Raw genomic sequence first — 57,671 nt, 5'->3', positions numbered from 1 at the left:
GTGGCCGTATCTGCGTGGCGAATGGCGTTACTTACGAGTTCTGAGGTAACGATTTCCACGTCTTCCCGAAGTTCCGGATCGAGCGCGCGCGCAAGGGCTCGGGCGCGAGAGACCACGGAAGGCGAGGCGGGGAACGTCAGAGACATGCTGCCAACCACGGGCTCTGTTGCCGCGGGTTGGCCGTTAGGCGTTGCAGTCATGATGTCAACTCCGATGCTGCTAAGAGCCATTCGGTTTGTTGACACCGACGCTAGAGCCGAGATGTCCGATTAACCCGGCTATGACTGAATCTCTGCGCCCCTGTTTAGGTTACTCGCGCGTTCATCAAGGTTACTAACACTCTGCGATCGAACCATCACTTACTGGGTCTTGACAGGCGCCCAGGGCGAGCGCTCCATAGGGGCACGCAAAGTGAGGCGGTCGACATGAAAAATCAGGGCGCCTATTTGATCTCAATGCCAGGCGACGAGACGCAGACGGAAGCGGAGCGCCGCGAGTTTTGGCGCGATGACTACAACGCGCACCGCTTTAAGGGAGAGCACCTTTATCCGGTCGACATCCCCTATCGCGTCCGCATGGTCCGTCAGGAAACTGGCCTGTACGTCCTTGATACCTTCCGCCAATGGGGTCCTGTAGAAAGCACCCGCACGGAATGCCATGTGCGACAATCGCCCGATAATCATTACCATCTGATTGCACTGACAGGAGGGTCCGTCCTTACGGTAATTGGGAACACCGAGGTAACGATAGGGCCCGGCATGGCAGTTTTGGGTACCGCTAATCAGCCTCTCCGAATGCAGGTACGTGACGCACAGGGATTTGCCGTCAGACTTCCTCGCCCAGAAGTGATCTCGCGGTTGGGCGAAGAAGCTCCGGCGTGGACAGCATTTGATCTCAGAAGGGGAATCGGGCGGATATCAGGCACTATGCTGAGAGCACTGCATGAGGAACGTGACAGCTTCTCGGCGGCCGGATTTGATGCGACATGTGAGCGCCTTACGGAGCTATTCTGCATGCTCGCGGTAGGCGACGACCGGCCCGCGGTGGAAAACATCCCGGAGATTGAACCGATGGTGCGTCGATACGTACGGCAGCACATAGCAAGTCGGGACATGAGCCTGCCCAGCGTTGCCGCCGGCCTGGGCTGGTCCCCGCGTCAGTTGCAGTCGGCCCTACGGCAAGTGGGTACCACATACCGCGAACTGGTGCGGGATGAACGACTAACAGCGGCTCGACGGTGTCTGGCGAATCCCGCTTTTCAGCATCGCCCCATTGTTGATATTGCACTGGGCTGCGGTTTCGCATCGGGCAACGTTCTCAGTGTGCTATTTAAAGAGCGGTACGGAGAATCACCACGGGAATACCGGTACCGGGCGCTAGGCCAACTCCGGCCGTGACGTTCCTCCGCACCGCTCTTTTCGGGAGCCGCTACCTGTGCCCAACGCTCGCCCGTTACTGGGGTCTTGGCGTCGCCATGTCCTAGCGGTTTACCGGTGACAATCTAGCCGTGCGCGCAGGGGTGCCCATTACGGCGGTTCTTCCAACCGGCCCAAGATATGGGATGTCCGGAACGGGTGCCTCCGTCCGGGGTGCGTACACGTTCCGTTCTCGGCAACGCAAGTGTCAAGAGCAGTTTTCAAGATTCTTTGACGCCAGGGGGAAACGGTGCCCAACGGACTTGCAAACACAGGCAGTTGGGGAGCCGCTGAATGAATGTTTCGTGATGCACGTCTCCGGGGACGCGCTCTCTCTCCGCGGCAGCGCTGATGTGTCACTGAACAAGCGAGGGCCCCCGCCCGGCAATGCCGGACAGGGGCCCCAGGTGAGCTACAGGTTGTGGCTACGCCTCGCCTGTCAAGTGGTCGAACTCCCCGCCGCGCGCCCCATCGAGCATGGCGGCAATCTCAGAACGCGTGAACAGAAGCGCAGGCCCCGTGGGCGCCTTGCTGTGCCGGACGGCAACGCCATCCGCGTACGGCGCGAACTCGACGCAATCTCCATTTGCCCCGGAGGCGGACGCTTTCTGCCACTCGACGCCCAGCGTCGAAGCATCCGAAAGGATATATTCCACTGCCTACCCCTTGCGGTAGTTGTCTCTGTACTTTCCGATTAGCTCGATGCTTTCCGGTCCCCGTAGGGAATCGGTCATCATGAGCCGCTTAAACAATCGACTGTATTCCTGCACTTCCGCAGATTCCTCAAGGAACCTGTTTGCCGTCAGGCCCTCTAGGTAAACGATGTCAGGCTCCCACCGCTCCGGGAAGGACAGAATTACAAACGGGCCGAATAGGGCCGCATGGCTTGCAGCCGCTTCCGGCAAGACTTGAATGTTGACTGCATGCGGGAATTCTTCACACAGGTTCAGCATGTGCTCTAGCTGCTCCGCCATGAAGTCGGGCGTGCCGATGACATGCCGGAAAACGGACTCAGAAATCACGCCCCAGAACACAAGCGGATCGGGGCGCCTGAAGACTTCCTGTCGTCGCTCACGGATGCCAAGGCGTTCCGCGCGTTCGTCGCTTTTCATGTCCGGCACGTGCTGATCAAGCACCGCAGCCGCATAGTCCTGCGTCTGCAACAAGCCAGGAACGAGCACAGGTTGAGCGTTATATGCCTCCGCAGCGTCGCCCTCATAGCCGATGAAATCGGCATACACAGAGGGCACCACGTTGCGAATCTTGCTCTCCCATCCGCGCCCATTTCCTAGCCTCTTGAGATGGGCGATGTACGCGCGCAGGCTTCGATCACGGACGTCGTACCGCGCGAGGAGCGAGGCGAGATCCGTTTCCGAGATGCCGATACGGCCAGACTCGATCCGGGACAGCTTGGATTCAGACCAGCCAAGCGAACCTGCCACGACGTCCTGAGACCCGTGGTCGCCCTCAACCCGCAGTCCACGCAGCACCTTGCCCAACCGCACCTGTCGTGCGGTTGGCTCGACATACCGCCTACTGACCAACTCCGGACCTCCCCTCTGACCTGCGTAAACGCTGCAACGCTACCGCCGGCCAAGCTAACTGACACACACTCATCCGGGCGAATGATGGCGTCCCGCTTGCACAACTCCCCGCCTCGCGTGCAGGATTGCAGCGTGCAGGGTCGGTAACCGGCCATGCGCGGTCCGTAGCGCTGCCAACCCCGCGGAGGGGGGTGAAGCATGCCCGAACTGTACTGCCGTCGCCAGTATCCCACTGACCCTGCATCCGTCGCCCTGGTGCGTCGAGACTGCCGCAACTTCCTTACGTCATGGGCGATTTCTGACGTTGGCGCTCTGGCGAGTGACGTAATCCTCGCAGTCAACGAACTGGCCACAAACGCCGTAGCTCACGGCGTATCCGGACTTCCCTATTGGTTCTCCATCGAGCTATTCGGAGACACCCTGCGGGCGGAAGTCAGGGACTACGGAGGCGCGCTGCCCGCACAAGGGCAGGCTGCCGACGAATGGGCCGAATCCGGCAGGGGACTGCCATTGGTTGACGCTCTGTCGAATGCCTGGGGCGTGAGAGAGGAGGCACAGGGAAAAACCGTGTGGGCCGAGTTCAAGGCGAACGCAGGAGAACGCGCATGAGTCGCCGTGATCCCCTGCCCCAACAACACAACGCATCTACTCCCGTTGTGCGCCACTCCCAGGTGCACAACGGGCGCGAGACTCCCCGCCATTCCTAGGGCGGGTCGAGTCTCCGCAGGCGCCCAGGGTGCGCCGATCCTGGGCGCCTGTGTCCCAACGAAAGCGCCCCACGCTGGCAGGCAACGCCAACGCGGGGCAGTGTCCGCAACCATGCAAGGAGAGTGCGAACGTGAGAGAGCTTATCGGGTGGACGTGCGCCCTGTTAGGTCTACTGGCCCTGGGCGGTTGCATCACAACGCCTCTGCGGGCGACAGGCAGGCACAGGGCGCCCAGGCTGCCGAATGCCGACCCGTGGGCGCCCCTGGTCCAAGCGCGCGACGTCCGGCAGTTGCCCCCTGTTGAGCGGCCCTACTGGCGTCCGCCGCTTCCCCCCACGCGAGGGGCGGCACACAGAGCGCCCTTTGAGGACGACTGCGCCCTAGTGCGCCCGTACGTGGTCGCCCACCTGGGCGAGGAATGGCGGAAGCCATGAGCGCCCAGGACGCGAGAGGGCGGGCGCAGGCTGCCGCCTGGGACGCGTACCTAAAGCACTGCATGCCGGACACGGGTCCGCGGTGCCTGTCCTGCCTCGCAGCGTCCCCGCCCGACCAACCGGGGCAGGGGTGCGAGGAAGGGAACCGCCTCTATGGCGAATACCGCCGTGCCCGAATCGGTCTGGCAGTAACTCCGCAAGTCACCATCTAGCGCAACCCTTTGGGAGCAAGAGCAATGGCGACGGACCGCTTCCCGTTCATTTCGCGTATGGACTGCAACGGCAGACCCTTGGACATCAATGTCTGTTGGGCCCCCAAACCGCGGGAGGGCGGATTGACCAGCACGCGCCATTGCACCTTGCCCCCGCATTTGGGCAACGTCCACTATCACGAGTACACAGATGAATCGTGGCTCGACCCCAGCAACACAACCCGATGACTGCCGCTTCCGGAGTTGCCACCTGAATTCTGGGCGGAATCGCGCTCGCCCCAGCGCTGGGCAGTGAAACACCCTGGGGTAACACATACCGCCTGCCCCTCGCCTAACCTCCCCGGGCGAGGGGCAGGCTCGTTCATGCAGAAAGGCATCCCAACCATGGCGCGCTCGCGCTGCCAACGCTTCAAATCCATTGCCGCACGCTGGGACAAAGAGATTGCCGCACAGGCGGAAAGGGCATCCAACGTCGAGCATGAGGACAGGCGAGGATTGGCGGAAGCCCATACGCGCGCCGCCCGCCGCGCCAAAGTGCGAGCACTGGAAACCCACTTGAGGCAATGCCGCATGTGCTACTAGGCCTAAACGCAGAAAAGCGCCCCCCTGCCAGTCAAGGCAGGGGGGCGCTTGTGCGTCGGGACTACTTGACGACGCTGGGCGATTCCTTGTCGCCGATGGGCTGAACGAACATGCCGTAAACGGCCCGCAGACCCGCCGCTACAGCCGCGCCCAGCGCGGCCCTGGACAGGTCGTAGCCGGACGCTGCCCAGGCCGCGAGAGCGCCGCCCAGGGCAGCCGCGCCCGCCTGTTCCGCGAGGCGTACTAGGTACTTGCTCATGCCTACTTACCTCCCCCTGCGCGCAGGGTGACCGTTGTTGCGTTGATGGCGTCCTGTAGGGCGCCCAGGGCGCCGGACACGTCGAGTTGGGCGAGTGTGTCTGTGAGCGCGTCGAGCCTGCGCACGGCAGCCGCGAGCGCAGCCGCTTGCGCCTCCACCTGGGCGCGCACGTGCCGTATCTCCGCCTCTACGGCGCCCGCCCTCTCCGCGGCGGCACGGGCGTACACGTAGCCGCTCCCCAGGGCCGTAGCAACGGCAATGCTGCCGTCCTGTAGCCCCTTGTCTTCCTTCCATCGGTCCTTTGCCCATTGCGTGATGGGGACCGTATCCGAGAGTTCCAATTCACTGCCTCCGCCCGCCGGCCCAGAGTCCCCAGCCCATTTGCGGAGCGCGTCACGGGTTGGGAAGTTGCCTACGTTCCGATCAATGCCCCCGGTAATCGAGTGCTGATGGAAGACCCATGGATGCCGCACCCTGGGCGCACCTGTCGGGGCGCTGGGGTCGGCAATCCAGAGTCCGTCAGCCGCATAACTCGTCTTGTCGCGGTTCAACCAATAGTCCCTGTTGCAGTACAGGACGACACGGTTAGCGGGAGCGAGGCGCTTGACTTCCCGTAGGAACGCGTCCTTCTCCGCGTTGGATGGATAGGAACCATCCGGCGCAGTTTCCCAGTCGCATGCGAGGATTTCCCCAGGGCGCGCCCCAGCTCTGTTCACAAAGTAGCCTGCCTGTCCTTTCGGATTGCCTGCCCGAAGGAAGTGATAGAACCCAACGACCAGCCGCGCGGAGCGAGCGCGAGTGACCTGGGCGGACATCTTCGGATTGCTGTAGGTGGTGCCTTCCGTTGCCTTGACAAACACGAAATCAAGACCCGTGGTGTCATAGGTAGTGCTCTGATAGGACGCAACGTCAACACCGTTGATGAGTGGCACTCTGCCCCCTACTTGAGTAGTGCGGTAACAATGGCCGTGCCTAGAGAGGCGAGGCTGATGAAAGCCGTAGTGGGGAGCGCGTGCCGCCATTTCTCTAGGGACTTGATGCGCGAGTCATGGTCCGTGGTGCCATGCCCCTCAAGCGCGCGAAGGCGCCTTTCGTGGTCCTCTTGCAGCCGCAACGCGACGTCTAGCTTTGTCTCGATACGAACGAGCAACAGTTGAAAGTCAGGGTGTTCAGGCATCCCACGGTCCCCCTAGGCGACGCGCCTTACCGAAAACCACGAATCGGATTCGACAACGGTTGCCGTCCCGTTGGATACACGCTGCGCCCAGTCGAAAGAGAACGCGCCCGCAGTGCCGCCGACGATGAGCCGACCTTTGATCAACATAACCATTGCGGTAGACGTCGAGATACAACCGACGTCCCGCGCAGAGTTGATGGGCGTACGGATCGAACGCTTAGCGCCCGCCTCTACCGTCTCCCCGATGTCCAACATGTATCCGCCGTATGACCCCGACGAGCCGCTAGGCCCGGTGAACTGTATTGTAATGTCCGCGGCGGTCGAGCCTGAATAGCGTATGTACGCGTCCAAGACGTATTCCGCGTTTGCCTCCACATCAACGGACAACTCAGGGTCCGCCGTGACTGTCGTTGTCGACGCGCGGCTAGTGCTACTTCCCTTCAGTGCGTCAAGCGGGATCATGTATTGCAGGATGTCCGCGGTAAGCGCCCTGCCCGCATAGATGGTTGGGTATTGCGACATGCCGTGACCCCCTACAGGGCGATAACTGGGGTAGTGATGAGACGGACAGGCGTACCGGACGCGTGCGCCTTCACCACTCCGTTGATGCTGCGGGTTACTCCGAACGTCTGAGACTGGGCCGTGCCACTACAACTAGTGACTCGCATAACCTCACCACCGACGTAGATATCAAATGGGAAGTCACCGGAATACGTGGCACTGTCCGCCCAGCGAACCGAGCCAGTCGCGGTAAGGACGTTGAGGATGCCGGATGATGACGACGTCGAGCCGTTCGTTACACAGCTTTCGTTATCCACGCGCCCCAACACGTCGTCATCAGGAATGCCGACAGTCCATGGACCCGCAGGGCTGCAATTGAAAGCCAACTCCCATCCGTTGGGATGGGTGATCACTTCCGTATAGCCCTGCACCAAAAGATCAATGGTCTCGTCCGGCAGCCATACCGGGGGGTTCGAAATGGTCATACGGTCCCCGATATCGGCCCCGGAGGCGGTATCGACTAGATCGGGGGTTGCGGCTAGGTCAACGCGTACGACCGGATAGCGTGCCTCATCCCAGGTGCCCAGGTGAACGCGCCAACCCGCATGGCTTATCGGCTGGTTATCTGTGTAAAGGTCGAGCGACACGCTTTCGCTGTACGTCCCCACACCATCGGGCGGGGCATCCGTAGAGAGCGGACCAGTGTCCTTTGTGACCCGCGCCCAGCCTCCGCCCGTACGCGTGACAGTCACGTCATTGCGCGTGCTCTGGTCATCGTCTACAGGCTCCAAAGGGGGCGCGACGTCGCCTGTCGAATAGTCAAGGTCGAGCGCAACCGTCTGGTTATACAGTCCGGCATGGTCGCGCAGGCGGAGGGCGACGTCTTCCCTGTCCTCATAGAGAATGCCGCTTTCTGCCTGTGCGGCTGCCTCAACGATATTCGTAAAGGTCTGCCGCCCCTGCGGTCCGAGGGGTGTTGACTCTTCTGGTCTTCCCGCCGGCCGCATGGTCACATCGGTCTCATTGCACAGGCGTAGGACTCTTTCTGTTGCCCTCTCGCCTGCGTTACCGAGCACGGCATCATAGGTGTCTGTCACGGCAGGGGGGTTGGGCCCCCAATAGGTGATGTAGCCGAATGATGCGAGATCATCGGTAAGGGCCAAGTTGGTCCAGAAAAGACGCATGTTCCTTACAGCCTGCGACACCTCACCGGTATACGTGCCGGACGTGCGCGCCGCGCCATCCACGTACAATTCATAGTCGGTATCCGTCGCGCCCGGAGTGATGGTTACGCGGACATGATGGGGTGCGTCGTCATAGATACCCGCATTGGATACGGTCTCGACGACGTCAACGCTTGAGCTTGACTCGGAGATGTACGCCGCGGAAAGCCATATCTCATCCGCTCCCGCGTCAAACTCGATAGTCCAATTTATCTTGGGGGACGCATCCGTACCCGAACCCTGGTCCCCGATGACCAACCCCTCATAATCGCCAATCCCACTACGGCAGATATCAACGGACCATTCGGAGGCCGCATCCGTGTTGTTGGGAACGTAGGTCCCCAACGTGCCGTCCGTGCTCGGAGGCGTCAACACGACAGGGTCGAGCCAATCCGCTAGCTTGCCCTCCGCCCAGCCAACGGAGCCTGTGCCCGACTGAATTTTCGGCACCATGGGCGCCCCGCCGAACAGGGCCGTACCGTGTGTGGCCAACTTGCCATCCGTGAGGGGCCAACATTCAATAGCGCCATTGACTGTGATGTGCCGCTCTAGTGCCGACTTGAGAGGTACGGCGCCCTGCCCCAGGCGCCGCAGGATTCCGGCAGCCTCAACGGACACTTCCACATCTTCGCCGGAAACGTCCCAGCGAACGGGCCATGAGGAAATCTCGCCCACAAATCGAGGCTTGCGGTTGCTTATGGACGCGCCGCCGGCCACAGTCCACTCAAGCCCAGCCCCGTCAGTGAACGACGTATCTCCGGGCGTTTGAACGGTGAAATCCGGATTGGCAACGACCGTGCCCCCGATGCCGTCGAGTATCTGAAACTTGGTGATACGCCCGGAGCAAGCATCCGCGAGAAAGTCGTCAATATCACCCAACTCGACGGGCGCCGTGCCACTGTGAATGGACGTCGTCCCAGAGTTCACGATGGGCTCACCCAACTGAGTCCACGTGCCGTCAATTGAATCCGACGTATAGAACGTCACCGTATTGCCGGACGCGCCGTTGTCGACATCGAGCGTCACCCGGACCGCAACGGGGCGACCGCCCGGCGGATACGGCAGAGGTTCCGTGCATGTCGCGTCAACGGCGCTCGCAAGAGTGCCCGCGGTAGTCCAACGGAAATTGAAGGTGCCCGTAGTGTTAAGCCATATCCCCCATGAGCGCTGATTACCCGTAATCTCATATTTTCCGGCAATCAATACCAAGGACGTCCAGTTAGTAAGGTTCATTTCGAAACGTACATCTATGTCCCCCGTGATATCCAGCGCAGCCACATCAGGGGTTGTCACCTTGTCCCCCGCGTTGCCTGGCAGGGACAAGTAGGACTCACCTACGTCGAGCGACACACGCACAGGGGTGTTACGACCGATCAACCCGAAATAGGGCGAGGCTGGATTACGGCTCGACCAACGCCCATCCCTGTTGTCCAAGGTAAGCGAGCATCGGGCCGGATCGGTTTGCTTTCCCTCATCCTTCCGGCCGCGCTCGATGGTGATTGGGGCACGTGCATAGACGAAATCAGTCACGTCCGTCCAAGTGCCGCCGATCTCCATTTCAACGACGACGTCAAGGGGGGTTTGGGGAAACACCATGGTCGCCCCCTCCGCCTACCGGCCTAGAACCAACTGAACGTCCCCGCCGCGCACACGGATCGCACGGCGCAACAGTTCCATCAGGAACTCATCAACCTTGCTATTGCCTGCCCGGATCTCAAGGACCGTACGGCCGCCAGAGGGGCCGTTCAGGGGCCCCACGGGGGAAATGGTCGAGCCGCCGGCCGCAGGGCCGTGAGAGGGCCTGGGAACAGCTGCCAGACGCGCCATGACGCGCCGCAGGACTGGGTTACCCGACTCAATGCCCTTGACGACACCAGCCGGAATCCAACGGCCGATCTTCCTCGCCATGAGTTTGGAAGGGCTAGAGATCCCCAGCGCTCTCGCAATGGGCCCAGGAATCAGGTTCCTTGCCCAGCCGGTAAGCGTGGATTTCAACCATGAGCCCATGGCCTTAATGCCATTCCACAAGCCACGTACGACGTCGAGGCCCTTGTTATAGAGCAGCGATCCGAGATTGCCGATGGCGCGAGAGATCCGCCCAGGCAGACCGCGAACCCAGTTCACGATGTCGGTAGCCTTGATGACTACCCATCGTTTCATGGTGTCCCAATGTTTGATCATCAGGCCAATGGGCGTGAAGTTGAGGAAGGCGTTGTAGATCATCCTGGGGACACCCTTGACCCAGGCCACTATGCCGTTCCAAATCTCCGCAGTCTTCCTCTTGATGGTGGACCAATGCTTGATGATCAGTCCAACAAGAGTGAAGTTCAGGAAGATGTCGACAAGGAATTTGGCTACCTGCTTTACCTTGTTCCATACCCAGTCCCAGGCAATGCGGGTCCATCCCTTGACCTTGTCCCAGTTGGCAATGATGAGCGCGACCAAACCGACTACGGCGGCAATGGCCCAGCCGATAGGCCCCATGGCAATGAACCATTGGGCAGCCATCGTCACGGCCCAGGCGACGGCACGCGCCGCCATCAATGCGAACTGGGCAACGGCGGTGACTCCCGCCCGCACGACTGCGGCAATCCACGTTCCGATTGCCGCGAGCGCGGAGCCAACCCAGGCAGCCGCAGTAGTCGCCGCGGAGGCTACGGCTGCGGCTGCCATACGGGCCATTGCCATAAGCCCAACGGCCATAAGGCGGAGGTATCCCGCAATGGTCTTGAATAGCGCAGCGTTGTGAATCTTGGTTGCCACAGTCGCGATAGCCGTATAGGTGGCGTAGATTTTCTGGGCTACGGCAACGGCCATGACGAGACCCGCGATAACGCCCAGGATGGCGGCAAGAGGCTTCATCAAGCCCTGATTTTCCATCCCGAACGAGATGAACTTTCCGGCAACCTCACTCAGCTTTTGCACTACTTGCCGCTTGAATTTCTCAAGTTGCTTGGCTGGGTTGTCCGCCATCGTTTTCATTGCCTTCTCCGCGGCACCGGCAACCTTGTCCATGCCCGCGGAGGCAGCCGCGGAGGCAGGGTCGAGCGCGAACAGGGATTCCCCCATGGTGTTTGCTGTGTCGCCGAACAGGGCTTGCGCGGCCGTGAGTTGCACGGTTTCGTTCTTGGCTCCGCGCAGTGCGTCCATAGTGATTTGGAGCGCCTTTTTCGCGGAGGCTCCGCCCTTGCCCATGAGCTTTGCGACATGATCGGAGTCAACGCCGATGCTCTTGTAAGCCTCTTTCACTGCATCGCTGTTGCTGAGCGCCATCTCTCCGAAGATGCCGATAGCGTCGGCAACTTGGTCCGCATCCCTCGCGCCTGCCTTGAGGCCCTGAGAGAGAAGCCCTGTAGCTGTCTTGCCGTCGAGCCCAACGCGACGCCAAAGGGTGCTGTACTCGTTGAGGGTTTCGAGGAAGTCTCCCGACTTGTCCGCAGCAGTGGACAGGCCCTTTGCCACTATGTCCATGGCCTCATCTACATCATTGGCCATGCCTGTTCGCACAAGCTGTCCAACTGCCGCAGTCGTGACGCCTAGATCCTGGTCAAAGGTTTCCGCAAGGGCCAACACCTTGGACGTCACGGCCTCTAGTCCACCCTTGGCCTGTGACACGTCTCCGATGTTCTGGTAAACACCCTTGATGGCCAGGTTGACGGTTTCCGTTGAATCGCCCCAGGCGTCCCCATAGACCTGTGCGGACACTTTGGAAAGCTCCGCAGCTTCCGCCGGCCCAACGCCCAATTGCGCCGTGAGCTTTGCGTTAGCCGCTTGCATGTCGAGATTGGCGGCAACACCTACGCCCAGTGCTGCCGCGACGCCTACGCCGATGCCCGCAGACGCAGTAGAAAGACGTTCCTGCATGCGGGATATCTCTGGGCTTGCCTCATCACGCGCTATAAGGCGGAAGACAAGGGAAGTATCCGACGCCATGACTCACCGCCGTTTCATCTTGGCTTCCGCCTCATCCATCTGCCTGCGGTAGTCGTCGAGCCAATCCAACATTTGGTCTGTCTCTTCGACTGTGAGTAGCGCCCATTCCCATGGGCGTATGTGCAACAGGTGCGAGGCGTTCGCGAGATTGGCTAGCCTGCGATCGGCAGACTTGCTTTTCCCTCCCCCTCGTCCTCCTCATCGATGGCGGTTTCTATCTCCGCATCGAGATTGGCGAGGGTTGCCGTGCGCTCGTCACCGGACGTGTTTTCGGAGATTGCCTCTCGCATGGTCACAAGCTCTTGCTTGCTGTATTCGAGCTTGAGTTCATCCCATGCAAAGTCGACGTCATCCCATTTGATGGTCGGGTGTTGCCGCTTGAGGAACATATAGAGCAGGGCGCGGCGGGCGAGGCTGTTGCCGGACAGCACGGAACTTGTGAAATCCGTAAAGTCCTTGCCTGTCTTGCGTTCCAACATTTCCCGTTCCGCGCTCATGAGCTTGCGCGGGTTGTACTTAAAGCGGGTAGGTTCCTCCGAACCTTCCGGCTGGTAGATCAGATACATAGTCACCCAACCCTGCTAGCTATGCGCCTTGCCATTGCGCCCAGGACATCCCGAATAGCCGCGCGCGCCTCCGGGGCGCTGCCCCTCATCGCGTCATCGAACCAATCGGGCTTGCCCCTCTGGACGCGCCAAACGTCATTGCCCCAGGACTGCGTACGCCATCCCTTAGTTGAGTTCGTACGCTTAGGGGCATTCGAAAAGTCACGGACGCGCGGAGTGCGCCTCGCCCGTACGCTCGCGCCTGCGCCTCGCATGGTCAGGTTGACCCGCGACTGAACAGACCTAGCGATAGCCGGCCTGAGAGGCGGGGACGTCGCGCCGCCTCCGGACGGAATCGACAGGGCGGCATTCTTAGCGCGCTGTGTGTGCGGTTTCAGGGTGTCGCGGAGTTCCTTTGCGAGTTCCTTCCGCAATACCCTGCCGTCCTCTTGCTCGCGGATGACGCGTATGAGATTCCGCAACTCGTCCTGTCGCACTTCCACTTGAACGGGACTACGGGTCATCAGGCCGTTGCCCTGGTCACAGTGCCGGACGTTGGGAAGCTCACGGATTGCGTTGCCTCATCCCCAACGCCTCCGGACAGTGGCTTGAGTTCCTTGATGAGAACGGACCCAGTCCACTTGGGGTTTGACGTGCCGACTGCGGCAGACGTCGGGCGTACCTCAAAGGTAACAACGGTGCCGAACAGGGGCCACAGAATGTCGTCAAGCGCGGAGGCGGCAAAATCCTGCTTGAACTCGATTGCGAGTTCCCCGCTCTTGAGTCCGCCTATGACTTCCTTCCACCCGGCGGAGCCGAACGTTGTCACGTCCTTTTCCTCTACCTCTACGGAAAGTTCGCCCTTGTTCACGTAGTCACTCAGGTCCGTTGCGTTGAGCGCCACATATTCAGTCGTGAGAACCATGAAAGCCATGAGGAGTCACCCCTTACTTAATGCCGAACGCGACTGCGAAAAGGAAGGATGGGTCAGTGCCCGCGATAGTCCATGACGCGCGGAAGAATGTGTCAGTAACGGCCGAACCGTCCGTGCGCAGGATTTCGCCGCTAATCGCGTTGGCCTGCGTAAAGGTGAGTTGGGTAGTGGCAGTGGAAAAGGTGTCGTCCACGTCGCTCTCTATGACGACGTCGAGCGTTGGGGAAGTGCCGGACACGGACAGGACGTGTAGCGAGGCGTAGAGGCGCTGCCCTGCGGCTACGGCGCCCAGCTCTGCCCCGGTGCCTCCGTCGCCGCTCGACGTGCGCGCGGTGGCTGGGTTGTGGGCGAACTCCCCGCGGACCAGGGGCCAACTCCCGGCCGCCTTGCCCTTCCATGGCGCGATGTCCCCGACCTGTCCCAGCCACCCGTATTCGGACCGCAGGGCCCGTGTGAAGTAGGCGAGGCTGCCTGCGGTCGAGCCCACGGGGCCGATGGACCAGGGGCCATTGCCGCCGATTTGGGACCAGGAAGCGTCGTCGACATAGCTCTCATCCGACGCTTCCCAGAAACCCTCAGCCATGATCTCGGCGGAGCCGAGTCCGGCCATTACCTCTTTCCAGCCGCTAGAGCCGTAGGTTGTCGAATCCTTCTCTTCGGTCTCGGCGGAGAGTTCTACTTTGTTAGAGGCGCCTGTCAGGTCTGCCCCAACGGCAAACAGGTTGACGCCCGTAAGGGTTATGAGTGCCATTTACGGACTCCCGTCCCCGATCACATCAATCGTGATTTCGGCCCCTAGGTACTGGGCGCCGTTGTGTTCGTAGAGGCGTAGCCCTTGCATGCGCGTGACGCGCAAGTCATGGGCGTATCCATTGAGAGCGGCAGTACCGGGGGCGCCTCGCGCGTCCTCTATGACGTCCTTTAGGGATGACGTGCCGGACCCTGACATCATCGAATCCATGAGCTTTTGCCCCGACAGGTCATCGGCTCGACTGACCAGCACTCGCACAGTGAACGTGACAACGTCCATCGAGCGATTCATGGTCCGGTCAAACTCAATGGTGTAGTCCGAGACAAAGAGGCACGGTTCCGAGACGGAGTCCGGCATGTATCCCGTGCACGTGAGCGAGGCGTTAGGCAGGACCACCGCGGAGGCGGCAAGCGCAAGTTGCGCGCGAACGTTGTAGATGTCCATGTGACCCCCTCAGAATCCGGGCAACATGAACCGCTTACAGAGTTCGTAGACATCGGGATCTACTCGCCCCACGCGGACCGCTCCCCAATCGGCGGAACCTAGGACGCCTTCCGGTGAGTCCTTGCGTTTGTAGAGGCGTAGAGCCTGCAAGATGGTGGCTTGCACGATTTCATCGGGGACCGCCGGCCATCCCCATTTGGCAGTTACCTGAACGCGCGCAGTGCCCCTCGTTCCCCAGGTACCGGAGTAGCGCACTAGGCCAGTGATGGGGAGTCCTTGCGCGGACGCGTTCTCTGGCCATGTTTCGTAATCCGTGATGGCGGTATAGGTGCCGCCGACGCTGCCAGTCTCGACTACTAGCCCTGTCGTTGAACCAATGTCGTCCACTATCAAGAGTTCGCCTGTCGTATGCTCGACGGTTCGGAACTCTGGGTTATAGGTGCGCTCGCTCACGGCTGCATCAAGATAGAACCGCCTACCGCAGTTCTGGTCTATCTGCCGCGAGGCAGCCGCAAGAGCAGCCGTGAGCAAGTCATCCCGTGTGGTGTCGGACATGTTGAGCGCAACTTTTAGGCTGGATATAGTCGCGTACTCATTTGCCACGACAACCCCCTATCGGGTTTCAGCCTTCCCCTTGTTGCGCGCAGCCGTAGCCGTTTCGACAGGGGCAGGTTCCGGCACGCGTTCCGCCATGCCGGAATTACAAAGGTCCTGGGCCTCAACGTCTGGCAATGCGACGATGGCCCCACGGGGGGGCCACTTCTTACCGTTCCGCATGCCGCTGATATCGCCCTTGAGGCGAACTCTCATGAGTCACCCCTTACGCGTGACTGACAGGCTTCTGACGGCACTTGCCCAGGGCGACAACCGCGGCGAACACTCCGCCCGTCGTGGCACTGGACGTCACCGCGACTACGCGGACATAGCGCAGGTTGGTCCTTACGCCGAACTCGTATTGCGTGTCGCTATCGTCAGAGTCGAGCGTGGGCGCAGTGCCCTGAATGTTGCTCGCGGCAACGGCGGCATAGGACGAGTCATCGGCCGATTCCTCCACGCTGATCACGTGAGAACCGTCCGTGATGGTGCCCGTAACGACACACACGGAGGCAGTCATCGTGCCGCCATTGGCGCCCAGGTCGACACCTGCGCCATTGTCCGTGCCATCGGTTCGGGCTACGGGGGAGAGGGAACGGCGGATGAGGACGTCATCGTAAGTCGAGTCAGACACGGGACTACTCCATTCCTGTAAAGGGCGAGGGGGGCGCGTCTGCGCCCCCCTCTGCGGCTGTTAGCTTGCGCCGCCTACGAAATACTTGATGGCGCCGGTAAGGTCCACAAGCGCCGCATCCGCGCGCATGAGGGCGCGGAAGGTAACGAGATCCGTGTCAAACGCGAAATCGTCCGACCGCTCGAATCGGATACCGCCGGCCATCCTCACGAAATACTGTGAGAAGTCGCCGAACAGGACCGACTTAGCGGAAAGCCCAACGTCCGCAACGTTGGGATCAATGACGACAGGCTTACCGAGCAGGGTGTCAGGTTCACCCGCGACGATGGACGGTTGCCAGACGTAAACGCCTTCCGTTGTCTTGAGCTTGCGAACCGTTTCCGCCGTGCCGTCGTTCATCATCCAACGGCAGGAAGCGGAACGGCGGTAAGGCGCAATGACGGAGTGATACAGGGTGATGAGGTAGTCCGCGCCCTGTCCTGCCGTTGCCTGGGCGCCGAATCCACCAGAGATACCCGTTGTGCCGGTAGCTCCCGCAGTCGCGTCCGTGACGACGCCTCGCGGCTGCCCTGCGCCCGTACCCGTGATGGCCCGGACGCCAAAGGCGTTGCCCAGGGCGCGCCCTGCCTGCATGCTCAGATATCCCTCAAGGTCCACTCCGGAATCCCGGAGCAGTTCAGAGGAAATCTGCATCTTCGCGCCGAACTTATAGGCGCCCAGGTCGACGCTTCCGAACGTGGGCTCGGACGTGCCGATCGTTCCGCCTTCCGCAACCTGCGCGCCCGTAGAGTGCGCCGTTGTCTTGGGTACCGGAATGGTCTCGCCGGACGCAGTGTTGAGGACGGTAACCCCAGCCTGCATAATCCCGGAGTTCTCAATCAAGTGCGCCATAAGGCGGTTGTAGAAACCCTGGGGAACGACACTGCCCCCCGCGGCAGACGTGAGCTTAGAGAGCGCGCGGAAGTCAACGGCGCCCCTGGGGTTGATGTCGAATGTCCGCGAGGAAGTCTCCCCCCTCGCCCAGGAACGGAGTTCATCGTTTGCCGATGGCCCACCAGCGGGCGGAGCGCCACCGCCCGCACGTGACAGGATTTCGTCAGCTTCCTGGGCTCGCTTCTCCTGTGCGATGACTGCCTTAATCCGCTCATCGCACGTGTCGATTTCCTCGTTAAGCGCCGCCCACTTGCCGTCTTCCTCGGCACTGAACGCGCGCTTTTCATCGGCCGCCCTGTCGGCAAGTTCCTTGGCCTCATTCCACGCGCGCAGTCGCGTTTCCATGAGCCGCTTCACAATCTCAGACATGGCCCTGCCCCTTTCGTCTGAGTCGTTGGTTGTGAATGACTCAGGTGGGTTGCGCCCTGCCTGAAACTGCTAGCGATGTTCAGTTAGCGGGATGGGTTGCGCCCTGTCCCGGAGTGAGCCTCTGTGCGCCGTGAGCGGATGGCCTAAGCCTGTCCGCCATAAGGCGAGTTGCGGAGCGCGAGCAGCCTCACTCGCGCCTGTTCAGGGGTGATCCGCGGCGGGTCCGCAGGCGCCGGCCCACGGTTGTCGGTGCGGGTAAAGAGCCTCCGCAACTCGTCCCGTTCGGCCAACTCCCGCACGTCCTCATAGGGCGCTTCCACATGGCGCGCGAGGGACCGCAAACCCGCAGACGTGTCCGGGTAGGCGGGGAGATTGACGGGAGCTACGTCAACCAACTGGACGCGCAACAGAGTTCGCTTAGGAAACCCCTGGTCCGTCTGTGCCCAGTCATCCTCAAAGGTGCGGAAAGCGAACGATGACTTAGTGACGTCGCCTCGCGCCACCAGCTCTAGCACGTCCGCGCGCGCCTTTGGCGGGTCTACCTCATAGGTCAATCCGTGCTCATCAAGGGCGAGGCGGAGCGTCCCTGCATGTGTGGTGCCGAGAAGGAAGTTGTCGTCATGGTTGTACCGGGCGAGCACATCGGGCCAACCGTCACCCTTGCTCTTGTTGAATGCCGCAGGGTCGATTTCCTCAACGAACCCGCCCAGGTTGGATGATTCCTTGCGGAACATCGCTGCATATCCGGTGATCGTCTTGCCGTCACTTTCTGCCCGTACCTCTGCGGGTATGCGGGTATAACGGCGCTCTAGCTCACGCATTGCGGGTTGCCCTCCGTTCGGCCATGAGCATTTGAAGGAATGCGGTTGCCTCCGCACTGCGCGCGTCCTGGTCCTGGTCCTGGTCCTGGCCCGGCTGCGTCGAGCCTCCGGGCAGGCGGTATGCCTGTCCGGCGCCGTTGGGTAGTGGGCTCTTGTTCTCAAGGGCCCTGATGTCGTCAAGGTTTAGCCAACCCTGTTCAAGGGCCATGCCGTACGCCTGATAGCGAGTGAGTGTGTCAGTGCGGATCATCGCGTCTGCGTTGAACCGCATGTATTCGCGAGACGGCAGGACGTCCGAGATAGCGGATTCAATCCGGACCAGCCATGGGCGCAGGGTGATACCGACTAGGTCAAGCGATTCCATTTCGACCGTTGAATACGTCATTGACCCGCCGGCCTCTCCGCCCACCTTGCCCGGAGGAACGCCGTAGATTGCCGCCACTTGCGTTGCCGTGAGCCTCATGGTCTCGATGAACTGGGACTCTTCGGGATTGACTTGCAGTGCGGTGAAGTCCCAGTCACTACCGAATACCAGCGGCTTGCGTGAGCGCATCGCAGCCGAGAGACGAGACTGAATCTCTTTGCTTTCCTGCGGGTTGATCGTCTTTGCGTTGTTCCTCATGGTGGCGGGAGGGGTGCCGCCGTTCTCAAACCAACTCGCGCCGTAGTCCGTTGCCGCTAGCCCAACGCCAATCGTCCGGGCGAATGCCTGAATGGGCGACAGTCCGACTACGCGCCCCGGCTCGACAACCCACGGGATATGAAAGATGTCTTCCCGCGGAACCTCTTGACCACGGTAGTAGTAGATGGGAAGGACAGGGCTACTCTCGTCAACCCAAACGTCATCAGGGTTGAGCCATTCAATGCGCGTCGGAAGCGCAAAGGCGTTGCGCGCAGTGATCAACCCATAGGCGTTGCCCCTCGCGCACAGGCTGATCACGCACTTGTGAAGCCACTGAAACAGGTTGTCGCGCGTCGCAGGCTTAAAGAGTAGGTCGGGCAGGAAGGCGTTAGGTTCGCGCGTTGGCCCGTTCCGCATGAACGTCTGTACCGGCAAGCTCGCGATACTGTCCGCGAGTGTGCGCCAACAAGCGAACAGGGGAATCAGGCTCGTTGCGTTAGTTGCGGATATCTGACTTGGCCTGGGCCCACCTGCGACCCAGGGGAGCGCGGTAATGGCGCGCGACTCGATGACGCGCAGCCACGTACGGCGCAACGCTGCGAGCATGGCACCCCCTATAGGACGGAATCCAACACGTTGTAATCCGCCTGGGCGACGTCGAGCCGTAGGCGGAGCGCCCATAGGGCATTGGTTGCGGCAACGAGTGGGGAGATATCGACACTGTCTGAACGGGAGCGCGACCATGCCCACGCGTCCGTAAGCGGGCGCGTCCGCGCTCCGTTGATGGCGCCGGTCAATGGGGGTTGGTCAATGTGCACGATCGTGCCTCGCCGGATGGCGTCCGCCATTTGCCCGCAGGCAACGGCCACATCGGGCGTGCGCAAAACCGCTAGGTCGCCGCGTACGGGCCTGTCTGGGTCCTCCGGGGGAGTTATGCCGTAGCCGGCCAACTCGCCCATGAGACTCGCGACAGGGCCCTTAGAGTCAATCGCTACGGCTAGCGGACTCCATATCTCGCGCAGTCGAGCGAGCGCGGGGGCGACCCAATCCGTACCGGGGCGCCTGTCTATCAACTCGATGTGCGCAGTCCCGTCCGGTAGCGCGGAGGCTGCCGAGATTGACGACCAGTCGCGCAGGGTGGACACCTCAACCGCGAGCGCGAGCGCGTCTGTGTCCGGGCGGGAGTCGAGCCGTGCGCACGTCTTCCATTCCTCGCGCGGCACGTTGGGGTCAAGGGGCGGGCGGGCGGTTTTGGTCCTGTTCAGATAGGCGCGGTCGAACTCGCTCTCATCCATGGACTCAAGCTCTGTGCGGATGATGCTGGGCGTGACTGTGTAGCCGAGTGCGGGCATGCACGTTGCCCAGGTGTCTGGGTCATCCCGCGGCAGTTCATCCGGCGCGTACCATTCGAAATAGGCGACCGCGGGCCATTCTCCGGTGAGCCAAGCGCGCTCGATTATCTCGCGCCCAGCCTTGCGCTTCTCATTGAGAAACACAGACTGTTCGGTCCCGCCCGCGCTCGCCCACCACATCTGCGCATTGCCGCGCGTGAGCATGGCGGGAGACATGGCCTGTTCAACCCTGTCGTCTTTGTGGGCGAATGCCTCATCAATGACACCCAAATCCAAGGGTGGCCCGTGCCCCGCCTTTTCGGTGGTGGACGTAATCCCCAGCCGCGAGCGCGTCGACTTCCAAATGATCGCCTCATTGCCCGTGGTTTTCCGCGGGTGGTATTTGCCCTTTAGTTTCGACACGTCGAGTTTGGCTAGGAACTCGTCCTCCCAGCGCTTGCGCGCGTCTATTCGCGTCTGCGCCGTATACGAAACGTTCTGTGCCTGCCATGCCATGATGCGATGAACCATGACGGTAAGGACCGTTTCCGTTTTGCCTTGCTGCCGCGGAACGCTAAGCCCAACCTTGCGATAGGCGAGGCGCCCAGTGTCCGGCTCAATCTCTAGCGCGACGTCGAGCACGTACCTTTGCCAGGGCATTGGCTCCGCCCCCACAAGGGCAGTCATCACGCGCGCTGCCTTGCCGCCCAGCGTGGGGCGAGACCAATTGCGAGGCGTTCCCCAGCGCGGCACGCAGGTGAGTCCGTACGTCTCGCGCAATTGGTCCGCGTAATCAGTCGGGGGCGCCCAGGTCGCCGAGTGTGTCATCCGCACCCCCCGCATGTCCGTCGCTCAATTGCTGCATGGCTAGACGTAGCTCTCTCGAGAGGGCAGCCATTTGCCGCCCCTCCGGTCCGCCTCCGTTGTCGAGTTCCTCGGCTACTCGGAAGGCCAATGCCGCGAGCGTCCGTTCAGTGCCCAGCAACTCGCCCATGGCTGCGATATCGGCCCTTACGGCGCTCTCAATGGGGCCCATGACTCGACCCCCTTTGCAGTCGGTCCGTGAGCGTTCGCAGTCGCGCAGCCGGCCATGATCACCCGGCGGAACCCAGGCGCGCAAAAAGATGCGAGTTTGGGCCGGGGCTGGGATTGGCCCTGGTCAAAAGGACGCGCGCCGCCGGCCCCGCCTCTGACCTGCGCGTTCGTAGAGGCGACGTGCTCCGGGGGCGGGGGGTGCGGGTCGCGCCGCGGGCGGGTCCTGGTCGTGGTCCTGGCGCTCGACGACCCAGGCGCCGGCATGGCTGTGACCTGCGGCTATGCGGTGCTTGAGTCCGTGATGAGTCCCAGGTTGGCCAGTGCGGTGAGGAGCGAGGCGAGCGCGCTCCCGTCGCCCCGTGATCCGGTCACGGTCTGCTTTGCAACGGGCGTTGCACCATGGAACGCGAGGGTGTCGGCGCTGCCGTCAAGGACGTGTCTGGTGGCGCCGTACAGGGCCTCTACGAACTCCACCTTCCCCGCTATCTGGGTATTGAGCGCATCGGCTGATAGGCGCATATAGCTGCGCTGGGTTCCGTCGAATGCGGTCCCGCTCCAATTGGATATGAGTAGGTCCGATCCTGTCGCCTCTAGGTCGAGCGCGCCGCCGCCTCGCCTGAATCGGTATCCCTTGCCTGTGCCCAATACGCTCAGGTCTGCCCCGTTGAGGGTTACTGCCCCGGTGAATGTCGCCCCTGTGAGATCCGCCTTTGCGTCGAGTCCTGCGGTGAGTCCGGTCACCTGGGACTGCGCAATGGTGAGCGCGTCCTCATCAATGGTGGCGCTCGTCCCCAAGCCCAGGTTTGTCCGCGCGGTTGACACGCTCGCTAGGTCGGACAGGTCGGACGCTTTGGCGAGGAAGAGATCAGGATTGGCGAGGGTTGTGAATTCCGCGGTGGCAGGGTCGGCAATGAGGACGTCTGCGAGGATGACGCTTGCCGATGCTTTGGGAAGGCTTATGTAGCGTGTCCAGTTGGGCGCGTTGACGAATTGGGTGGATACTTTGTACGTCCACCCGGACGGGCCGATACCCGTTGCGTCTGTAGCGCATAGCACGATGCTGAATTCACCGGCCGTGAGGGTTGCGCTCGCGGCTCCGCCGAACACGTAATCATCGGCCCCGATGGTGACAACGTCCGGGGCGGTAAACACTATCTTGCCCTCGATGACGGTTCCATCGGGGAGCGTCATTGCCTCGCCTGTCGAGACTGTCACGGTTTCTACGCCTGCGGGAAACGGCATGAGTGCACCCCCCTAGCGTTTGTACCAATCGATAGAGGTACGCAATTGGTCGCACTCGGACGGCAACCGATTGCCTTTCTCGTTGTTGCATTTCCGTAGGCATGTGGGGCAGCCTCGCACGCCATGTATGGGGGCGAGATTGTCTATGGCGTACGGGTCGCCACCCTTGCTTACGGGGATGACGTGGTCTGTCGCGTCCGCCCCTGAGTGCCCGCACCACATGCATGCGTCGGATGCGGCTAGTACCTGGGCGCGAGCTTGCCGATAGGCGTACTCCGTGAGTTCCTTACGGCCTGTCATTGCGGCTACCCCCTGTCATGAGAAAGGGCCCCCGGAGAGTGGGAGTCTCCGGGGGCCCTATCAGGGGGTTTCGGGCATGCAGAACGCCCCTTCATCTTCGGTCATTGAATATGTCATCGTCAAGGGGTGATCGGGGGCGAGGGAAGCGGATTGGGGGCGGGTCCGGCAGAGGGGGGCAACCTTCCCCATCAAGGCACTCAGGCGAGCACAGATGGCGATATGGGGGCAATTCATCAAGGTTCCATCGGGCACCCCAGCGCCCCCCTGTCCCGTACCTCTCTATGCGCCCCTCGCTCGCCCAGCGATAGAGCGTCCCCCGTGTGCGGCTGGTCCAGTGCTCTGCCGCTTCCGTGTCGACCAGTCGCGGCCTATATGGCTCGTTCATCGTCACCCTTCAAATACCTCTCTATGTCCTGCCACGTGTATTCGGTGCCACACGGGGCGCTCTCACCTATGCGCCCGATACACACGGCCCTGCCGTTGTGTAGCTTGAGTGCGCCTGCGCAGTCTCCGCACACTGCCCCGGTGACGATGGAAGATGGGGGCACGTCATAGCCCAGGATCACGCGCGCTCGCCTTACGTAGCTCGATAGAGCGCGCTTGAGTTCGTCCACCAGGGCGAGCGCTTCAAAGTTTCCTGGGAACGGGCTATCAACCCTTGTTGCGGAGCGCCCCCCGTTATCGGCCCCTGTAGCCGGCAGGGCTATAGCGGCCTGCAACTGAGAGACCAGCGGAGCATGCCGAACCGTCTTCACGCGCATTTCTGCCGTCTCCGGGCAGTCGCACTCCGCCCAGGACGGGCGCGCAGTCGGACACTCGTCCGTGTGGCGCTTGACGCGCAACGTGTATTCGACGCGTTCAGGAAACCCGCTCACTAGTTGCTCTGTGAGCGAGGCTATGTATTCAAGGTCGCTTGCCATGCACTCTCTCATTCCGGGCACTCGTCATGTCGAGCCCATAGGTAGCGCCCCCATTCGATGCCCCAATAGGACTCATTGCGCCGGATGAGCTTGCGGCAGACGTCGCACCTACGGGGCCTAGAAAGGGGGCGGGTCGCAGAGTTCGCAGGACGTCGAGCCTGTGTCCCCCTGTGAGCCTCCGCGGAGGCATAGCGGGATGCTGGGCGCCCAGTAGCGCTCACAGGGGGTTGGGCAGGGTCCTGGGGCGCCTCGCGGAACGTCCGGGCGTCCATGGGGTGCCCCCCGCAGACGTGCTCGCCCAGGACGGGCGTTCCGCGCTCGATGTCGCCCAGGGAAGCGCGCTTGAGGGCCTGGGCGCGTCCGGCAAGCTCCCACACGCGGTAGGGCTTGCGTCCGGCCACCAGTAGGGCCCTGAGAGCGTCCGGGGCGAGAGGGGCAGTGTCGACTCCCGCCCAGGTGCCGGAAACCAGGGCAGTGAACACCCATGCGCCACATCTGACGCAGTTGCCCAGCACGGGGCGAGTGTCTTTCAAATGCTCATGCATTGATCATTTCCATTCACTGTCCGCTGTCCCTGTCCCCACCTGTCCGCCCCTAAAGGGGGGCGGACGGGACGGACAGGTGTGGCAGTCGGACGGACAGGTTTTTGCAGACCTGTCCGGACAGGTCTGACCTGGGCAAATAGGCAAACCTGTCCGCGAATGGGCGGACAGGTCGAGCGGACACCTGTCCGCGTGGCTGCGGACAGGTTTTTGGTCACTCTGCGTATATGTCACCCCTCCGGGAGCTTCAATTCGACCGCACTGGGCGCCTCGCTCTTTTCCGGCTGCCTAAGCGCCTCGCGTCTTTTCCGGTACGAAATCGCAGCCGCTAGAACCGACGTCCCAACGGTCAACTCTCTATCGACCAGCCATGAGCGCATGCGGTCCCTACCCAGGTCTATGGGCGCCCCGTGCCTGTCGAGCAGTTGCACGGCTGCGCTTATAGCAGGGTCCAAACCAGGGATGGCGAACACTGCGACCCGTTCGGGGACCAGGACAACGGACGTTTCCTGCGTGCCGGACCGCTTGACCATGCCGTCAATGGCGACGATGCGCGGAAGTAGCCGGATTTCCTGCGTGTCGTCATCGTCCTTGGTTTTGTCTATGCGGACCGTGATGACCCGCTCCGCGCCCTTCCCTTCTTTCTTCACTAGTAGCTCTGTCTGCACTGCGCCCAGGACGTTGGACGCGCCCCTACCGTGCTCGCCTGCATGGCCCGTGTGGTGAACGAGCGTGGCGCAGGCGTCCGCCTCTTTGGCGAGTCGTTCAATCCGGCTGAATATCACGGACATGCGCTCATTGCTCGACTCCTCTACGCCGACTGTCGAGCGCGCCTGTGTGTCAATGATGACCATTGCCGGACGAAGGCGCTTGCAGGCTTCCTCCAATACCAGCCACTCAACGCCGGCCACTTGAATTGGCCTGGGGAGGAAGTGCACCCCATGCATGCGCGTCCCGTGCTGTTGCTCCCATGCCCGGACGCGTTTTTTGATGCCCCCTGCGCCCTCCGCGACGAGATAGACAACGTCGCCTTTGGTGACGTCGCGTCCCGCCCAGGGCATGCCGTTTCCGACGCATCCGGCGACGTCGAGCGCGACAAAGGATTTCATGGACCCAGGCTTGCCGTTGATGCGCGCAACGGTGCCGCGGTAAAACAGTCCATCCACTACGGGCGACAGTTCCTCTATGCCGTCAAGGGCTTCCGTTGTCAGTGTCTCGGATATCAGCGCGTCCGCGAGCTGGGCGACGCGCCCGCGTTGCTCGTCCTCCTCGATGGTGAGCGCTCGCTCTTTGGCGCGGTTGTAGCTCGCTATCTCCCGCGCTTTCTCTATCTCGGCTGCCTCGCGCCTGTGCGCCTCTACTAGGGCTTCCGTCCTGTCGTCAACGCCCAGTGCGGGCAGTTTGGCGGACACAACGGAGACGATGCGTTGTACGTCATCGCTGAAACTCTCAAGAGGCGCTGCCTGGGGGTTGAGCAACCACGCGAGCGCGAGGCGAGCGTCTATTTCCGATTGGGAGAGTTCTCCGCTTCCCTGTGGTTCAACCGACACGCTTTCACCCCTGCCCCAGCCCTAGGCAATGACTGGGGCCTGAATGATTTCTATACCCGTCCATGCCCATGACTCGAACGGGGCTTGCGCGAATAGCTTGTGCGTTTTGGTCCATCGGAAACGCGCTCCGCGATACTCAGGCCCTATGAGATGGGCGAACACGTACTTACGCGCCTTGGCTGCCGAGTGGGTTACAGCAGCGATGGTGCCGCCATTGTTGATCACCCAAGTTTCCTGATTCCTGCCGTCCATACCGCGGCATCCTCCGTAGGCTTTCGCCTGTCGCGCCTCCGATACCGATTGCGGGTCTGCGGAACGTCCCTTGACGTGAGGCGCCCAGCGCCCCACAGAACACTCACCGCGTGCGGTTCGGACCAGGACAAGAGCGAGTCACACAGGCGCCCCAGGGCGAGGCTCCCGCCCTTGTATTGCTGCCGGTCGCCCCTGAGTAGGGCGCGGACGTCCGCGAGCCCATCCCGCGCAGCATTGCTCCGTGGGAGTCGCTTTCCCGTCGCCCTGTCCGGCCGAATGGTGCCCCGCTTAAGTCCCTGGGCCACCGCTTCCGCGTTGCTCGTCACTCCGTACTTCCTGTGTATCTCTTGCAGCCCGTTGCGCACTGCGTTCCGCGTGACGTACAGCCGTTCAGCTATCTCGTCAACGTTCAGCCCGTCCGCGAGCAGTTGCAGATAGGCGAGTTGCTGGGGCGAGGGGCGATAGGCCATCGGATGCCCCTTGAGCTTGAACTCTTGGATAGTCCGCTTCCGCCGGCCCCACCTTCCCGTTGGCCCTAGTGGCTTGTGTGGGCCTGTCCACTCCAATTGCATCCACCAGGGCAGCACGCGCTTTGCAGCCGCTCTTTCCTCGGCACGCTTGCGGGTCGCCTTGCGCTTCCTCTCCAATGTGCAAGGGCGGCACTTGCGCCGGTAAGCCTCGCGGTAACTGTCATAGACGAGATAGACATTCCTGGGGTCATCGAGCCTGTGTGTCCCCTTGCCGCAATAGGTCTGTATCGCCCTGGGCATGCTCGTCCCCTTCCGTCTCTTGTGGCGGTTCCGTGGGCCGTTGCATGGACCCAGCGCAGGCGATAGCCGTAAACGCTGGGCCCCTGTGTGTCCGGTGCGAGGCGAGGCGCCCATTCGGGCGCAACTCGACGTCCCTATGGCAGTGCTCGCAGTAGGCCCATACCGCGTCGCCCAGGGCGCCCCTAGGGGCCCCGATAGTCACCGGTGTTCTGTCCGTCCGCGAGGCATGGGCGCTCGCCCTGAAACAGGACGTCAACGAGAAAGGCGCCCCCTCGCCTGGGCCAAGTGATGGCGAGAGAGCGCCCGCAGTCGGGACACGTCCATATCTCTTGAGTCGGGTATCTAGTCGAGAGGCAAGGTCTGTGCACGTATCCCACTCCGGTCCGGTGTGGCCGATGGCCACTCGTTGCCCATCCACCAGAGGGGCACTTGTTCACAGGTGAATAGCCCTGTACGCCCATGGCGCCATGCGAGGGATTCCCGCCCAGGCCAACCGCGCACAATCCATTGCCTACAGTTTTTGCACCTCATGGCGCCCTGTCCTTTGCTTTGTCGATAGCGCCTCCGGGGCAGAGCACGCGTTCCCGTGCCTGCGGTTCGCCCAGTAGCGACGTGAGCGCGGAGGAACGCAAATGCGCTTCAACCCTGCCGCCCCGCACAAGGGCTACGTAATAGGTTTCCGAGTAGCCTGCAACCTGCCCGCAGGCGGGGCAGTAATAGCGGCTACCGCTCACAGGCTCACACGCCTTCCGCAATCGTCGCAGTCGACGTAATCGGCCCCGGAGTTGGCAGCCTGAATAACGGTCATCCAGTCATAGCGATGCAAGCCCAGGACGCGACACCTTGCCCAGCGTCCGCCCCTGCCCGCTTGTGCGAGCATCCACGCAATCATTTCTCGCCCTCCCTACTGGGCGCCCTGGGGCGCTTCCGCCTGGGTATGCGGTTGCGTCGCGGGTCAGGGTCCGACACTTCCCCGCGGAGAAACGCGCCATGAGCGCGTGCGCCTTCAATGGCTTGCAGTAGCGCCGTTGTCGCGGTGAAAGCCTCGCGGACACCCAACACGCATAGCTCATTGCCTATCTGTATGACGACGTGCTCGCCATCGTGGTCAATCTTCATTGCGCGCCTCGCTCCCGCCGGCCCCCGTCAGACTCGTCCACCGGTCACGAAATGGACGGTAAGCCACACCATGAAACAGAGGAGCAATGCACGGCGCAGACCCAGCCATCCCCTACGCCTCTTGTCCTTGATGGCGAACCACTTCCACACGTGCTCACTCAGAGTGTCACCTGGGCGTTTGTCGAGCAGTGCGCCCGCCTCTAGCAGTAGTCCGGCGACGAGTAGGGCTATCCATGCCCAAGACCAGAACGACATGATCGGTACCTCACTTGAGTGTTGATATGGGTTGCAAGGTTGCAACCCCCTTAAGGGTTCGCTATGTTGGGCAGCGCAAGGGCAGCCGAACGAGAGGGGCAGGGATCATGACCCGCAAGCAGGACGCAGAGCGTTTCGAGGCCCTGGGGCGCATGGCAAAGGTCAAGGTTGGCGACGTTTCGAACGCCGTTGACTTTTGGTACGCAGGAAAAGGCAGCCTTAAGAACCCTGGGACTTACCCTGTTCGCGTCCGGCAGGAGAACGGCGCGCGCAACGTGATCCGGATTGTTCAGGTGGACAACGGCCAGACGCTCACGACTGTGCGCGCTGCCTCCACCATTTGGGCCGCGCCCCTCGCCCAGGACCAGGGCGCGCCCCAGGCGCTCCGCCGGGTGAGTAAGGAAGAGATCCGATCGAGCCTCGCTGCGGATGAGTTCGCCACCCCGGAGGACGCGGACAACGCGCGTAAGGCTCTGTGGAGTGAGACGCCCGTCCACGAAATCATCGTTCCGGCCAACGTCGCCCAGGCCGCAGAGGCGACGATTGATGACATCGCGGAGGCACGCAGGGCGGAGGCCATTGACCAGACTGCCCCTGCCAAGCTCCCCGGCAAGCCTCCGCGGAACTGGGTCGAGCTGGCCCAGTCCGGCAACACGTCCCAGGCGCGCGCCTATTGGGTCCGCGCCTGCCGCCGCTACGCCGACTGCAACGTCTGACAGACAACGTCCGGCCCCGCAGGCTCGACGACAAGGCGCCCCTCGCGAGACAGGCGGGGGGCGCCTCGCTATGCCTTCCTTCCCTGTAGGCGGTAGGCGCTCCGTATGGTCGCCTCCGCCTGCCTGGGCCCCCCGTCGCCCCCTGCGGCTGCGTAGGCGTCCGTCAGAGGCTCTAGGACGTCCTCAAGGGCTATGCCGTCCGCGCAGGCTGCGCGCGCCGCCCACAAAAGGGCCTGATTCCTGTTGCCCTGTGTGGCGTTCTCAACGGTCCCGACGAGTCCCGACAAGGTTCCGCCTCGCCCAGGCTGCCGGAAGGGCGAGGCGAGGCGCACAGGCGGTTTAGAGCGGCAAAGCTCAATGAGCCATCCGGGCGCCGGTCTGATTGGCGAGGCGTTCTCTGCGACGTATGCGCCTTTGGTCGTGAGGCTTCCTGCACCCAGGACGTACCCGCCCCACTCGCCACCGTTGCAGCGGATATCAACTATCCCTTTGGCTATTGAGGCTTGAGACGCTGGGATCTTGTCCGGCCACCAGTAGTAGTAATGGCAACCCATCGATCCGGTACACACTCGGAAGGTGGCGTTGACGTCTGCCCAATCGCCCCCCACGGATTCGCAGACATATCGGTAAACGTCAGTCCCATCAACGAGAGGCCCAAATCTGTCATGCAGTCCCGCATACTGCGTACCCGCCATTTGGTTTGGGCGCTTTGGTAGGTCGCAGTCGACAACGAGTAGAGAAGATGGCTTACAAGCCACTCCGATATTTGCGTCCGGCCAACGTGTCCAGTAGTCAATGATCCTGCCCAGGTCATGCGTTGCGGACTCGCCCCAACGCAGCGTGTATGGCTTATCGGGATAGAGTTTGTGGGGAGTCTTCTCCCCAGGCTCGACAGGGAAGACGTGAAACCCTCGCGCTCTCGCCTGTAGCGCGTACGCAATGAGATTCACGCTGGCCCTAGTTCATCTTCCGACCCGCGCGCTTGAGAAAGGCAGTGCGGATCATGTCGTTGTCCTGGTCGTTAACGGCTCGACCCGCCGCCGCGTAGACAGGGCGCATAGTCTCTGACAGTCGGTCGTACGACATCGGCAGAGGCATGAGCCCACTCCGCGCCTTGTGCGAAAGGTCCCGTGCGTTGTGCTCGCCCACGGCATTCATCATGTGAATGCCCAGCATTTCTATGAACATCCGCTTACACGCGTCGCCCTCATCGCAGGTGACTGCGTCTATGGCTGCGTCCAACACGTTGTGAAGCGTTTCCCTGTCCATGTCTCTCCTGATTGTTCGGGCACGGCAACGGGCCACCCTGCCGCGAGGATGGCCCGATGCGCGTACGGTCTACTTGCCCTGTACTGCCTCAAGGGCAATGCGGAACATGTCCTCTGCCGCAGACAGTTCCTCCGTTGCGTCCTTTACGGATGCCGCGTGTCCGTCGAGCCGCGCGAGGCGTTCGTCGAGCCGTTCGCGCTGGGCGGTAATCTTCGCTCGCTCCGCCTCTACGTCCAGAGAGGAGAGGCGCGCGACTACCGCCTTTGCCTTTTCGAACCGTGCCGCAGCCGCGGGCAGCGTGAGAGGCGCGCGACCCCTACGCCTGGGCGCCTTTACGACGTCGTCAGATTCGGGGGCAGCGTCCGCCGGCCCCTCCTCAATCGAGCCATCCCAATTCTCGTCTTCCTCATACGGCTGCGCGTTTACTTCCTGCATTGTGTTGCCTCTCTCGTGGCGTTATCGGCGGGTCACCGGAAAGGATTGTCCGGGTAGGTGGCGGCAATGAGTCTCATTTGATCCTCTGCCATTCCTGTGACCGGTACCCCCTTGCTCGCAAGGAACTGCGCGAGGGGCGAGGGGCCCTCTGTGGGGGCGGGAGCTGGGGCAGGCGGAGGGACGTAGGCAGGCGCCTGGGGTGCGTACGCCTGGGGCGCTGGGGCCTGGGCTACCGGCTGCGCCTGCGGCTGCGCGAACGGCGCAGTGCGCGGATGCGCCTGCACATAGGCGGTAGCCATTTGGGCATCGGCAGGGGTGAAATCCGCGAGCACGTACGCCCCATCCTTCTGCCCCTGGGAAGGGAGCTTAGAGAGGCGCCCCAGGACCATGGACCCAACCATTTTCCGGAGTTGGGGAACGAGTCCCTTGCCGCCAATGCGCGCCCCTTGCAGGGTTGTTGGCTGCCCTGTCTGCGGGTCCGGAAGGTCAATGATCACAACGTCCGCGGTAACGACGTCGCTCGTCTCCTGCGTGCCGTCCGGACGGCTGAAAGTCTGCGGAGAGACGCTGTCCGGATAGATCAGAAACAGTTTCCCAATCCATTGCGGATTGTCGCGAGGCGCGAACTTATCCGCCTTGCCAGGCTGGTTGAACTGCGGTGGTGTTGTCATGCTCTCTCTTTCATGAGGTACCGAAAGGCCCGGTAAGCCTGTAGCGGTACAACTGTGTTTCCCAGGGCGCGTAGCGCCTCTGTCCGGTCCATGCCGCGGACACCTGAGACCCAGGCGCCCGGTAGACCCATGAACCACTCAAGGAACCGCGGGGAAAGGCGTTTGCCCCCTCGCGGACCTAGCTCAATAGGCACGGGGGCAGGCTGCCCCGTGATGCGTTCCCAGCGCCGTACAGCGGGGGCGAACCGTCCCCAGTCCTTGACCGTGCCCCCATTGCCCAGGCGCGCGAGCGCGGTAACTAGGTCATCGCCCCCCGACCCTGGGCGCGAGGCGCGCGCGTAATCAGCGCCGCGGATGTTGTCTGCCGCCGTTGGGGTTGGCAGGAGTAGCGACACCAAACCATCGGTTTCTGTGGTGCGCGGTTCCCACAGAGGAAGCGCGTAGGCATATCCATTCAAGGTCATACCCGCAGCCGGCCAAGTCCCCTGCGACGATATCGAGTCCCCTTGCCCGGATGGCTGCAACGTTTTCCAGGAAGACGTAAGCGGGTCGAATCGCGCGAACGGCTGCGGCAACGTACGTCCATAGTCCGGAGCGTCTGCCACCTATTCCCCTCCGATAGCCTGCGTGGCTTATGTCTTGGCAGGGGAAACCCGCCACGACGGTTGTTATCTCGGGATGCTCGACCGCTACCGCAGACCAATCAACCTTGGATATGTCGCCCAGGTTGACGGCATCGGGGAAGCGTCGAGCCATGACCCTTGAGGGCCAATAGGCTTTTTCCGCATACAGGGTTACGCGCTCGCCTGTGAGCCGTTCAACGGCATAGTCAAGCGCCCCGATGCCCGAACACAGGGACAGGATCACGGAAGCTCCCGCGATACTGCCCCGCATCGGGCGCACGTCCACGTGAGCGGACCGCGGTTGGCGCTAGTGGACGTTTCCGCCCAGGCATGCAAAGAGGGCACTAGCCAATGCGCTAGCGCCCTCAAGGCAGTTGCTATCACTCGCACCTGTCCGGACCGTGCCGCCTACCGCAGCACTTCCGGCGCTTCCACGCCTTTCCGGACTTGCGAGTGTCGTTACGCTCGCCCGTATGTTTCTTGCCCTTGCGCTTACTTGCCATTGCATCCCCTTTCGCCTTCCTTGTCGCCTGGGGCATGAAACGGGCAGAAACGGCAGTCATCCGCTACGGGCTGGGCGCGCCAATCCGGATTGCCCTTGACTGCCTCCGCTATCCGCTCGACACGCGCCAACGCCTCAATAGCTATGGACGGGTCATAGGGTTCCGTCCAGACGTAAAGGTCATCGAGCGTCCCCGCCTCACGTGGCCATCCGATGATGGCGACGTAATCAACTTTCTCGCCCTTGAGGCGAGCGCCGTACGCGTAGGTGTGCACCTGAACGCGGTAGGTAGGGCTGGGGCCTTTGGTGGTGAGCTTGTCGAGCGACCATCGGCCCATGAGCTTGTGATCTAGGAACATGCATAGGGTGCGGTCGAGTAGATCCCCTGTGCCCTTTGGTACCAGTGCGTTGGGGAACTCTAGGGGTACCTCTACCGCGTACCTACCTGTACCGGCATTCGCCCACACAAACATATCCGCAAGTCCACTATGGACACACGTGCCGACGAATGAGGCCCAGTTATCGCCCCCCGGATTGACAGGGGGTAGCCGCAGTAGCGACATTGCAATACGCCGATCACAGGCAGAGCCGATCTCGCTAGGGCCCAACGTCTTCTGTTGATTCCGTGCGAGGCGGTTCGTATACGCAAAGAATGTCTCTTTGAGACGCGCTGCAATTTCTCTCCCGTGGTCGGTCATGGGTACGGCCTGGGCGAGCACACGCACCGTGCGCCCAGGTTGTTCGAACGGTGGGGCAGGCTGCCGGAATTCAAGGGGCGCCGCGGACGCAAGCGCGACTGTCTGCGTCGGGACACTCGTTGTCGCAGACTCCAAAGGCGGCAAATGGACATCGGACACTGTCCGGTCCCGGTACCTGTCCAGAGTCTGTGTGGCTAGGTCCGGGGCAGAGGCGCCTATCAGGCTCCCCGTAGGTTCCGACGTCGAGCGGTCCGGGGCAGCCGCACTTGTTGACGGAACACAGGTGGTGCGCGTCCGGATGGGGGCACCCGTCCGGGGCGACGAGTCCCTTTCCTGCGGGGTGCCGTCGCTTGGCTCGTTCGATGGCTGCGGCGTAGTCGTCAACGCCTGGGATGGGGTTGTCTGACATGACGCTTTCTCCTCTCCACTTTCGGCCGGCCCCCCGTATTCCTTGCCGCTCATGGGGCATTGTTCGCTGCCCTGGGGGACTATCAGGTGTGTGCCGTAGCGCCCCTCTGCGTCGAGCCTGGGCGTACGTCCACAGGCGGGGCAGTCGGCATAGTCCCTGCCCTTTCTGGGCGCGTCCGACTGGTCCGACGGGCCCGCAGCGATGACGTGCCGCGGGATGAATATGCCGCTCATGTCGCACTCTTTGCCGGGCCCGTTGTCATGCTTGCGGAAGCGCTGGGCAGCCGTAGGGGCGACGTCCTTTAGGCACACGGGGCACCGGTACTTAGTCGGCATAGAGCGCTGCCAAGTGCTCTACTTCCACGGTCATATAGACGCGCTCGCCCCTGCGCAGTACAGGGGTCAGGACGCGTCGTTTTTCCCATCCGCGGACCCGCCTGGGCTTCACTCCGAAATAGCGCGCCACTTCCTCAACGGTCATGAGTTCACCCAAAGGCTCTTGCTCTTGCTTGCGTTGCTTGCGCTTCACTCTTCCGCCCACCTAGCTATATGGCGCTGCATGATGAATCGCGCCTGCGGTCCCGTGATGGATATGGGGCCCATGCGATAGCGCCCCAGGTGCCCAGAATCCGCGTACCATTTCCACGCTTCCGGACTCGTCTTGCCTGCCCGCTTGTGACACAAGAGGGGCAGACCTAGCGGACTGCGACGCTCGACCGTTGCCGAGATTTCCGCCCACCATTTCTCAAACAACGCGGTTTGCATGTGGAGTTCGGTTCTCTGGCGACAGTGCGAACAGTACGAACCTTCCTTGCCGTCCTTGACGCTGATAATTACCGGGGGGACTGCGGACGGCACAGGCTCAACGTCCCCAGGGTCAAACCTTCCGCCCAGGGTGTTGCGCCTCGCGTCTCCAAAACCGCAGTCCGCCCGAAGCCAATTGACAACGGCAGTTTCAGCGGCCGTACCTTTCTGTTTGTTCGGAATGGACATGGCTACCTTTCTTTTGAGTTCGTACAGGAAGGGGGCGCGCTTCCCCGCAACAAACGCACCAGTCACGCGCAACAACGCGCGAGGCTGGGCGGATAATGGAGTTCCAAAGGTGCCCAACTGGGCGCCGGCCACAAGTCATAGGCAAGGGTCCTAGCCTGTCGAGTGGCGAACGAGCGCCACACTGGTAAAGGTGGGAGCGAGAGAAAGGGGGCGCTCATGGCGGACATGACGCAGCCGTTGGCCACGTTTGACGGCAAGGGCGCCAAGCAGGCTGCGGAGGGCGCAGCCGATGAATTGCGGGCTCGTGCCCAGGCGTTGGGCTATGACGTGACAGTGCGCACGGTGAAATCGGAAGCGCACATGCGAGGGGGGCACTACGTGACCCATGCGGTGTGGGGCGTGTTCCTTGCCCCACCGCCCGCGGAGCGTCGCTCTAAGACGCGCGAGGCGTCCGGCTAGCCCCCCGCCCCTGCGCCTGCGCCTCCTGAGGCGCCTACAGGGCGCGCAGGGGCGCTATTCCGGATCTCTGCACAGGTCTAGGTCATCGTCCCGACTGAATCGGTCGTATCCCGAACCGTTGAACGTGTTCCATACAACCGTGATCACCACCTTTTCCTTTAGGCTCACGCACAACGCGATACGATCCGTGTGGATCAAGTGGCAGCCTGCGTACTTCCGGGAGGCAATCGGCCGCACTGGGCGTTCTATTGCCTCGCGCAACTCCGCGGGATCTAGGGCCATGTCGACCGCTCGACTCAGCGCGTGATGCGTGAACGTCCAGTCATCGGCGTTTCGTCGTACGGCCATGCCGTCCCCTCGTGATTGGGCATGCGAAAGGGCCCCCGCCGCTCCCACTGGCAGGGGCCCTAAGTGCGCCTATCTATTGCTTTGGCTTGATGATGATTGTTGCAGTGTCCAACTTTTCCGGGGGTGCATCCTTGAGCTTGCGCCCAGGGTTGCGGGCGGGCGCTTGCATCACGCGGACGTCCACGAGGATGCGCACGATTTCACGCCTGCGCCCCAGGGTCATGCCTGCCCATGTCTCGGCCGCACTCTGACGGGCGAGCGCAAACGGCGCTAGGGGCGACTCCCCTACAGCCTCCGACAGGGTGGCGTCAATCTCGGACAGGCGTTGCCGGATCTTTGTTGTGCCGGATGCCAGTTGTTCGTCATCAATCTCGCCATCCGCATACATGAGTGACAAGCCTCTCTTGCGCTGGTGCAGTGCCGCCCGCTCATCGCGGAGCGCGTCAAGGTCGGCCGCAGGGGTGGAGGGGGCGATAAGGTCAATGACGTCCGGGCGAGACAGGCGCTCAATGATCACTTTCTCCACGTACGCATCTAGGAGTACAGCCGACTGCCGTCCCTTGTTGCATTGGCTGCAGAGGTAGAGGGGAGTTCCGTCGCTTTGGCGCTTGAGGCGTTGCCGCATCAATCCCCCGTCACACTGTCCACACCGATAGATCAGGCTACCCAGCCACTTGGGCGTGTTTCCGGAGGCCGTGCGGCGCGACGGATCACGAAACAGTGTCACCAGCGCTTGCCGTTCCTCCTCCGTGATGATCGGTTTAAAGGCACCCCACCGGACGATTTCCCCTTGCCATACAGCGTGCCCCGCTACCCGCGGATTGGTCAGAATTCCGACGACGGTTTGACGCGACCATTTTTGCCCAAGGATGTTCTTGCCACCTCGCTTTACCGTGCGTCCCTCCATGGTTGATACCGTCGGCAATTCCCGTGTGTTGATATCCCGTAGGATTTGATTCATGCTCACGCCTGCCAAGAGATCATCCTTCCACCTGCGGATTTCATCACGCTCGTTGGGCCGATGTTGGGTCATGTCCAACACGGGTCGGTCCTCATAGACACGATCCGCGATATCCGCCTTTGGGTTGACGCATCGCGAGCGCACGCGCCCAGTGTCAACGCCCCAGCCGTATGGCCGGACGCCTCCGCCCCATTCGCCTGCAAGCGCACGGCGCTTGTGGGACAGGGAGACGCGCTCGCCCTTGTGGCCGGATTCTTCCTCTGCCTTGACGATGTCCCGCAGGAAATCGGCCCTACCGGCTGCGCGCCGAAAGTTGTACTCCCCGCCGCGCTGCATGCTGAACAGGCGGACACCATGGGCGAGGCACAGCTTAATGAATTCTCGCCCCTCGCCTACGTCGCGAGTCAACCGGTCCGCGTGCCAGACAATGACGATGCCAATACGGCCAGCGGCAATGTCTCGCAGTAGCTCTTGATAGCCTGGGCGTTCGCGTTTCAGGCCAAATGCGCTGATGCCGATGTCCTCATACCGGCGCGTGACCGGGTGGCCAATCTCTAGGCCGTAGTCGTCATTCTCGTTGTGCTGGGATGCGACCCCCTTACCGATCTTCTGTTCGTCCAGAGAGACGCGCCCATAGCTCACGCACTGTGACGACAGAGCTACCGACATGGGTAGCTCTGTCCTAATCACTGCGCTTTGCGTCATATTGCCTGTGTACCTCCGCGTAGGCCCCTGCGTCCAGTGCGAGGGGAATCGGGTACACAGATCACGCGTGGGGAAGTCCACGCTGATGCACTGCCTCGCCGGACTCGACACCGTCACCTCGGGGGAGATCCACCTCGACGAGACCGAGATCACCCGGCTGAAGGACAAGAAGCTCACCCGGCTCCGCCGGGACCGGATCGGCTTCATATTCCAGGCCTTCAACCTGCTGCCCACACTCAACGCCCTGGAGAACATCACGCTCCCCATGGACATCGCGGGCCGCAGGCCGGACGCCGCCTGGCTGAACCGGATCGTGGAGACGGTCGGGCTCGCCGACAGGCTGGGGCACCGTCCCAACCAGCTGTCGGGCGGCCAGCAGCAGCGCGTCGCCGTGGCACGCGCCCTCGCCGCCCGGCCCGACATCGTCTTCGGCGACGAGCCGACCGGAAACCTGGACTCCCGTGCCGGCGCCGAGGTCCTGGGCTTCCTGCGCCGGTCCGTCGACGAACTCGGCCAGACCATCGTCATGGTCACCCACGACCCCGTAGCCGCCTCCTACGCCGACCGCGTGCTGTACCTGGCCGACGGCCGGATCGTCGACGAGATGCTCGACCCCACCGCCGAGCAGGTCCTCGACCGCATGAAGGACTTCGACGCCCGGGGACGGACCTCGTGACCGTGCTCAAGACCTCGCTGCGCAACTTCCTCGCGCACAAGGGGCGCATGGCGCTGTCCGCCGTCGCCGTCCTGCTGTCCGTGGCGTTCGTGTCCGGCACGCTCGTGTTCACCGACACGATGAACACCACCTTCGACAAGCTCTTCGCGGTCACCGCCGCCGACGTCACCGTCAGCCCCCGGAGTGCCGAGGCCGACGACGAGAACCCGCAGAGCGGCCGCCCCGAGACCCTCCCCGCCTCGCTCCTGCCGGTGGTGGAGAAGGCCGAGGGCGTGAAGTCCGCCGAGGGCGCCGTCGTCTCCATGAGCGTCACCGTCGTCGACGCCCGCAACAAGAACATGGGATCCAGCAACGGCGCGCCCACGATCGCCGGCAACTGGACGCGGGGCGAGCTGCGTTCGATGGAGATCAGCTCCGGCCACCCGCCGCGCGGCCCCACCGAGGTCATGGTCGACGCCGACACCGCCGGGAAGCACGGCCTGGAGATCGGCGACGAGCTGCGGACGATCGCCGTCACCGGCGACTTCACGGCCACGATCTCCGGTATCGCCTCCTTCAAGGTCACCAACCCCGGCGCGGCCGTCGTCTACTTCGACACCGCCACCGCCCAGCGGGAACTCCTGGGCGGGACGGGCCGGTTCACCCACATCGCGGTCACCGCCGAACCCGGGGTCAGCCATGAGCGGCTGAAGCGGAACGTCGCCGCGGCCACCGGCGGGACGTACCGGCTCCAGACGCAGGCGGAGGCGGCCGACGCGGGCCGCGAGGACGTCGGCGGCTTCCTCGACGTCATGAAGTACGCGATGCTCGGGTTCGCCGGGATCGCCGTCCTGGTCGGCGTCTTCCTCATCGTCAACACCTTCTCCATGCTGGTCGCCCAGCGCACCCGCGAGATCGGCCTGATGCGCGCCATCGGTTCGAGCCGGCGCCAGGTCAATCGCTCGGTCCTCATCGAGGCGCTCCTCCTCGGCGTCATGGGCTCCCTCGCCGGCGTCGGCGCCGGAGTGGGGCTCGCCGTCGGCCTGATGGAACTCATGTCGTCGCTGGGCATGAACCTCTCCACCTCGGATCTGACCGTGAAGTGGACGACGCCCGCCATCGGCCTCGTGCTCGGAGTCGTCGTCACGGTCCTCGCCGCCTACATCCCCGCCAGGCGGGCCGGGAAGATCTCCCCGATGGCCGCGCTGCGCGACGCCGGCACCCCGGCCGACGGCAGGGCGGGACTCGTCCGGGGCGGCATCGGGCTGGTGCTCACCGGTGCCGGCGGCGCGGCCCTGTGGGCGGCGACGAGGGCCGACGAGGCGGCCGAGGGCTCGGTGTGGCTCGGTGCCGGCGTCGTCCTCAGCCTCATCGGCTTCATCGTCGTCGGCCCCCTGCTGGCGGGCGGTGTCGTGCGGGTCCTCGGCGCGGTCGTGCTGCGGGTCTTCGGACCGGTGGGGAGGATGGCCGAGCGCAACGCCCTGCGCAATCCGCGCCGGACCGGTGCCACCGGCGCCGCGCTGATGATCGGTCTCGCGCTCGTCGCCTGTCTGTCCGTCGTCGGCTCGTCCATGGTCGCCTCGGCGACCGAGGAACTCGACAGGTCCGTCGGCGCCGACTTCATCGTCCAGTCCACCAACGGTCCGATCGTGCCGCAGGCGCAGCAGGCCCTGGAGAAGGCTCCCGGCATCGCCCACGTCACCGAGTACAAGAGCGTCAGGGCGACCGTCACCGCCCCCGACGGATCGTCCACCGACGACGAGTGGCTGGTCGCCGCCGACCCGACGTACGCACAGGACCTGCGCCGCGAGACGGTCGCCGGTGAACTCCGGGACGCCTACGGCGAGGACGCCATGTCCGTCGGCGAGACCTACGCCGAGAAGCACGGTGTGGACGTCGGCGACACGATGACCGTGGCGTTCCGTGGCGGCGCGACCGCGAGGCTGAGGGTCGCGGCCGTCACCTCCGACGACACCAACGTCGACAAGGGCGCGATGTACATGGCCATCAGCACCGCCGAGCGGTACTTCACGTCCGAGCGGATGCCCAGGAACATGATGATGTTCGCCGAGGCGGCGGAGGGCGGGGAGAAGGAGGCATACCAGCACCTCAAGGACGCCCTGGCCCCCTACCCGCAGTACCGGGTGCTGGACCAGACCGACTTCAAGCAGGACCTCGAGGACCAGGTCGGGCAGTTGCTGAACATCGTCTACGGGCTGCTCGCGCTCGCCATCGTCGTGGCCGTCCTCGGGGTGGTGAACACCCTGGCCCTGTCGGTGGTCGAGCGGACCCGGGAGATCGGCCTGATGCGGGCCATCGGCCTCTCCCGCCGCCAGTTGCGCCGGATGATACGTCTGGAGTCGGTCGTCATCGCGCTCTTCGGCGCCCTGCTCGGCCTCGGCCTGGGCATGGGCTGGGGCACCGCGGCGCAGAAGCTGCTCGCCCTGGAGGGCCTCGGGGTCCTCGACATCCCCTGGCCGACGATCCTGTACGTCTTCGCCGGGTCGGCGTTCGTGGGACTGGTCGCCGCGCTGGTTCCGGCGTTCCGCGCCGGCCGGATGAACGTCCTCAGCGCCATCGCCACGGAGTGAGTGCGGTTCGTAGGATGAGGCTCCGGCCCGGTGAGCGTCCTCCATGCTCACCGGGCCGGAGCCGTGGCGGCTCCCGCGCCGGTTCCGGCGGGAGGCCCGTCAGCGGCCGCCGGGGGACGGGCTGCCGGAGACCGTGGGCTGCGGCGGGTCGCCCGGGGTCGAGGAACCGCCCGGGGTCGCGGAACCGCTTGGGGTCGCGGAACCGCCCGGGCCGGGCCGCGGGTCTTCCGTGGACGTCGGGGGTGCGCTCGGTGTGGGACCCCCGGCCGGGGGTACGGAGGGGGAGGCGGAGCCGGGCGGTACCGCCGGGGTCCCGGACGGCGTCGACGCGGAGGGCGTGGACACGCTGGGAGAGGGCGTGGCCGGTGTCGCCGAGGTGCCGTTGCCCGAGTCCACGGGCGCCGGCGGCGCCGCCGGCGCGGTGGACCGCGGCGTCAGCTGCAGCGCGGCCACGGTCGCGCCGCCCGCGAGGAGGCACACCGCGCAGGCAGCTGCGACCGCCGTCCGGCGCGCCCGGTGGCGGGCGCCCAGTGCCGCCACGCGGCCGGGCGGCGCGGGCGCGGCCAGCTCCCCGCCCGTCGCGGCCGCCCGCTTGAGCGCCTCCGCCAGCGGGGCTTCCTGCTCGTCGAAGTCAGACACCGTGCTCCTCCGGCATGGTCGCGCCGACCCGGTCGGCCGCGTCGTCGAGATGGGGTGCGAGTGCGGCCCTGGCGCGGAACAGGTGCGATTTCACGGTCCCGGAGGCCATCCCGGTCTCCGTCGCCACCTGGTCCACGGACAGATCGCACACGTAGTGCAGGACGGCCACCCGCCGCTGCCGCTCGGACAGCCGCCGCAGCGCCGCGACCAGCGCGACCGTGCCGGGGTCCGGCTCCGGAACGGTCGGTGCCCGGCCCTCCCGGTGGTGCCGCCCCCAGGCCGCGGCGGCCCGTACCCCGCGCCGCCAGCGGCTGACCGCGAGGCGCCGGGCGACCGTCCGTATCCAGGCCTCCGGACCGGCGTCCGCCCGCAGGGCCGACCGCCGTCCCCAGGCCCGGACGAACGCCTCCTGGACGACGTCCTGGGCCTCGTGGAGGTCGCCGGTCATCAGGTACACCTGGCCCACCAGCCGTTTCACGGAGCGTGCGTAGAACTCCTCGAACTCGTCGTCGGTCACATGCGGCTCCGTGGTGCTGGTCGGTAGGTGAGATCTCAGGCGGTATACGCACCGGGGGCGGGCCCCGGTTTACCCGCCCCGCGGGATTTCCGGCGGGCGTACCCTGGAGATCCCCGGCCCGGCCCTGGTCCTCGACACAGGGCGCCCCAGACGTGTCGGGCTGTTCGCGTTGCCCACCCTCTTACGGAACCCCGGACGGATAACCCTTCATGAGCCTGCACGGTCTGCTCGACGCCGTCGTCAAGGACCCCGCCCTCGTCGAAGCGGTGAAAGCCGCGGGGGACGGTCACCGGCCCCACGTCGACCTGGTCGGACCGCCGGCCGCCCGGCCCTTCGTCGTGGCCGGGCTGGCCCGCGAGGCATCCCGACCCGTGCTGGCCGTGACCGCGACCGGCCGCGAGGCCGAGGACCTGGCCGCTGCGCTGCGGTCGCTGCTCGACCCGGACACGGTCGTGGACTACCCCTCGTGGGAGACCCTGCCGCACGAGCGGCTCTCGCCGCGCTCCGACACCGTCGGCCGCCGGCTCGCGGTACTGCGCCGGCTCGCGCACCCCAGCACGGACGACCCGGCCGCCGGGCCCGTCAGCGTCGTCGTCGCCCCCGTACGGTCGGTGCTGCAGCCCCAGGTCAAGGGCCTCGGGGACCTCGAGCCGGTGTCCCTGCGCACCGGGCGGACCGCCGACCTGGAGGACGTCGTGGCGGGGCTCGCGGCCGCCGCCTACTCGCGGGTGGAGCTGGTGGAGAAGCGCGGCGAGTTCGCCGTGCGCGGCGGCATCCTCGACGTCTTCCCGCCGACCGAGGAGCATCCGCTCCGGATCGAGTTCTGGGGCGACGACGTCGAGGAGATCCGCTACTTCAAGGTCGCCGACCAGCGCTCGCTCGAGGTCGCCGAGCACGGGCTGTGGGCGCCGCCGTGCCGTGAGCTGCTGCTCACCGACGAGGTGCGGCGGCGTGCCGCGGCCCTCGCCGAGGCCCATCCGGAGCTGGGCGAACTGCTGGGGAAGATCGCCGAGGGCATCGCCGTCGAGGGCATGGAGTCCCTCGCCCCGGTCCTCGTCGACGACATGGAACTGCTGCTCGACGTGATGCCGCAGGGGTCGATGGCCGTGGTGTGCGACCCCGAGCGGGTCCGTACCCGGGCCGCGGACCTGGTGGCCACGTCACAGGAGTTCCTGCAGGCGTCGTGGGCCGCCTCGGCAGGCGGCGGCAAGGCCCCGATCGACGTCGGCGCGGCCTCCCTGTGGGGGATCGCGGACGTACGGGACCGGGCGCGCGAGCTCGGCATGATGTGGTGGTCCGTGTCGCCGTTCGCCGTGGACGAGGAGCTGACGGACGACACCCTGACGCTCGGGATGCACGCCCCCGAGACATACCGGGGCGACACCGCCCGGGCTCTCGCCGACACCAAGGGCTGGCTCGCCGACGGCTGGCGCACGGTCTTCGTGACCGAGGGCCACGGCACGGCGTCCCGCACCGTCGAGGTGCTGGGCGGCGAGGGGATCGCGGCCAGGCTGGAGGCCGACCTCGGGGAGATCGCCCCCTCCGTCGTCCATGTCGCCTGCGGCTCGATCGACCACGGCTTCGTCGACCCGGGCCTGCGGCTCGCCGTGCTGACGGAGACCGATCTGTCCGGGCAGAAGGCCGCGGGCAAGGACGGCGCGCGGATGCCGACCCGCCGCCGCAAGCAGATCGACCCGCTCACGCTGGAGGCCGGCGACTACATCGTCCACGAGCAGCACGGCGTCGGCCGCTACCTGGAGATGGTGCAGCGCACCGTGCAGGGCGCCACACGCGAGTACCTGCTCGTCGAGTACGCCCCCGCCAAGCGCGGGCAGCCCGGCGACCGCCTCTACATCCCCACCGACCAGCTGGAACAGGTCACCAAGTACGTCGGCGGTGAGGCGCCCACGCTGCACCGGCTCGGCGGGGCGGACTGGACGAAGACGAAGGCGCGCGCCAAGAAGGCCGTCAAGGAGATCGCCGCCGACCTGATCAAGCTCTACAGCGCCCGGATGGCGGCGCCCGGGCACACCTTCGGCCCGGACACGCCCTGGCAGCGGGAGCTGGAGGACGCGTTCCCGTACGCGGAGACGCCCGACCAGCTGACCACCATCGCCGAGGTCAAGGAGGACATGGAGAAGTCGGTTCCGATGGACCGGCTGATCTGCGGCGACGTCGGCTACGGCAAGACGGAGATCGCGGTCCGGGCCGCCTTCAAGGCCGTCCAGGACGGCAAGCAGGTGGCGGTGCTCGTCCCGACGACACTGCTGGTGCAGCAGCACTTCGGGACCTTCTCGGAGCGCTACTCCCAGTTCCCCGTAGTCACCCGGGCCCTCTCGCGCTTCCAGTCCGACACCGAGGCCAAGGCGACCCTGGAGGGCCTGCGGGACGGCTCGGTCGACATCGTCATCGGCACCCACCGGCTGTTCTCGTCCGAGACCAGGTTCAAGGACCTGGGACTGGTCATCGTGGACGAGGAACAGCGGTTCGGCGTCGAGCACAAGGAGCAGCTGAAGAAGCTCCGCGCGAACGTCGACGTCCTGACGATGTCCGCGACCCCCATCCCCCGGACCCTTGAGATGGCGGTCACCGGCATCCGCGAGATGTCGACGATCACCACCCCGCCGGAGGAGCGCCACCCGGTGCTGACGTTCGTCGGCCCCTACGAGGAGAAGCAGATCGGCGCCGCGATCCGCCGCGAACTGCTCCGCGAGGGGCAGGTGTTCTACATCCACAACCGGGTCGAGTCGATCGACCGGGCGGCGGCGCGGCTGCGGGAGATCGTGCCTGAGGCGCGGATCGCGACCGCCCACGGCCAGATGGGCGAGAGCGCGCTGGAGCAGGTCGTCGTCGACTTCTGGGAGAAGAAGTTCGACGTGCTCGTCTCGACGACGATCGTCGAGTCCGGTATCGACATCTCCAACGCCAACACGCTCATCGTCGAGCGCGGCGACAACTTCGGCCTCTCCCAGCTGCACCAGTTGCGCGGCCGCGTCGGCCGCGGCAGGGAACGCGGCTACGCGTACTTCCTCTACCCGCCGGAGAAGCCGCTCACCGAGACCGCGCACGAGCGGCTGGCGACGATCGCCCAGCACACCGAGATGGGCGCGGGCATGTACGTCGCGATGAAGGACCTGGAGATCCGCGGAGCGGGCAACCTCCTCGGCGGCGAGCAGTCGGGGCACATCGCGGGCGTCGGCTTCGACCTGTACGTCCGCATGGTGGGCGAGGCGGTCGCCGACTACCGGGCCTCCCTGGAGGGCGGCGCGGAGGAGGAGCCGCCGCTGGAGGTCAAGATCGAGCTCCCGGTCGACGCGCATGTCCCGCACGACTACGCGCCGGGCGAGCGGCTGCGCCTCCAGGCGTACCGGGCCATCGCCGCCGCGAACTCGGAGGAGGACGTCAAGGCGGTGCGCGAGGAACTCGTCGACCGCTACGGCAAGCTGCCGGAGCCGGTCGAGAACCTGCTGCTCGTCGCCGGGCTGCGGATGCTCGCCCGGGCCTGCGGGGTCGGCGAGATCGTGCTCCAGGGCCCGAACATCCGCTTCGCGCCGGTGGAGCTGCGCGAGTCGCAGGAGCTTCGGCTGAAGCGGCTGTACCCGCGCACGGTGATCAAGCCGGCGGTCCAGCAGGTCCTGGTCCCCCGGCCGACGACGGGCAAGATCGGCGGCAAGCCGGTGGTGGGGCGTGAACTGCTGGCGTGGACGGGCGAGTTCCTGACGTCGGTCCTCGGCTAGAGCGCGTCTCGAAGGTCCCGTCCGGGCGGGGGCCCCGGCCCTGGGGGCGGACGACGCTGCTTTCGAAACGCGCCCCGGTGGCGATCCCGGCGGCCGGCTCGCGCAGCCCGTGGCGGCTCGCGGCGGCACCCGCGGCCTGCGGCGGCCCAAGACCGCGGTGTGCGGGCGTCGTCGTCCGTTCGGGGCACGGCTCGCCCGGACGGATCAGGCCGGGGCGACGACGGGAACGGGACGTGTTCGGCTTGGCTCGCGAGGGCTGTGTCCCCGCGTGGTCGGCCGTACCGCCCCAGCAGTGAGGAGCCTTTGATGTCTCGTCAGCACGTTCCGGCCGTCGTCGGTCTCGTGGCGGGCGCGCTGGTCACGGTCCCCGTCACTGCCGCCGGAGCCGCCCCGTCGCCTCCGCCGCCCCAGCAGCGGCCTCCGGCGACCGTGCCCGCGGTCCCCGTGGTACCGGCCGCTCCCGGTGTCCCCGCTCCACCCGGGGTGGGGGCTGCCACGCCTCCGGCTCCGGCCGTTCCCGGTCCCGGTACCGCCCCGCCGGTTCCCCCCGCGCCTCCGCTCCTGGCGCCGCCGGCAGCCGCCCCCTCCCCGGCCGCGCCCGGAGGCGCCGTCGCCGGGCCCGAGCGGCCGGGAACCGCGAAGCCCCCCGGTCCCGCGAAGCCGGCCGTACCGGCGAAGCCCGCCGTACCCGCGAAGCCCGCCGTACCCGCCAAGCCCGCCGTGCCGCCGAAACCGCCCGCGGCCCCCGGCGTCATCGACGTACCGTGCTCGGTCCCGCATCTCCTCACCGCGATCCGCGCGGCCAACGGCACGGCCGCCCCGGAGACCCTGCGGCTGGCGCCGGGCTGCACGTACCGGCTGGCGGCGGGGGCCAACCCCTTCCACCCGGTCAACGGCCTGCCGGTGATCACCGGCACGATGACCGTCGACGGTCAGGGCGCGACGATCACCCGTGCCGCGACGGCGCCGAGGTTCCGCATCCTGCTCGTCGGCAGGACGGCGCGGCTGACGATGCTCGACACCACGATCAGCGGCGGCAGTGCGACCGACTGCCCGGCCTACCCGGACGTCCCCGGCATGGCTTGCGGCGGAGGGATCGCCAACCTCGGCCAGATGTTCCTGACCCGCAGCAGGGTGACCGGCAACCGGGCCGAGTCGAAGCTGTACGCGCAGGGCGCCGGCATCGACAACCCCGGCAACGCCACGGTCCGCAGCTCGGTCGTCAGCGGCAACACCGTCGCCTACTCCGGATCCGAGCACGGTGGCGCGGCGGCGGGCGGCGGTATCGCCAACGACGGGCCGCTGACGGTCGAGGGTGCCCAGGTGATCAACAACTTGGCGTGGGTCAGGGAGGACACCGGGAGCTTCGCGTTCGGCTCCGGCATCGCCGCCATGGCGCAGAGCACCGTCAAGAACTCCGTGATCAGGGGCAACCGTGCGTCCGCGCCGGGCGGGTTCGCCCGTGCCGCGGTCACCAACAGCGCACCGGCGGCGTCCGGCCGGATGACCGTCACCGGCAGCTTCGTCCGCGGCAACGTCGCCGACGCCCCGGACGGCGCGGCCCAGGGCGGCGGAATCACCAATTCCGCCCGCATGACCGTCGACAACACCCATGTCAGCGGCAACACGGTGACGGCCCGGGGCGGCACGGCACGCGGCGGCGGCATCCGGCTCGGGCCGCGGAGCGAACTGAAGCTGCTGCGCAGCTCCGTCGTCGGCAATGTCGTCGACGCCTCCGAGGGGGTGGCCCAGGGCGGCGGCCTGGACAACCCGGACGGCGGCACGCTGGAGACCACCCGGTCGAGGATCATCAACAACACCGTCACCGCGCAGGACGGCACGGCGCTTGGCGGCGGTCTCTACCACGCCGTCGGCACGTCCACGCTGGACCGGACCGTCATCAACGGCACCCGCGCCATCGACGGCGGCGGCATCTTCCGGCGGTCCGGGACCGTGAGACTCCTCGGTTCCCAGGTCATGTTCAACACCCCGAACAACTGCAGGCCGACCGACTCCGTGCGCGGCTGCGTCGGCTGACGTCTCCGCGGGGATGACGAATGCCCCGTCCCCCGCGCCCGTCGCTCCCCGGCCGTCGACCTGCTGCCGCGCGGGACGACGCCGGGCATCGGTGACCTCCGGGGCACGGTCCGGCCCCGCGGGGAGGACGTTCACCGCGATCCGGTCCTCGCCCGGGCCGTCGCGCCCCAAGGGCTGTCCGCCGTCACCGGAGGATCAGCGCGGGGCGTCGGACGCGGTGCATCGGAAGGCGGAGGGCCGTCCTCGTACCGGGTGTGTTCGGGCGGTCCGATTACGCGGCGAGGGCCGCGGCTGCCTTTGTGCGCCCGCTGGGGATCACGGGACAGCCCTTAGGATCCCTGCGTGCCCGAATCCCTGTGCAAGCCGCGCCCGGCGCTGTTCGCCGTCGCCCTGTCCGCTGCCGTCCTCGCGGGCTGCGTCCCCGGTTCCGGCGAGCCCGGTGGAGGGGGCTCCGCCCCCGGCCCGCCGGCGGGCCGCGCGGCCGGCCCGCTCGGCAACCCGGACGGTACGAAGCCGGGGCTCGCGCCCGTGACGGCGGACGCGGACAAGGCCGCGGCTCGCAGCCTCATCGGGGAGCTGACCACGAAGGGGCGTGGGCCGAGGACGGGCTACGACCGAGATGAGTTCGGCTACGCGTGGATGGACACGGCGGACGGAGTACCGCTGGCGAGGAACGGTTGTGACACGCGGAACGACTTGCTGAAGCTCCATGGGCGGCATGTCCGGTTCCGAGCTGGTTCCGACTGCGTGGTCGTTTCGATGAACCTGTACGACCCGTACACCGGAAAAGACATCGCCTGGAAGAAGGCGAGGGCGGCCGAGGTGCAGATAGACCACGTGGTGCCCCTGTCGTACAGCTGGCAGATGGGCTCGTCCCGCTGGCCGGAGAGCAAGCGTGAGCAGTTCGCCAACGACGTGCTCAATCTCCTGCCCGTCGAGGGCCGTGCCAACTCCGCCAAGGGCGATTCCGGACCGGCGTCGTGGCTGCCGCCCAGCAAACAGATCAGGTGCGCGTACGCGGTCCGCTTCGCCCAGGTGGCGCTCAAGTACGACCTCGCGGTGACGGCGGCGGACAAGGCGATGATGCTGAAGCAGTGCCAGGACTGAGTGCCGGCACTCAGCCCCGTGGCCGCGCGGACGGAAGGTGAAGGGCTGCCGGCCTCGCCTCGCCGCCCGCCTGCGGAAGGGCCGGGAAGGCCGCCCCCTCCCGCGGCCCTCCCGGCTGTTCCCCCGCTTCTCGTGGACCCGGGTCAGTCGAGGTCCACGACGTCCTTCTCGGCCGGCTCCTTCACGGGCACCGGCCGGTCGAACTCCGAGAAGGTCATGTCGATCGGCTCAGTGCCTCCGGTCACCTGGAAGCGAAGCAGATACGGCGTGCCCTCCGCGGCCACGTGGGCGGTGGCCTTCTCGCCCCGGTAGGACTCCTTGAGGACCACCGTCGGTGTGCCGTCGACCGTCGAGCCGCCGGCCCGCTTCGCCTCGGTGTCGTTGGCCTCGAACTCTTCGAGGTAGCTGTCGAGGTCGCAGAACTGCGCGAGGTCCTTGGCGTCCTGGGCGTCGGCCTTCTCCCGGACCCACTTGCCCAGGAGCGTGTCCAGGGCGGCCCGGGTCTCCGCCTCGGAGCCGCCCTCGGTCTGCGAGCGCAGCATCTTCTCGTCGAAGCGCAGGTAGACCGTGTCGCCGGTCCTGACGAGCTCCGTGGTGCCCTCCGTGCCCATCTGGACGGTTCCCGCGCAGTTCCCCTTGGTGTCCACCGCGAGGTCCCCCCGGACCGGGCCGTCCGCCGTGGTCATGGTGACCTTGAGTCTGAGCGAGGTCGCCTTCTTCGTCGTGGTGATGGCCTTGTTGAGGATCTCGGGGCCCGAGAGGCCGGGGTACGGGCCGGACTCCGCGCTCGGCTTGCTGCCGCCGGCCGTCTGGCCGACGGGGCCGCACGCCGTCAGGGCGAGGGCGGAAGCGGCGCACAGCGAGGCGAGGGCGAGGTGCTTGACGCGGGTGGGCATGACGGCGGGCATGACGGTTTCTCCGTTGGGGGCTGGGGGCTGGGGGCTGGGGGCTGGGGGCGGGGACGGGACGTGCTGGGCGGGGGTGACGGCTGGGGCGGGGTTCAGAGCTTCAGGTCCCAGACGCCGGCGTCGTACTCGAAGCCGGGGCTGACCTCGACGGTCAGGTTTTCGGCGTCGGCGGGGGCGTCGAAGGCCCAGACAGCGGTGATCTTCTTGCCGGGCAGGATCGTGCCGGTGAACGGCTCGCCGACCTTGCCGTCGTAGATCGACTCGGCCTTGACGCCGTCCTTGCCGGCGCGGGCCTCGGCGGTCACGAGCGCGGCGTCGAACTTCTCCTTGCCGGGGTTCTCGATGGTGACGGTCACCTTGTACGCCTTGTTGCCCTTGGTGTGGCCGATGGCGTACTCGCCCGGCGTCCAGGCCGCGGGCTCGGACACGGTGATGGTCAGGTCGTCGTCGTAGACGGCGGAGTCGCCGGCGGCGAGGGCCTTGCCGGTCGCGTTCTCGCCGTCATTCGCCTTCTCCAGCGGCTTGTCACCCCCGGCGGGCTTCCTGGAGGCGGACGACCCGGACGTGACCTTGTTGATCTCGTCGACCGCCTCGTCCACGGCCTTGAACGTGATGACCGCGCCGACCACCGACAGGACCAGGGACACCAGGCCGAGCACGATGCCGGCGACGGCGACTCCCTTGTTGGTGGCTTCGCCGCGTTTCACCCGGCCCTTCGCCGAGAGGCCGAGGATCAGCCCGATCAGGCCGAGGATGCCGGCGAGCCAGAAGAAGAGCGGGATGAGCCCGGACAGGACTCCGATGATCCCCAGGATCAGCGCGGCGGTACCGAGGCCGTTGCGAGCCGGGGCGGTCGGCACGGGCGCCTGCGGGAACTGGGGCTGCGGCGTGTACTGGGACATGGGTGTCCTCCAGGGGACGTGTCATCGGCGCCTGTTGTAGCGGCCAACGGGGCGCTGCGTGGTCCGGCCCGTTCGACGGTCCGGCGGTGCGACGGGTCAATAACAACAGAGCCTGTGAACCGAGTCAACACGGTTCACAAAGAACAGATTCACACACACTGTTAAGTGATCCGTCCCGCAGTCATCGCTATGCTCGGTGTCACATCAGCGTCGGCGGGTCGCCGGCGGAGGACAGGAGCAGCCCGTGCCGGAGAACGCAGCAGAGGTGACGGCTGCCGGAATCGCCCGGCTGGCTGGCGTCGGGCGCGCCGCTGTCAGCAACTGGCGGCGCCGGCACGCCGACTTCCCCAAGCCCGTCGGCGGCACCGAGACCAGCCCGTCCTTCGCGCTGCAGGAGGTCGAGCAGTGGCTGCGGGCCCAGGGCAAGCTCGCTGAGGTGCCACTGCGGGAAAGGGTCTGGCAGCAGCTCTCCGGCCATCCGGCGGGCGCCGTCAACGCCCTGGGGCACGCGGGCCGCGTCCTGCTGCTCGTACGTGACCGGCCCACGGCCTGGCTGGAGTTGGCGGCCGTGTCGGACAAACGGCTGATCGCCAGGCTCCCCGCCGCGCTGGACGGCGTGCTCAAGGCCCGGTTCGGCGAACAGCGCGCCGCCGTGCCGACCCCGGGCCCCGCCGAACTGGAGCCGTCCGTGGCCCTCCTGCGGGGCGCTGCCGAACTCGCCGCCGAGATCGGCGCCCGCCAGGCCTTCGAGTTCCTGCTCGGCCGGCACCTGGACGCCAACCCCCGCCAGTTCACGCTCACTCCGGCCGGGCCGGCCGAGCTGATGGCCGCCCTCGCCGGGGCGGACACCCAGGGAAGGACGGTTCTCGACCCCGCGTCCGGCACGGGCGAACTGCTGCGTGCCGTACGGCAGCCCGCCGCCCTGTACGCCCAGGACGCCGACCCGGAACTGGCGTCGCTCACGGCGCTCCGCCTGGCCCTGCACGGCGACGCCGACATCCGGGCGGCCGCCGGTGACACCCTCCGCGCCGACGCCTTCCCCGGAGCCGCCGCCGACGCCGTCCTCTGTCACCCGCCGTTCAACGAGCGGAACTGGGGCCACGACGAACTCGCCTACGACCCCCGCTGGGAGTACGGCTTCCCGGCCCGCACCGAATCCGAACTGGCCTGGGTGCAGCACGCGCTCGCCCGGCTGCGCCCGGGCGCCACGGCGGTGCTGCTGATGCCGCCGGCCGTCGCCTCCCGCAAGTCGGGCCGCCGGGTCCGTGCGGACCTGCTGCGGCGCGGGGCGCTGCGGGCCGTCGTCTCCCTTCCCGCGGGGGCGGCGCCGCCGTACGGCATTCCGCTCCACCTCTGGGTGCTGCGCCGCCCGGCCGCCGGTGACCGCCCAGGGCAGGAACTGCTCCTGGTCGACACCGCCGAGCTCGCGGAGCCGGGTGGGGGGCGCGACCGACTCGACTGGCCGGCCGTGCACCGTGCGGTCCTCGACGCCTGGCTGCCCTTCGACCGCGACGGCAGCGTGGAGGAGCGGCGCGGCAGGAGCCGCTCCGTGCCCGTCATCGAACTCCTCGACGACGACGTGGACCTGGCCCCGGCGCGCCATCTGCCGCCGCCCGCGACCGGGGGAGGTGCGGCCGAACTCACCGACGTGCGCGAGCGGCTGGCCGACACGCTGAGGCTCACCCGCGATCTCACGCCGGAGGCGGCCGCGCCGGCGGCGGGGACGGCAGTCCGCCCCGGCACCACCGTCGGCGAACTGGTCCGTGCGGGAGCCATCGAGCTGCGGTCCGGCGGTACGGGCACCGGACCGGTGCCCGTCCTCACCGAACAGGACGTCCTCGACGGCACCGCACCCTCGGGGGTGCTCCCCGACGGTCCGGCACCCGGCGAGGAGCCGGTCGAGCCGGTCCTGGTCCGGGCCGGGGACGTCGTCGTGCCCGTACTCGGCGTCGGCCCGTCCGCCCGCGTCGTCGACGAGGCGACGGCCGGAGCGGCGCTCGGCCGGAACCTGCAACTGCTGCGGCCCGATGCTGCGGCGCTGGACCCCTGGTTCCTCGCCGGCTTCCTGCGGGGCACCGCGAACAACCGTCAGGCGAGCAGCTACGCCTCCACGGCCACCCGGCTCGACGTGCGCCGTCTCCAGCTGCCGCGCCTGCCGCTCGCCGAACAGCGGCGCTACGGGGACCGCTTCCGGGCGCTGGCCGAGTTCGAGTCCGCGCTGCGCCTCGCGGGCCGGCTGGGTGGGCAGCTGGTGCAGGGGCTGTACGACGGGCTGACGGACGGCACGGTCGAGGCCTGAGCCGGGCGCGGCGACGACGCTCGACGCGGGCGTCCCCGGCACCGGGGGTGGGGAACACCCGGGACGGGGTCGCGCGAGTGACCCGCGTCCCGACGGCCCGCTGCGGTCCGGCCCCCCGCGGCCGGGCGGTCCGGCGGCCGGGCGGTCCGGCGGCCGGGCGGCGCCGCACCGGCGACCGGCCGTCCCGGCACCGGGGACCGGACGCCGGACACGGGAACGGTCGGCGCGTGATCGGTTCAACAACGGTTCGGTACAACCCACGGCCGGATGTCGCTGTCGATGTATACGCTCGGACCTCGTCCGACGAGCAGTCCGTGCACTCACACCAGTGAACGCACCAGTCCCAGGAGCAGCCATGCAGGGCCACGGCCACGGCTACCCGCCTCCACCCGCCGGCCGTCCCTCCGACGGCACGCTGATCACCCTGCGCGTGGTCTTCATCGCGGCGGCCGTGCTCAGCTGCAGCCTGCTCGCCTGGGTGCCGATGCTGCGGCTCGCGATCGTCACCCGCAAGCCGGTCGACTGGGGCCTCTTCTGCGCCACCGTCGCCGCCAACGTGGGCATGCTGGTCTTCGCCGGTGTCTCCACCCCGGAGAACGGGGAGATGACGGACGCCGTGGGCTTCACCATCCTCGGCTGGGTCACGCTCGTGATGGTCGGGTCCATCACGTACTACGTGCTGGCGGAGACCCGGCACTACGAGCGGCTCAAGTCCGGCCCCGGCCAGGCCGGGGGGTACGGATTGCCGCCGCACCCGCCGGTGGCGGCGTACGGCTATCCGCCTGCCGGCCCGCAGGGCACCGGGGCCCCGGCGCCGAACCCGTACGCCCGGCCCGTGCAGCACCCTCCCGTGCCGCGGCAGTCGCCCTCGCCGGCCCCTTCGCAGTCCGGACCGCAGCCGCCGGTCTCCGGCCCGGCCGCGGCCCCCGAGCCGAACCGCCGTATCGACCAGGTCCGCGCCGAACTCGACGAACTCAGCGACCTCCTTCGCCGCGAGCCCCGTTCCGACGGCGGTGACCGGTGAACGGTCGCGTCATCGCCGGACGCTACGAACTCTCCACCGTCATAGGCCAGGGCGGCATGGGCCAGGTCTGGACGGGCTACGACCAGCGCCTCGACCGCCGTGTGGCCGTGAAGCTGCTCCGCCCCGACCACATGGCGCCCGCCACGGCCGCCGACGAGATGCGGCGCCGCTTCGTCCGCGAGTGCCGCGTCACGGCCCAGGTGACCCACCCGGGCCTGGTCACCGTGCACGACGCCGGCAGCGACGGCGACGACCTGTATCTCGTCATGCAGTACGTGGAGGGCGCGGACCTCGCCGACCACCTCGCCGAGCACGACCCGTACCCCTGGGAGTGGGCCGTCTGCGTCGCCGCCCAACTGTGCTCCGTCCTCGGCGCCGTGCACGCCGTCCCGATCGTCCACCGCGACCTCAAGCCGCGGAACGTGATGGTGAAGCCGGACGGCGCGGTCACCGTCCTCGACCTCGGTGTGGCGTCCGTCATCGACACGGACACCACCCGCCTCACCCACACCGGATCGCCGATCGGCAGCCCGGCGTACATGGCGCCCGAGCAGGCCATGGGCGGCGCCGTCGGCCCGTACACCGACCTGTACGCCCTCGGCGTGCTGCTCCACGAACTGCTCAGCGGCAATGTGCCGTTCGCGGGTTCCACCGCGCTGGGCGTGCTCCACCGCCATCTCTACGAGCCCCCGCTGCCGGTGCGGCAGCTGCGGCCCGAGGTCCCCGATCAGCTGGAGGCGCTGGTACTGCGGCTGCTCGCCAAGGACCCGCAGCACCGGCCCTCCGGTGCACAGGAGGTGTACGAGGCCCTGACGCCGCTGCTGCCCACGCGGTCCGGCGCGCCCGGCGGGCCGCTCGATCCGACCCGCCCCTTCCTGCGCCCGCACGCGCCGTGGCCGGACCGGGCGACGGCCCCGCCGCCGCCCGATCCGCGGGTGGTCGCCTCAGCGGCTCCGGTCGCCGACCGCCCCGACGTCGCCGCCGCCGTGGACGAGGTCAAGCGCCTCCTCGGCGAGGGCAGCATCACGCGGGCCGTGGACATCCTCGGCGGCATCCTCCCGGCGGCCGCGGCGGAGCACGGCGAGCGGTCCCCGGTCGTCCGCATCCTGCGCAAGCAGTACGCGACGACGCTGATGGACGACGGCCAGTACCGCCGGGCCCTGCCCGAGCTGCGGCGGCTCGCGGACGAGCGGGCCGCGGAGGCGGGGCCGGGCGACCCGCAGACGCTCCAGTTCCGCTACGACGCGGCGCAGTGTCTGGAACAGCTGGGGGAGACGGCCGCGGCGCTCGCCGAGTACCGGGCGGTGCTGCCCCACTACGAGAGCGGGCAGCGGACCGGGGGAGACCTCTCGCGGGCCTTCGACATCCGGCACCGGATGGGGCATCTGCTCCTGGCGATGGGCGACCACACCGCGGGGCACCAGCAGTTGCAGAACCTGCTGTTCGACACGGAACGAGTGCACGGCCCCGGCCACCCGCTCGCCGTCGAGCTGCGCCGGTCGCTGGACCGCCAGCGCCAGTTCCGCACCGGCTGAGGGGCCGGTTCCGGTCCCGCCGGGGTGCCGGAGCGAGGCCGCCGCGGGATGGGGCGGCCTCGCTTCGGCGGGTGTCACACGGCCCGGAGGAACGCCGTTCCCGCGACCACGCCCAGCAGCCTCAGGCGGGAGCCGTCGGCGAGCCGCTTGGTGAGGGCTCCGGCGACTCCGGGGCGGGTGTCGTCGCCGTGTCCGTCGAGGACGACGACCGCGCCGTCGGCGGCGAGTTCCTCCGTGAGGTCCAGATCCGCGAGCACGCCCTCCACGGACGGATCACCGGCCAGGACGACCACGCCGTAGCGCCGGTCGGACACCTCGGCGCGCACCCCGGCGTCGGCGGACGTCCCCCGCAGGAGCCGGGCCTGGGAGCCGGAACGGCTGCCGCACAGTGCCAGGTTGGCCCGGACGACGTCCTCCCGGACCGGGGCGGACGCGGTGCCCGTCGGTACGAGGGCGCCGGCCAGCGGGTCGACGACCGTCAGCCGCGGCTCGACGCCCGCGCGGTGCAGCATGCGCAGCAGGGCGGCCGCGAACAGCCCGTGCTGGGTGCCGATCTCCAGGACCTCCTCGTTCGGCGGGGCCAGCAGCGGCACGGTCGCCAGCTTCCCGCAGATGTCCGAGGTCGAGCCCGCCAGCCGGCCGACGCCCAGCGCCTCCAGTGCCACCACCGTGCGATAGGCCACCGTCAGATCGCGGCGCGCGTGCTCACCGGAGGCACCCGTCACCGTGCTCACCTCCCGCACCAGCGTGTCCAGTTGGGTCGCGGTGGGCATCCGGTGGCCGTCCCGCCCGGAGTGGTCGAGCAGCAACCCGAGCCCGTAGCTCTGCCGCCGCAGATCGGCCACTTCGTGGTGCAGGGCGTCGAGATCGGCCTGGAGTGAGGTGGTGGCACGCTCGAGGCGCTGCTCCACCAGTGAGAACGCCGGACGCAGCATCCGCTTCGCCAGCCGGTTGCTCAGGAGGGAAGGCATGGCCGGGAGGTTACGCCGCGATTTCCGCTCAAGGGGACACCAACGGGGGCCATTCGGGTGAAGTCTTGGTGTCCTTGCGTTGACGCCCCCGCACAGCGGGTAGCGGTCCGGCCGCCTCCGCGCCTCCCGGGACGAGGGTCCGGCGCCGCGCGGAGCGCCGTTCACCCCCCGTAGACGACCGTGACCCTGCTGAACCCGAGCGAGCGCAGGAGCCCTTCCAGCATCCTCGTCGTGTTCCGCTCCGCCTGTGCCGTCAGCCGGCTCTCCTTCGCGGCGGTGGCGATGTGCCGTACCGCGAGCTGCTGCACGGCCTGTTCGCTGTTGGGGTTGTCGGAGAGGAGATCGCCGAGCCGGTCGAGCAGACCGCGTTGCTTCGAGACGGCATAGGAGCGGTCCGGGTCGAGCGCGGGCCGGTCGAGGACGGCGTGCGGGAGCCGGATCGTCGCGGCGGTGCGCTGCTCGTTCACGGTGATGTCCCTCTCCCCGAGCGCCCCCATGTCGACGTACGCGTCCACGGTGCCCGCTCCGACGTAGAGCACCCTGGTGCCGCGCAGGGCGTCCGGCAGATACCTGGTGTCCTTCTCCAGGTCCACCACGACCTGGAAGTTGCCCGTGGCGGCCTGGTAGCGGCTCATGTCCTGGACGGACTCCAGCACCGCCGGCCCCGAGCGGTCGTGCGTCTCCTCACCGAACAGTCCGCCGAGCCCCGGCAGCGCCCGCAGCTGGGTGCCCACCACCAGCAGCGCGGCCACCAGCAGGACGCCGACCGACACCTTCACCCACCACGACACCGCCCTGAGCGCACCCATAGCCCGGCCCTCCCTCCTCTGACGGATGCCCCGGTCCCCGCCGATCAGGCCTGCCCGTGGGGAACGGGTGCGCGGTGCCGCCTCCCGACCGCCTCCCGACCGCACCCCGACCGCCTCCCGAATCGTTGACCGAATCAGTGGCGGCGAAGTAGTGGCCTGCGCCACGCCGACTGCCTACCATCGATCACCGCAAGGTCTTTGTGCACCGCGTCACAAACGCTCCGCGTCACGATCACCACCGCACGCCAGGAGGCCCCTTTGCACCGCCGCCGTCGCACCGCGCTCGCCCTCTCCGCCGCGCTCGTCGCGGCGGCGCCCCTGCTCGCCGCCTGCGGGACCGAGGCGCGCCCAGGCGCCGCTGCCGTCGTCGGGGGCGACCGGATCGAGGTGTCCGCGCTCCAGGCGGAGGTCAGGGACGTGCGGGCCGCCCAGGAGGCGTCTCCCGAGGCCGCCCAGCTGATCAAGAACACCGGGCAGCTGAACCGCGCCAAACTGCACGGGATGATCTTCGACCGGATCCTGGAGCACGCCGCCGGGAAGAACGGCGTCACCGCCTCGCGCAAGGAGGTCCAGGACGCCCGCGCCTCCTTGGCCCAGCAGTCCGGCGGCGAGGAGCAGCTGGCCGCGATGCTGCTCCAGCAACGCGGAGTGGCTCCGGACCGGATCGACCAGGCCGTCCGCGAGGAGGTCCTGCTGACGGGACTGGCCCGGGCGCTGGGTGCCGATCTCGGCACCCCGGAGGGCCAGCAGAAGGTCGGCGCGGCGCTGACGGCCGCGTCCAAGGAGCTCGACATCGACGTGAACCCTCGGTACGGCGCGTGGGACGATACGAAGATCCAGCTCGGTGACTACAAGGCACCGTGGATCACCCAGGTCAGCAAGCAGCCGGAGGCGATCCAGGCCGGGTCGTAGCGACGGCCTCCCGGGCCGCGGTCGGCCGGTGGGATCCTCCGGTGCGGCGGACGGTTCCGGTGCGGCGGACGGTTCCGCGGGCCCGGTGAGATCCGGCGGCCGCCGCTCGCGGGGGCCGCCGGGGCGCGGTGGCGGTGGCTCGTACGGGAGTCTGCGCGGTGGCGGTCGCTCGTACGGAAGTGCGGCCCGACGGCGGTGGCTTCAGCGCGGGCGTGAGACCCGGCGCCGGCGCCCGCCCGCCGCGACGTAAGGTCGAGGGGTGAACGCTGAAGCGCCCGTCGAGCCCGGCC

51 protein-coding genes (2 of these 51 cut by a window edge) are annotated in these 57,671 nt (G+C 66.1%); 15 read left to right on the top strand and 36 right to left on the bottom strand.

Annotation, left to right across the window (positions count from 1 at the left end):
- A protein-coding gene (locus tag AB0J10_RS00735; RefSeq protein ID WP_363056322.1) for an ATP-binding protein crosses the window boundary here: on the bottom strand, positions 1-146 show its start. The gene continues 247 nt to the left of window position 1, outside the view; only the first 146 of its 393 coding nucleotides appear in the window; the start codon lies at positions 144-146; its stop codon lies beyond the left edge, outside the window.
- Positions 147-425: 279 nt separating this feature from the next.
- Here AB0J10_RS00735 and AB0J10_RS00730 point away from each other — a divergent pair, with 279 nt between their 5' ends.
- Positions 426-1,397, top strand: coding sequence for an AraC family transcriptional regulator (locus tag AB0J10_RS00730; protein WP_363056320.1), 972 nt, complete (start codon positions 426-428; stop codon positions 1,395-1,397).
- Positions 1,398-1,840: 443 nt separating this feature from the next.
- Here the strand turns inward: AB0J10_RS00730 and AB0J10_RS00725 are convergent, their stop codons facing one another.
- Complete coding sequence (locus AB0J10_RS00725; protein ID WP_363056318.1) at positions 1,841-2,071, bottom strand: DUF397 domain-containing protein; 231 nt, start codon at positions 2,069-2,071, stop codon at positions 1,841-1,843.
- Positions 2,072-2,074: 3 nt separating this feature from the next.
- Positions 2,075-2,920, bottom strand: a complete 846-nt coding sequence (locus AB0J10_RS00720; RefSeq protein WP_363056316.1) for a helix-turn-helix transcriptional regulator — start codon at positions 2,918-2,920, stop codon at positions 2,075-2,077.
- A 237-nt stretch (positions 2,921-3,157) separates the two neighbouring features.
- Between AB0J10_RS00720 and AB0J10_RS00715 the strand changes: the two genes are divergently transcribed.
- A complete protein-coding gene (locus tag AB0J10_RS00715; protein ID WP_363056314.1) occupies positions 3,158-3,568 on the top strand; it encodes an ATP-binding protein in 411 nt (136 codons plus the stop codon).
- A gap of 1,107 nt (positions 3,569-4,675) precedes the next feature.
- A complete protein-coding gene (locus AB0J10_RS00710) occupies positions 4,676-4,894 on the top strand; it encodes a hypothetical protein (RefSeq protein WP_363056312.1) in 219 nt (72 codons plus the stop codon).
- A 61-nt stretch (positions 4,895-4,955) separates the two neighbouring features.
- On the opposite strand, the gene AB0J10_RS00705 is transcribed toward AB0J10_RS00710, so the two are convergent.
- The 19 genes from AB0J10_RS00705 to AB0J10_RS00615 all read right to left on the bottom strand — a co-directional run bounded on the left by AB0J10_RS00705 (position 4,956) and on the right by AB0J10_RS00615 (position 26,276).
- On the bottom strand, positions 4,956-5,153 hold the full coding sequence (locus tag AB0J10_RS00705; RefSeq protein WP_363056310.1) for a hypothetical protein: 198 nt from the start codon (positions 5,151-5,153) through the stop codon (positions 4,956-4,958).
- Positions 5,154-5,155: 2 nt separating this feature from the next.
- Entirely contained in the window at positions 5,156-6,085 is a 930-nt protein-coding gene (locus tag AB0J10_RS00700; RefSeq protein WP_363056308.1) for a GH25 family lysozyme, read from the bottom strand.
- Positions 6,086-6,342: 257 nt separating this feature from the next.
- Positions 6,343-6,792: a hypothetical protein gene (locus AB0J10_RS00695; RefSeq protein WP_363056306.1), complete on the bottom strand. Its 450-nt coding sequence runs from the start codon at positions 6,790-6,792 to the stop codon at positions 6,343-6,345.
- A gap of 71 nt (positions 6,793-6,863) precedes the next feature.
- Positions 6,864-9,650 (bottom strand): hypothetical protein, encoded by a 2,787-nt coding sequence (locus AB0J10_RS00690; RefSeq protein ID WP_363056304.1) that lies wholly within the window; start codon positions 9,648-9,650, stop codon positions 6,864-6,866.
- A 15-nt stretch (positions 9,651-9,665) separates the two neighbouring features.
- The gene (locus AB0J10_RS00685; RefSeq protein ID WP_363056302.1) at positions 9,666-11,918 is read right to left on the bottom strand and encodes a phage tail tape measure protein; all 2,253 of its coding nucleotides are present in this window, start codon (positions 11,916-11,918) and stop codon (positions 9,666-9,668) included.
- 221 nt (positions 11,919-12,139) lie between these two features.
- Positions 12,140-12,553, bottom strand: a complete 414-nt coding sequence (locus AB0J10_RS00680) for a hypothetical protein (protein WP_363056300.1) — start codon at positions 12,551-12,553, stop codon at positions 12,140-12,142.
- Positions 12,554-13,055: 502 nt separating this feature from the next.
- On the bottom strand, positions 13,056-13,466 hold the full coding sequence (locus AB0J10_RS00675; RefSeq protein ID WP_363056298.1) for a hypothetical protein: 411 nt from the start codon (positions 13,464-13,466) through the stop codon (positions 13,056-13,058).
- 13 nt (positions 13,467-13,479) lie between these two features.
- Positions 13,480-14,217, bottom strand: coding sequence for a hypothetical protein (locus AB0J10_RS00670; RefSeq protein WP_363056296.1), 738 nt, complete (start codon positions 14,215-14,217; stop codon positions 13,480-13,482).
- Positions 14,218-14,661, bottom strand: a complete 444-nt coding sequence (locus tag AB0J10_RS00665) for a hypothetical protein (protein WP_363056294.1) — start codon at positions 14,659-14,661, stop codon at positions 14,218-14,220.
- Positions 14,662-14,670: 9 nt separating this feature from the next.
- The gene (locus tag AB0J10_RS00660) at positions 14,671-15,264 is read right to left on the bottom strand and encodes a phage head-tail connector protein (protein WP_363056292.1); all 594 of its coding nucleotides are present in this window, start codon (positions 15,262-15,264) and stop codon (positions 14,671-14,673) included.
- A gap of 217 nt (positions 15,265-15,481) precedes the next feature.
- On the bottom strand, positions 15,482-15,889 hold the full coding sequence (locus AB0J10_RS00655) for a hypothetical protein (protein WP_363056290.1): 408 nt from the start codon (positions 15,887-15,889) through the stop codon (positions 15,482-15,484).
- A gap of 60 nt (positions 15,890-15,949) precedes the next feature.
- The gene (locus tag AB0J10_RS00650) at positions 15,950-17,191 is read right to left on the bottom strand and encodes a phage major capsid protein (RefSeq protein WP_363056288.1); all 1,242 of its coding nucleotides are present in this window, start codon (positions 17,189-17,191) and stop codon (positions 15,950-15,952) included.
- 143 nt (positions 17,192-17,334) lie between these two features.
- Complete coding sequence (locus tag AB0J10_RS00645) at positions 17,335-18,012, bottom strand: HK97 family phage prohead protease (RefSeq protein WP_363056286.1); 678 nt, start codon at positions 18,010-18,012, stop codon at positions 17,335-17,337.
- The gene (locus tag AB0J10_RS00640; RefSeq protein WP_363056284.1) at positions 18,005-19,240 is read right to left on the bottom strand and encodes a phage portal protein; all 1,236 of its coding nucleotides are present in this window, start codon (positions 19,238-19,240) and stop codon (positions 18,005-18,007) included. The genes AB0J10_RS00645 and AB0J10_RS00640 overlap by 8 nt, the downstream gene beginning before the upstream one ends.
- Before the next feature lie 8 nt (positions 19,241-19,248).
- Positions 19,249-20,745, bottom strand: a complete 1,497-nt coding sequence (locus tag AB0J10_RS00635; RefSeq protein ID WP_363056282.1) for a terminase family protein — start codon at positions 20,743-20,745, stop codon at positions 19,249-19,251.
- Positions 20,746-21,279: 534 nt separating this feature from the next.
- Positions 21,280-22,215, bottom strand: a complete 936-nt coding sequence (locus AB0J10_RS00630; RefSeq protein WP_363056280.1) for a hypothetical protein — start codon at positions 22,213-22,215, stop codon at positions 21,280-21,282.
- 695 nt (positions 22,216-22,910) lie between these two features.
- Positions 22,911-23,462, bottom strand: coding sequence for a hypothetical protein (locus tag AB0J10_RS00625; RefSeq protein ID WP_363056278.1), 552 nt, complete (start codon positions 23,460-23,462; stop codon positions 22,911-22,913).
- 772 nt (positions 23,463-24,234) lie between these two features.
- On the bottom strand, positions 24,235-25,554 hold the full coding sequence (locus tag AB0J10_RS00620; protein ID WP_363056276.1) for an AAA family ATPase: 1,320 nt from the start codon (positions 25,552-25,554) through the stop codon (positions 24,235-24,237).
- A gap of 221 nt (positions 25,555-25,775) precedes the next feature.
- Positions 25,776-26,276, bottom strand: a complete 501-nt coding sequence (locus AB0J10_RS00615) for a helix-turn-helix transcriptional regulator (protein WP_363056814.1) — start codon at positions 26,274-26,276, stop codon at positions 25,776-25,778.
- Between the two features lie 1,781 nt (positions 26,277-28,057).
- On the opposite strand from AB0J10_RS00615, the gene AB0J10_RS00610 reads away from it, so the two are divergent.
- Positions 28,058-28,666 (top strand): hypothetical protein, encoded by a 609-nt coding sequence (locus AB0J10_RS00610; protein ID WP_363056274.1) that lies wholly within the window; start codon positions 28,058-28,060, stop codon positions 28,664-28,666.
- 68 nt (positions 28,667-28,734) lie between these two features.
- On the opposite strand, the gene AB0J10_RS00605 is transcribed toward AB0J10_RS00610, so the two are convergent.
- The 7 genes from AB0J10_RS00605 to AB0J10_RS00575 all read right to left on the bottom strand — a co-directional run bounded on the left by AB0J10_RS00605 (position 28,735) and on the right by AB0J10_RS00575 (position 33,801).
- Entirely contained in the window at positions 28,735-29,616 is an 882-nt protein-coding gene (locus AB0J10_RS00605) for a bifunctional DNA primase/polymerase (RefSeq protein WP_363056272.1), read from the bottom strand.
- Between the two features lie 7 nt (positions 29,617-29,623).
- A complete protein-coding gene (locus tag AB0J10_RS00600) occupies positions 29,624-29,935 on the bottom strand; it encodes a hypothetical protein (protein ID WP_363056270.1) in 312 nt (103 codons plus the stop codon).
- A 69-nt stretch (positions 29,936-30,004) separates the two neighbouring features.
- Entirely contained in the window at positions 30,005-30,370 is a 366-nt protein-coding gene (locus AB0J10_RS00595) for a hypothetical protein (protein ID WP_363056268.1), read from the bottom strand.
- A 32-nt stretch (positions 30,371-30,402) separates the two neighbouring features.
- A complete protein-coding gene (locus tag AB0J10_RS00590; protein WP_363056266.1) occupies positions 30,403-31,041 on the bottom strand; it encodes a hypothetical protein in 639 nt (212 codons plus the stop codon).
- Positions 31,042-31,383: 342 nt separating this feature from the next.
- Positions 31,384-31,935 (bottom strand): DNA cytosine methyltransferase, encoded by a 552-nt coding sequence (locus AB0J10_RS00585; protein WP_363056265.1) that lies wholly within the window; start codon positions 31,933-31,935, stop codon positions 31,384-31,386.
- Between the two features lie 221 nt (positions 31,936-32,156).
- Positions 32,157-32,525, bottom strand: coding sequence for a hypothetical protein (locus AB0J10_RS00580; protein WP_363056263.1), 369 nt, complete (start codon positions 32,523-32,525; stop codon positions 32,157-32,159).
- A 1,072-nt stretch (positions 32,526-33,597) separates the two neighbouring features.
- Complete coding sequence (locus AB0J10_RS00575) at positions 33,598-33,801, bottom strand: MerR family transcriptional regulator (RefSeq protein WP_363056261.1); 204 nt, start codon at positions 33,799-33,801, stop codon at positions 33,598-33,600.
- Positions 33,802-34,481: 680 nt separating this feature from the next.
- On the opposite strand from AB0J10_RS00575, the gene AB0J10_RS00570 reads away from it, so the two are divergent.
- Positions 34,482-34,724 carry a hypothetical protein gene (locus AB0J10_RS00570; protein ID WP_363056259.1) on the top strand — a complete coding sequence of 81 codons (243 nt, stop codon included), beginning with the start codon at positions 34,482-34,484 and terminating at the stop codon, positions 34,722-34,724.
- A 421-nt stretch (positions 34,725-35,145) separates the two neighbouring features.
- Here the strand turns inward: AB0J10_RS00570 and AB0J10_RS00565 are convergent, their stop codons facing one another.
- Positions 35,146-36,702 carry a recombinase family protein gene (locus AB0J10_RS00565; protein WP_363056257.1) on the bottom strand — a complete coding sequence of 519 codons (1,557 nt, stop codon included), beginning with the start codon at positions 36,700-36,702 and terminating at the stop codon, positions 35,146-35,148.
- Between the two features lie 103 nt (positions 36,703-36,805).
- On the opposite strand from AB0J10_RS00565, the gene AB0J10_RS00560 reads away from it, so the two are divergent.
- A complete protein-coding gene (locus AB0J10_RS00560; RefSeq protein ID WP_363056255.1) occupies positions 36,806-37,414 on the top strand; it encodes an ABC transporter ATP-binding protein in 609 nt (202 codons plus the stop codon).
- Positions 37,411-39,984 (top strand): FtsX-like permease family protein, encoded by a 2,574-nt coding sequence (locus tag AB0J10_RS00555; protein WP_363056253.1) that lies wholly within the window; start codon positions 37,411-37,413, stop codon positions 39,982-39,984. Before AB0J10_RS00560 ends, AB0J10_RS00555 begins: the two co-directional genes overlap by 4 nt.
- Positions 39,985-40,083: 99 nt before the next feature.
- Here the strand turns inward: AB0J10_RS00555 and AB0J10_RS00550 are convergent, their stop codons facing one another.
- Both AB0J10_RS00550 and AB0J10_RS00545 read right to left on the bottom strand, forming a co-directional pair.
- A complete protein-coding gene (locus tag AB0J10_RS00550; protein ID WP_363056252.1) occupies positions 40,084-40,623 on the bottom strand; it encodes a hypothetical protein in 540 nt (179 codons plus the stop codon).
- The gene (locus AB0J10_RS00545; RefSeq protein ID WP_363056250.1) at positions 40,616-41,140 is read right to left on the bottom strand and encodes a SigE family RNA polymerase sigma factor; all 525 of its coding nucleotides are present in this window, start codon (positions 41,138-41,140) and stop codon (positions 40,616-40,618) included. The genes AB0J10_RS00550 and AB0J10_RS00545 overlap by 8 nt, the downstream gene beginning before the upstream one ends.
- A gap of 209 nt (positions 41,141-41,349) precedes the next feature.
- Between AB0J10_RS00545 and mfd the strand changes: the two genes are divergently transcribed.
- From mfd to AB0J10_RS00530, 3 genes are all read left to right on the top strand, one after another.
- Positions 41,350-44,877, top strand: a complete 3,528-nt coding sequence (mfd, locus tag AB0J10_RS00540) for a transcription-repair coupling factor (RefSeq protein ID WP_363056249.1) — start codon at positions 41,350-41,352, stop codon at positions 44,875-44,877.
- A 306-nt stretch (positions 44,878-45,183) separates the two neighbouring features.
- Positions 45,184-46,914: a hypothetical protein gene (locus AB0J10_RS00535; protein WP_363056248.1), complete on the top strand. Its 1,731-nt coding sequence runs from the start codon at positions 45,184-45,186 to the stop codon at positions 46,912-46,914.
- Between the two features lie 342 nt (positions 46,915-47,256).
- Positions 47,257-48,021: an HNH endonuclease family protein gene (locus AB0J10_RS00530; RefSeq protein WP_363056246.1), complete on the top strand. Its 765-nt coding sequence runs from the start codon at positions 47,257-47,259 to the stop codon at positions 48,019-48,021.
- A 143-nt stretch (positions 48,022-48,164) separates the two neighbouring features.
- Here the strand turns inward: AB0J10_RS00530 and AB0J10_RS00525 are convergent, their stop codons facing one another.
- Positions 48,165-48,929: a hypothetical protein gene (locus tag AB0J10_RS00525; protein WP_363056244.1), complete on the bottom strand. Its 765-nt coding sequence runs from the start codon at positions 48,927-48,929 to the stop codon at positions 48,165-48,167.
- A 92-nt stretch (positions 48,930-49,021) separates the two neighbouring features.
- Positions 49,022-49,831 carry a DUF4190 domain-containing protein gene (locus tag AB0J10_RS00520; protein ID WP_363056242.1) on the bottom strand — a complete coding sequence of 270 codons (810 nt, stop codon included), beginning with the start codon at positions 49,829-49,831 and terminating at the stop codon, positions 49,022-49,024.
- A gap of 244 nt (positions 49,832-50,075) precedes the next feature.
- Here AB0J10_RS00520 and AB0J10_RS00515 point away from each other — a divergent pair, with 244 nt between their 5' ends.
- The 3 genes from AB0J10_RS00515 (at position 50,076) to AB0J10_RS00505 (ending at position 54,689) form a co-directional block, all read left to right on the top strand.
- A complete protein-coding gene (locus tag AB0J10_RS00515; protein WP_363056240.1) occupies positions 50,076-52,130 on the top strand; it encodes an N-6 DNA methylase in 2,055 nt (684 codons plus the stop codon).
- 355 nt (positions 52,131-52,485) lie between these two features.
- Positions 52,486-53,154, top strand: coding sequence for a hypothetical protein (locus tag AB0J10_RS00510; RefSeq protein WP_363056238.1), 669 nt, complete (start codon positions 52,486-52,488; stop codon positions 53,152-53,154).
- Positions 53,151-54,689 carry a protein kinase gene (locus AB0J10_RS00505; RefSeq protein ID WP_363056236.1) on the top strand — a complete coding sequence of 513 codons (1,539 nt, stop codon included), beginning with the start codon at positions 53,151-53,153 and terminating at the stop codon, positions 54,687-54,689. The genes AB0J10_RS00510 and AB0J10_RS00505 overlap by 4 nt, the downstream gene beginning before the upstream one ends.
- Before the next feature lie 74 nt (positions 54,690-54,763).
- Here AB0J10_RS00505 and AB0J10_RS00500 read toward each other — a convergent pair whose 3' ends face one another.
- Positions 54,764-55,660 (bottom strand): class I SAM-dependent methyltransferase, encoded by an 897-nt coding sequence (locus tag AB0J10_RS00500; protein WP_363056234.1) that lies wholly within the window; start codon positions 55,658-55,660, stop codon positions 54,764-54,766.
- Positions 55,661-55,821: 161 nt separating this feature from the next.
- A complete protein-coding gene (locus tag AB0J10_RS00495) occupies positions 55,822-56,469 on the bottom strand; it encodes a DUF4230 domain-containing protein (protein WP_363056232.1) in 648 nt (215 codons plus the stop codon).
- A gap of 258 nt (positions 56,470-56,727) precedes the next feature.
- On the opposite strand from AB0J10_RS00495, the gene AB0J10_RS00490 reads away from it, so the two are divergent.
- Together AB0J10_RS00490 and AB0J10_RS00485 are read left to right on the top strand one after the other, a co-directional pair.
- Positions 56,728-57,381 (top strand): SurA N-terminal domain-containing protein, encoded by a 654-nt coding sequence (locus tag AB0J10_RS00490; RefSeq protein WP_363056230.1) that lies wholly within the window; start codon positions 56,728-56,730, stop codon positions 57,379-57,381.
- A gap of 259 nt (positions 57,382-57,640) precedes the next feature.
- Positions 57,641-57,671 carry the beginning of a nucleoside triphosphate pyrophosphohydrolase gene (locus AB0J10_RS00485; RefSeq protein ID WP_363056228.1) on the top strand. Its footprint extends 968 nt past the window's final position, so 31 of the gene's 999 nt are visible here — the first part of the coding sequence; its start codon is at positions 57,641-57,643; the stop codon falls past the right edge of the window.

Source organism: Streptomyces sp. NPDC049887, assembly GCF_040656535.1.
Lineage (GTDB): Bacteria > Actinomycetota > Actinomycetes > Streptomycetales > Streptomycetaceae > Streptomyces.
This window is presented reverse-complemented; position numbering and strand designations above follow the sequence as displayed.

Excerpts from the sequence above, each read along its gene's own strand:
- AB0J10_RS00495 (WP_363056232.1), bottom strand. The coding sequence starts at position 56,469 with ATGGGTGCGCTCAGGGCGGTGTCGTGGTGGGTGAAGGTGTCGGTCGGC.
- AB0J10_RS00570 (WP_363056259.1), top strand. The coding sequence starts at position 34,482 with ATGGCGGACATGACGCAGCCGTTGGCCACGTTTGACGGCAAGGGCGCC.
- AB0J10_RS00695 (WP_363056306.1), bottom strand. The coding sequence starts at position 6,792 with ATGATCCCGCTTGACGCACTGAAGGGAAGTAGCACTAGCCGCGCGTCG.
- AB0J10_RS00580 (WP_363056263.1), bottom strand. The coding sequence starts at position 32,525 with ATGTTCCTAGATCACAAGCTCATGGGCCGATGGTCGCTCGACAAGCTC.
- AB0J10_RS00650 (WP_363056288.1), bottom strand. The coding sequence starts at position 17,191 with ATGTCTGAGATTGTGAAGCGGCTCATGGAAACGCGACTGCGCGCGTGG.
- AB0J10_RS00595 (WP_363056268.1), bottom strand. The coding sequence starts at position 30,370 with ATGCAGGAAGTAAACGCGCAGCCGTATGAGGAAGACGAGAATTGGGAT.
- AB0J10_RS00500 (WP_363056234.1), bottom strand. The coding sequence starts at position 55,660 with ATGCCTTCCCTCCTGAGCAACCGGCTGGCGAAGCGGATGCTGCGTCCG.
- AB0J10_RS00645 (WP_363056286.1), bottom strand. The coding sequence starts at position 18,012 with ATGCGTGAGCTAGAGCGCCGTTATACCCGCATACCCGCAGAGGTACGG.
- AB0J10_RS00615 (WP_363056814.1), bottom strand. The coding sequence starts at position 26,276 with ATGGCCTATCGCCCCTCGCCCCAGCAACTCGCCTATCTGCAACTGCTC.
- AB0J10_RS00565 (WP_363056257.1), bottom strand. The coding sequence starts at position 36,702 with ATGTCGGTAGCTCTGTCGTCACAGTGCGTGAGCTATGGGCGCGTCTCT.
- AB0J10_RS00590 (WP_363056266.1), bottom strand. The coding sequence starts at position 31,041 with ATGACAACACCACCGCAGTTCAACCAGCCTGGCAAGGCGGATAAGTTC.
- AB0J10_RS00610 (WP_363056274.1), top strand. The coding sequence starts at position 28,058 with ATGACCCGCAAGCAGGACGCAGAGCGTTTCGAGGCCCTGGGGCGCATG.
- AB0J10_RS00685 (WP_363056302.1), bottom strand. The coding sequence starts at position 11,918 with ATGCAGGAACGTCTTTCTACTGCGTCTGCGGGCATCGGCGTAGGCGTC.
- mfd (WP_363056249.1), top strand. The coding sequence starts at position 41,350 with ATGAGCCTGCACGGTCTGCTCGACGCCGTCGTCAAGGACCCCGCCCTC.
- AB0J10_RS00600 (WP_363056270.1), bottom strand. The coding sequence starts at position 29,935 with ATGGACAGGGAAACGCTTCACAACGTGTTGGACGCAGCCATAGACGCA.
- AB0J10_RS00525 (WP_363056244.1), bottom strand. The coding sequence starts at position 48,929 with ATGCCCGCCGTCATGCCCACCCGCGTCAAGCACCTCGCCCTCGCCTCG.
- AB0J10_RS00710 (WP_363056312.1), top strand. The coding sequence starts at position 4,676 with ATGCAGAAAGGCATCCCAACCATGGCGCGCTCGCGCTGCCAACGCTTC.
- AB0J10_RS00535 (WP_363056248.1), top strand. The coding sequence starts at position 45,184 with ATGTCTCGTCAGCACGTTCCGGCCGTCGTCGGTCTCGTGGCGGGCGCG.
- AB0J10_RS00665 (WP_363056294.1), bottom strand. The coding sequence starts at position 14,661 with ATGGACATCTACAACGTTCGCGCGCAACTTGCGCTTGCCGCCTCCGCG.
- AB0J10_RS00520 (WP_363056242.1), bottom strand. The coding sequence starts at position 49,831 with ATGTCCCAGTACACGCCGCAGCCCCAGTTCCCGCAGGCGCCCGTGCCG.
- AB0J10_RS00730 (WP_363056320.1), top strand. The coding sequence starts at position 426 with ATGAAAAATCAGGGCGCCTATTTGATCTCAATGCCAGGCGACGAGACG.
- AB0J10_RS00585 (WP_363056265.1), bottom strand. The coding sequence starts at position 31,935 with ATGCGGGGCAGTATCGCGGGAGCTTCCGTGATCCTGTCCCTGTGTTCG.
- AB0J10_RS00675 (WP_363056298.1), bottom strand. The coding sequence starts at position 13,466 with ATGGCTTTCATGGTTCTCACGACTGAATATGTGGCGCTCAACGCAACG.
- AB0J10_RS00510 (WP_363056238.1), top strand. The coding sequence starts at position 52,486 with ATGCAGGGCCACGGCCACGGCTACCCGCCTCCACCCGCCGGCCGTCCC.
- AB0J10_RS00670 (WP_363056296.1), bottom strand. The coding sequence starts at position 14,217 with ATGGCACTCATAACCCTTACGGGCGTCAACCTGTTTGCCGTTGGGGCA.
- AB0J10_RS00715 (WP_363056314.1), top strand. The coding sequence starts at position 3,158 with ATGCCCGAACTGTACTGCCGTCGCCAGTATCCCACTGACCCTGCATCC.
- AB0J10_RS00625 (WP_363056278.1), bottom strand. The coding sequence starts at position 23,462 with ATGGCAAGCGACCTTGAATACATAGCCTCGCTCACAGAGCAACTAGTG.
- AB0J10_RS00690 (WP_363056304.1), bottom strand. The coding sequence starts at position 9,650 with ATGGTGTTTCCCCAAACCCCCCTTGACGTCGTCGTTGAAATGGAGATC.
- AB0J10_RS00640 (WP_363056284.1), bottom strand. The coding sequence starts at position 19,240 with ATGCTCGCAGCGTTGCGCCGTACGTGGCTGCGCGTCATCGAGTCGCGC.
- AB0J10_RS00680 (WP_363056300.1), bottom strand. The coding sequence starts at position 12,553 with ATGTATCTGATCTACCAGCCGGAAGGTTCGGAGGAACCTACCCGCTTT.
- AB0J10_RS00705 (WP_363056310.1), bottom strand. The coding sequence starts at position 5,153 with ATGAGCAAGTACCTAGTACGCCTCGCGGAACAGGCGGGCGCGGCTGCC.